Here is a 48,164-nt window from a genome sequence, read left to right as displayed (position 1 = left end):
GACTTCCCTGCGGATGAGAGCGCGGGGACGTACCGTCAACTAGTGCTCGATCTGTCCGGGCCTCAGGCCCCGCAGTCCCCTGAACCGACAACGCTCGGCGTCCTGCGCGGCTCAGGACATCAGCACCGGTCCGTACGCACCGAACTGCGCAACAACACCCTCGCCCGGATGGCGGATGGTGAGAACCGGTTCCCCGGCATCCTCGGCTTCGAGGACACCGTGCTCCCCCAGGTCGAACGCGCCCTGCTCGCCGGGCACGACATCGTCTTCCTCGGGGAACGCGGGCAGGGCAAGACCCGCCTGATCCGAACCCTGGTGGGGCTGCTGGACGAGTGGACACCGGTGGTCGCTGGTTGCGAAATCAACGATCATCCCTATGCTCCGGCGTGCATCCGGTGCCGGCTGTTGATCACCGAATTCGGCGACGACACCCCGGTCGCCTGGAGGCACCGCTCCCAACGGTTCGGCGAGAAACTGGCCACACCGGACACCAGCGTCGGTGACCTGATCGGCGACGTCGACCCGGTCAAGGTCGCGCAGGGCCGTACCCTGGGGGATCCGGAGACCGTCCACTACGGCCTGATACCACGCACCAACCGCGGCATCTTCAGCGTGAACGAGCTTCCCGATCTGGCCGAACGCATCCAGGTCTCGCTCCTGAACGTGCTGGAGGAACGCGACATCCAGGTCCGGGGGTACCTCCTGCGGCTCCCGCTCGACCTGTTTCTCGTCGCCTCGGCGAATCCCGAGGACTACACCAACCGGGGCCGGATCATCACCCCGCTCAAGGACCGGTTCGGCGCCGAGGTCCGCACTCATTACCCGCTTCGCCTGGGCGACGAGCTGGCCCTGATCCGGCAGGAGGCCGTGCTGTCCTGGCGGGAGTCACCGCTGGGCCTTCCCACTGTGCCTGAACACCTGCTCGAGGTGGTCGCGCGCTTCACCCGGCTGGTGCGCGACGCGCCACAGGTCGATCGCCGCTCCGGCGTATCGGCCCGGCTGTCGGTGGCCGCCGTCGAGACCGTGGCCGCCTCGGCGGTGCGCCGGGCCGCGCTGGCCGGCGAGAGCGTCCCGACGGCGAGGGTCGTCGACCTCTCGGCCATCGTGCCGGCGGTCCGCGGCAAGATCGAGTTCGACCAGCTGGAGGAGGGGCGGGAGGATGAGATCCTTGCGCACCTGCTGCGGCGGGCGCTCGCCGAGACCTTTCGCGCCCGGCTCGCCGGAACCGACCTCAGCGGTCTGCAACGGCGTTTCGAAGTGGACGGCCCGGTCGAGACCGGCGATCTCGTCCCGGCAGCGGAGCTGCTGCGGCGAGTGGGCCCGGTGCCGGGGTTCGCCGCGATCCTCGGCAGGCTCGGCATCGACGGCGCGGAATCGCCGGGGCTCGCCGCGGCTGGGCTGGAACTCGCCATGGAAGGGCTGCACCTCAACCGGCGGCTCGCCAAGGAGGAGCTGCCGGGCCGGACGGTGTACGGCGGATGAGCGCCGGGACCGGACCGGCGGGATTCCGGTACGGCCCGTGGGGCGGCGGTCCCGATCCCCTTGCCTACCCGTTCGACGTGGCGGGCGCGCTGGACGAGATGTCCGAGCACATCCTCAACGGCAGAACCCCGCGGGAGGCTCTGGACGCGCTGCTGCGCCGCGGCACACACAACCACCGTGGCCTGGAAGATCTGCGCCGCCAGGTGGAACAGCGCCGCCGCGAGACCCGCGCGCGCGGCCGCCTGGACGGCACCCTGAAACAGATCCGCGAATATCTTGACACGGCCGTCGGGCAGGAGCGGGCCGCGCTGTTCCCCGACCCCTCCGACGACGCCCGCCTGCGCGAGGCTGAGCTCGACGCGCTGCCAGGCGATCCGGCCCGAGCCGTGAACGCGCTGGCGGATTACGAGTGGCGGTCGCCCATCGCCCGCAAGACGTTCGCGAAGATCTCCGACCTGCTCCGCCGCGAGGTGCTCGACACCCAGTTCCGCGGTATGAAACAGGCGCTGGAAAACGCCACCCCCGCGAGCATGGCCCGCGTGGCGGAGATGCTGAACGCACTCAACAGCATGCTGGAGGCGGATGCCCGCGGCGAGCACACCGATGCGGTCTTCGACGACTTCATGCGCTCCTTCGGTGATTTCTTCCCGGAGAACCCGCGCTCGCTGGACGAGCTGGTGGACTCGTTGGCGCGGCGTGCCGCCGCCGCCGCGCGGCTGATGGCGGCTCTGTCCCCGCAGCAACGGCAGGAACTGGCCGATCTGATGGCGACGGCCATGGCCGACATGGGCCTGACGACCGAGCTGTCCCGGCTGCGCGATGCGCTCCAGGCCGCCCGCCCCGACCTCAGCTGGGGCCAGTCCACTCACGGCCACCTGCGCAGCCCGATGACCGGCGACACCCCGCTCGGCCTGGGGGAGGCCACCAGCGTGTTGCAGGAGCTGGCCGAGCTCGATGAACTGGCTGCCGCGCTGTCCCAGGACTACGCCGGGGCGTCGCTGGAGGACATCGACCCGGACGCGGTCGCGCGGGCGCTCGGCCGCGATGCCGTCGACGATCTGCGTGCCCTCAGGCAGATCGAAAAGGAGCTGGAACGCCAGGGCTTCGTGACCCGCAACGCCGGCCGGCTGGAACTGACCCCACGGGCTGTCCGGCGCATCGGGCAGACCGCGCTGGCCCGTATCTTCCGCCGGCTGGACGCGCACGGACGCGGTGACCATGATGCCGCTGACGCCGGTGCGGCCGGCGAGCTCACCGGGACGTCCCGGCCATGGCGCTTCGGCGACACCCAGCCCATCGACGTGGTCCACACGATTCGCAACGCGGTCCTGCGGGCGGGGCCGACCGGCCTGGACGGAGCGATCCGCCTGGAGGTCCGCGACTTCGAGATCGTCGAGACCGAACGCCGGACCTCGGCCGTGGTGTGCTTGTTGGTCGACCTGTCCTACTCCATGGCGCTGCGCGGGACGTGGGGGGTGGCGAAGTCGACAGCGCTCGCGCTGCACACGCTGATCAGTACAAAATTTCCGCAGGACACGATCCATCTGGTCGGTTTTTCCGACTATGCCCGCCTGCTGCGCCCGGTGGAGCTCGCCGGACTGGACTCCGAAGTGGTGCAGGGCACCAACCTCCAGCACGCACTGATGATCGCGGGCCGGCTGGTGTCGAAACATCCGGATTCCGAACCGGTCGTACTTGTGGTCACCGACGGCGAGCCGACCGCGCACCTGATGCGCAACGGCACACCCGCCTTCTCCTGGCCGCCCGCACCGGAAACCCTTGAGTTGACGCTGGCCGAAGTGGACCGGCTGACCCGGCGCGGCGCAACGATCAACGTGTTCATGCTCGACAGCGAACCGCGGCTGGTGCAGTTCGTCGACGAGGTCGCGCGGCGCAACGGCGGCCGGGTGTTTTCCCCGGATCCGGCGGCTCTGGGCCAGTACGTCGTCCGGGACTACCTACACGCACGTGGCGGACGACGTTCCCACCGGTCCCGAACCTGAGGCTTCCGACGGGGTGGGCATCAACACCGCGTTACGGTTACGGCCGGCCTTCTTCGCCCGATACATGGCGAGATCCGCGTTGTGAACGACGACCTCCGGGAGGCTGTCGGCCGACTCCGCCACGGCGATGCCGATGGTGGCGTCAACGCTGACCACCGCCACCCCGACGGACATAGGCCGACGGATCGTGTCAAGCAACCGGTCCGCGACGGCGTGAGCCTGCGTATCGTCCGCATCGCACAGCACAACGGCGAACTCGTCGCCGCCAAGGCGGTAGACCACATCCTCCTCCCCGCGCGCCCGGCCCAGCCGGGCTCCGATGATCCGCAATACTTTGTCTCCAACGTCATGACCATAGGTGTCATTCAGCGGCTTGAACCGGTCAAGATCAATAAATAGCACCGCGAACGTCGAGACCGCACCGTCCGCGGCGATGCCGTGCAGGCGCCGGACAAAGGCAGCCCGGTTCGGCAGCCCGGTGAGAGCGTCATGGCGGCCCTGGTGGCGCAGCTGATCCTGCAAGGCCCGGCGTTCGCCGATTTCGTGACAGGTCAGTACGATGCCGGCCGCCTCCGGCTGATCGCGCAGGTCGCTTGCCTCGATGTCGAACCAGCGATACCCACCGTCAAAAGCTCGTAGCCGGACGTCGCGGACCGCGGCGGTACCCACCTCCCTGGCCAGCCGCCAGAACTCCGCCAGAGTGACCAGGTCCTCCGGATGGGCAACGCTCAGTAGCTGCCGGCCGGCATAGCACGGGGTCCGGTATCCGAGCAGTACTTCAACAGCGGAGCTGACAAAGGTGATGCGGCCGTCCTCACCGCTGGTAAGTACAAGGTCATGCGCGTTGTGGAGCAGCGCTTGCAGCCGTCCTTCTTCGCGGCGCAGTGCCGCTTCCCGCCGACCGCTGAGAACGGTGAACCCGATGACCACGGTGGCGATACAAGCAAGCAGGCTCACGTCACCGCGCAACCGGCCGGACCGGATGTCTCCGTAGAAGCCCGAAACCGGTTGCTGGAAGATGACGTACCCACCGTCGGCCAGGCTTCCGATCACGGCGGCGAGCGTGACCTGGCCATCGGCTCCAGCCGGGTGGATCTGCCTGGCCGCACCGCCCCGCAGGCCGGCCAGGTCGTGCTGGAAGGCCAGCTGGTGCCCGATCAGCGCGGGGTTCCAGGAGAACATGACCGCTCCGGCGGAGTCCACAATGGAGAAGCCACCCAGGCCGGGCCCGAGCATGCCGCCGGCCGCCAGACTGGCCTGGGTCGGTGAGTCCCGCAGCGACTCACCCATGACGAGAACAGCCACTGGCTGGCCTGCCCGGATCACCGGGATGGTGACGTAGTCACGCGGGACGCCGTCGACAGTCATGACCGGTGAGTTGCCGGCCCGCCCACCGAGCGCGGTCCGCCAGGCCTCGTCCAGCGGGCCGATCGGCAGCGGCGTGGCGGACGGCTGCAGCGCGGCCAGGGTTCCCCCGCTGGGAGAAGCCAACGCCCAGACATAGTTCTTCCCGCCGAAGCCCGATGCGGCGAACGACCGCAGCAACTGGGTGTCACGTGCCTGGTCAGTCAGCGACCAGGGGACCTGCGAAGCGGGCCCGATCAGGCGCTGCGGGTCGGCGATGCGCGCGGAGAAGTCGGCCATGATGGTCGTGAGGCCTGTCCGCTCGGCCATGCGCCGGTGCTCGGCGCCATAACGCGCCTGCGTCTCCAGCCACAGGATGACCGTGACCAGCATGAGCAGGACGCCGCCGCTGACCAGGGGAGTCAGCAGGCGATCAAACCCATGGCGGCCAGCCCGGCCGGTGGGCGCCGGCCGGCCGGATGCGCGGCGGGGTCGGTCAGCCGTGCCGGCCGTGGGCTGGTGCGGCACGGTCGGGTGCGGTTCGCTAGAAAGATCAATAACGGGAATCTGTGACCGGCCCACGACGCCCGGCGTGCCCGCTGGCGCGCTGGGCCGCGCGGCGGCCGCCACGACGAACCGGCCTTTGCCTGACCGCTTGGCCTCGTACATGGCCTGGTCCGCGACGCTCAGGAAATGTTCGGGGGCCTCCAGCGGCAACGTCGAGGCCGCGACGCCGATACTGACGTCGACCTGAACGACCGAGGTTCCAACCGCTATCGGAGCACGGATGGATTTGATCACCCGGTCGGCGACCGCGCCCGCTGACGCCTCGTCCGCACCCGCGAGCAGGATCCCGAACTCGTCGCCGCCGAGCCTGGCCGCCACATCACCATCGCGCAGCATCCGGACGAGACGCTCCGCGACGATCCGCAGCACCACGTCGCCGGCATCATGACCAAGGCTGTCGTTGACCGGCTTGAAGTGATCGAGGTCGATGAACAGGAGCGCGAATGGCGCTCCGCCCGAACGAGCGGCACCGGCCGCCGCCGCCAGCTCGCTGGTGAAGAGCGTCCGGTTGGGGATACCGGTGAGCGCGTCGTGTGACGCCTGGTGGCTGAGCTGATCCTGTAGGCTCTTGCGCTCCCCTGTCTCATGGCAGGTGACCAGCACACCGGCCAGCGCCGGATGGTCGGTGAGGTCACTGGTCTCCAGGTCGAACCAGCGCGTGGCGCCCGATGCCATGGTCAGTCGCACATCGAAAGCGGTGCCACCGCCTGGCTCGGCAAGTAACCGCTCGATCCGCTCCACGTCATCAGCGTGCGCGAAGTCGGTCAGCGGGTAACCGAGCCAGTAAGCGGGGTCATAACCAAGCAGGTCCCAGACGGCCGGGCTGACAAAAGTCATCGCCCGGTTCTCGCCGGCAACCACGATGATGTCCCGGATGCCGCCGAGCACGGTGTGCGCTCGGGCTCGGCCGCGCTTGGCGGCCCGCTCCCGGCGCAGCCTGAACGCGACCAGCCCGCCCAGACAGACGGCACAGATAACGAACAGAAGCAGATCATAGCGACGCTGCTCGGCCCGCGGATCAGCGAACAGGCGCGCGGTGGGCTGCCGGAAGATCGTCGTGTAGCCGGTCGTCCGCTGGCGGGCAGCGAAAGTAGTCACCTGTGCCGCGCCGCGGCCTGATGTCCATACCCGGACCGTGCCCGGAACCAGGCCCGTGAGCTCCGCCGGTGCCAGCAGACGCCGGCCCCGCGACGCCTGGTCCGAGGATGAGAGCGTGACGCCCATGGCATCAAGATCGCTGAATCCGCCGGGAGCACCGGCGAACGCGACAAGCTGCTCATTGCGCCGCTGGGTCACCGCCTCGTCGGCGACCTGTACCAATATCGCCCACGGCGGCCCAGCACCCACCGGCACAACCGTGGCCCGCACGATCCGGTCATCCAGCACGAACACGGGCGACACGGCCGCACGGCCAGCGAGCGCGGCAGACCAGGCCACACCAAGATCAGATATCGACAGCCGATGCCCCGCGGGAAACGCGGCCCCAGGCGTGCCCGCCGGGTCGACAAGGGCGACGAGCAGGCTCGGATCGCCAGCGGGCGTCAGTTGGAACTGCCGCAGCAGCAGCGCGTTGGAATCAGGCTGGCCCGGCCTGAACGACAAACGCTCGACCGCTGTCCGTAATTGTCCCGGATCATAAATATTCGACGCATTTTGGGCGATTCGTTCAACCAGTCGAGAACGGTCGGACAATCGCTCCCGTTCGGCCGCTCGCAGACCTGCTTTCCCTACCACCAAGACGAGCAGCGCAAGCAGCACGATCATCGCCAGGCCGGCGACCAACGGGACGAACCATCGCGGTCGCCCACGCTCGACCGTCCTACCAGCGAAGCCGAGTTGTCCACCGAACCAGGCGGGACGGCTGTCAGATACCGGACCTGTTCGAATGACCCTTACCCCTCGTGACAGCCAGTCGGATCAGCAGTCGGTCATAACAACGCAAGCAATATGCGAACAAGAAGCAGGGATTTTATCCAATTCCTACTTCCGTGTAATGATACAACGTCATGCCGTCACATACCCAGCGAGCACCCCGGTATCCACCTGATCCGTAACGGACAGTAACAAGGATGACAGTTGTCGAAACACGTCGATCCCCAAGCGCCGGCTGTCACATGCGACTACGCGATAGCGGTCCTACCTGCGGACCTGGCCGCTTCACCGCGGTGGACCACATCGTCGATCTTGTCCAACAGGCGCTCCCAGACCTGGCGCGGGAGATCGTGGCCCATTCCATCGATCTCCAGCAACTCCGCGGCCGGGACGGCGGCCGCGGTGAGACGCCCGCCGGCAACCGGAATGAGCGGGTCGTTCGTACCGTGCACGACCAGGGTCGGAATCGTCAGCTGGCCGAGCTCGGCCGTCCGGTCCTCGGCAACCAGGATGGCGATCAGCTGTCGCACCGGCCCCTGCGGGTCATACCCGCGGTCCCATGCCAGCCCGGCCCGCTCCCGCACCCACGCGCGGTCGTAGGGGAACTCTCCGGAGCCGATGACGCTGTACGCCTCCTCGGCTCCGTCCATGAACGCCTCGCGGTCCGCCGCAGCCGGGCGCAGCAAAGCGGCGGCCGCGGCCGGAGTCGGCCAGCTTTCCGCATGGTTGCCCGTGGTCGAGGAAGCCGACGTCAGACTGCGCACACGGCCGGGAAAGCGCAGCGCAAGCGTCTGGGCGATCATGCCGCCCATGGAAATCCCGAAAATGTGCGCGGACTCCCAGCCAAGAGCGTCCATCAGACCGGCGGCATCAGCCGCCATGTCCAAGAGCCGGTAGGGAACGACGCCGGCGTCCCCGGACAGCGCGGCCATAAGATCAGGTTGCCCCAGATGGCCGAAATGACTGGAAAGCCCGACGTCTCGGTTGTCGTAGACAACGACCTGGAAGCCCCGGCGCACCATCGCGCGGAGAAGATCAGGATGCCAGCCGACAAGCTGCTGGCCCAGCCCGCTGACGATGAGAAGCGGCAGGCCGCTGGGGTCACCGTGCAGCTCGTACGCGATTTCGATGCCATTGGCCTGAACCGTGCCCATAGACGGAAGGTAGCGAGCGGTCGCCGCTGACGCTCGCAATCCATCGAACTTCCACCAAAGGTCACCCATACGCACGCAATCGAGCACCCAGCCAGGACCCGAACAGTCGGGACCGAACAGCCGCCGATGAACGCCTCCTCGCCGATGGCGGACGTGACCATGACATCACCAGCAGACCTTCGGCTACCTTAAGTCAATCAGCTGATGCTCAACGTGATATTCGGGGGGACGAATATCGATGCTCTTCCCGACAATCGAGTTTGCCGCGTTCTTCACCGCGGTCATGGCGGGCTCCTGGCTACTGATGCCCCACCCGCGCCGATGGAAGCTCTTCATCCTGGGCGCGTCATACTTCTTCTACGCATATGCCGATAAACGGTTCGTTGTGCTCCTGATCGCCTCAACCGCCGTCAACCAGACGGCCGCACTCGCCCTGGCCCGCTGGCCGGACCGGCGCATCCTCACCGCGACGATCGCGTGCGATCTGAGCCTGCTCGGCTGGTTCAAGTATTATGGCTTCTTCGCTCTCTCGGTCGACCGGATGCTCAACCGCATCGGCCTGCCCGCGCCGCTCCCGCTGCTTCAGGTCGCGCTGCCGGTCGGCATCTCCTTCTTCACCTTTCAGGCGATGTCATACGCCATTGACGTCCAGCGTGGGCACATCCGCCCGGCGAAGACGATCGACTTCGCTGTTTACCAGGCCTTCTTCCCACATCTCGTGGCCGGGCCAATCGTGCGGGCCAGTGAGTTCATCCCCCAGCTGGCCACCCCGCGCGACCCGGGCCAGGTGCCGGTCACCCGAGCTGCCTTTCTGATCGTCGGCGGCCTGGTCAAGAAGACCGCGCTCGCGGATCTGCTTGCCACACAGATCATCGATCCGGTCTTCGACACCCCGAGCCAGCACTCGTCGCTGGAGGTACTGGTCGCGATCTACGGCTACGGCGTGCAGATCTACTGCGACTTCTCCGCCTATTCGGACATGGCCATCGGCATTGCCCTGCTGCTCGGCTTCAGCTTCCCGGACAACTTCGACCGCCCGTACACCGCGGCCAGCCTGCGCGAGTTCTGGCGACGGTGGCACATAACCCTTTCCCGCTGGTTGCGGGACTACGTCTACCTACCGCTGGGAGGCAACCGGCGCGGCCCTCGGCGCACCTACGCCAACCTCATGATCACGATGGTCATCGGCGGGCTGTGGCACGGAGCGGCCTGGACCTACGTCGGCTGGGGCGCTCTGCACGGGATCGGGCTGGCGGCAGAGCGCAGATGGACCGAGCATCGCCGGCCACCCGCTCACATGCCATCGCGGGGAGCACACCGCCCGATTGCTCCAGCGGGAGCGGCGACCAGCTCGACCAGCTCGACCAGCTCATGGCCGGAGGTGCCGCCGCCACGGACGCCGCCGGTGGACGGCGGCCGTCCCGAAGCCCGTATCGACGCCGAAGCCCATGCCCCGGCGACCACCATAACGATCTCCACGGCGACCGCCGCCACCGCCGTTGGATCGGCCGCCCGGACATCCCGGATACGTTCGGTCATGTGGCTGTGGCTCAGGCGCCTGGCCGTCTTCCATTTCGTCTGCGCGGCCTGGGTCCTGTTCCGTTCCCCCAGCCTCGGGGGCGCCATGGACATCTTCGTCCGGCTGCTGACGGGATCAGGACCGGCGCCCCTCGTGACGGGTACCGTCCTGTTCGCCATCGCCGCCGGGCTTCTCACCCAGCTCGTCCCGAAAAGCTGGCGGCTGCGCGCGGCGGACATTTTCGCTCAGCTCAGCGTCTTCGGCCAGGCCGTCGTCATCGCCGGGTGTGTCCTGGTCGCCCACGGAATTGTCGGCCGGCAGGATGTAGCGCCATTTATCTACTTCCGTTTCTGAGTGGTCGGCGCTGGCAGTCCTGCGCTGGCAGCCCTGCGGGGGCTGTTGGCTGCCAGGTGGATGCGTCGCGAGGCATCCGAAACACGCCGTAAACGATCCGCGGAGCCGCCGGAGGAGCGAGCAGAAACATGATCATATGTTCTCTGGCAGCCAGCCTCACAAGCGCCGGGGACAAAGCAGCAGCACAGTGGATGAAAGCAGCGGGCCGCACCGGTCAAGCGATGACGAAGAGCAGGTTCCAACCTTGTTGGGGGGCACGATGAGCGAGCTGGAGCCGATTCAGGAGCCGGCGGCCTGCGGGCACACGCACAGCGATCCGAAAATCCAGCTGAACACGGAGACAACCGCGCTGCTCCCCGGCACACGACATGCCGGGCGGATGGATGCCGATAACGCCCGCCGCCCGCCAGGGGCCGCGCCCGGCGGCACGGTGTCAGCCAGACAGGCATTCAGGCTTGTGGTCACCAGCCTCAGCCTGCTGCTCGTCCTCGACGCCGCCGGCATGGTCCATGCCGGCGAAGGCATGTCACCCGGGCTGATCCGCAGCATCGTGCTCGGCGTGGGGCGTCCGCTCGACCGGATCACCAACGTGGTCGGGCTCGACGCGATCCCCCGGGAACTCGCGTCGGCATTCGGCCATGGCGGGGCCTCCGCCAGTTCGTCGGAGCTGGCGGCCACCGACCCGACGGCTCCGCCACCACCCGTGCTGCAGGCTGGCACCGACAGCTCCGCCCACGCGGGTGCCGCCGAGCACGGTCTCCCGGCAGCGCGTCCATCCGCGATGCCCGCCGCGGCGAAACCCGGATCCGCTGGGCCGTCCCCCGCCGCGCCATCCGCCCCGGCTGACATGGCGATACCGCCGCGGCGCCATCCCGACGCCGCCAACCCGCTGCGTCTCCTCGTGACCGGAGACTCGCTGAGCGACAGTATCGGACCGTCAATCGTGCATGGCTCCAACGGGACCATCCACGCGGACACCGACACCCATGCCGGCACCGGCCTGGTGCGCCCGGATTTCTTCGACTGGGCCGTTCACGCCCGCGAGCAGGTCACCAACAGCGATCCAGAGGCGGTTGTGGTCGCCCTCGGCGGCAATGACGCACAGGGAATCACCCTGCCGGACGGCAGCACACTCGCGACCGGATCACCCCAGTGGCTGGCCGAGTACCGCCGACGGGCGATCGTGGTCATGCAGATCTGGTCAGCGCAGGGCAGGCGGCAAGTCTACTGGATGAGCCTGCCCCCGGCCCGCGAGCCCACCCTCAACGGCTATTACCGCCAGCTCGGGGACGCCGCCGCGGATGCCGCCCGGAGAGTTCCGGGCGTCCGTTTTGTCAACATCAACAACCGTATGTCAAACAATGGCGCCTATACCAGTTACCTCGCCGACGACAGCGGACAGACCGTGCTGGCCCGCTCCACCGATGGTGTGCATCTGACCCTTGATGGCGCCCGCATCGTCGCCAATATCTTCATAAAAGAGATCAACACCGACTGGCACATGATATCCTGAGACATCTTCCCGGGATGGCTACCCCTACCTGGAAGGCCCGATTATGGTGAACTCAGGTGCCTGTTTCAGAACCGGGGCCCATCGAGGTCCAGGCGAGCGGCCCGTACCGCCGACCGAGCCCGCTCCGCGATATCACGGCGAGGATTCACGGCATCCTCGCCGACATGACCAGAATTGTCCTGGAGCAACGTCTCGACCAGGTCAGCGGCCAGCACAACGATCTGGTCCGCAAGCGCATGGTCGGCCAGCCGCTGTGGGGTGACATCGGCCGGCGCGCCAGAGCCTGCCTGATGGCCCAGGTCCGCGAGGTCAGCGGCAAGAGCACGCACCCGATCGGCGCGGGTGCCCTGGAGAGCTGACCGCCGCCGCCAAGAGCCCGGCGTCCATCCGTGGATCCGGTCGTACAATCGGCTCACCTCCTGAACCAGATCCCCGGTGAACATGAGGTCCGTATCGGTCACGGACGAAGGTTATCCCGTAACAGCCGTGGCGGGTCTTGCCGTTGTCCGACTGGTGGTGCACGCTCCTTCCATGGTTCGTTGACCAGTGCGTACTGGAGGCATCAATGTCACAACAACGCTCCGAAGAGACCCACCACAGCCTTATCGAACGAATTCCCAGAATCACCGGACACGACGTCGGCCACTGGTTGGGATGCCTCGACCGCGGACCAGGCCTCCTGCGCTTCTCCGAACGCGTGAACTGGCTGCAGGATGAACATGGCCTTCCGCACTGCTATGCGGCGGCCGTCGTTCACGAGGCTGATCTGCGCCGACGGGCAATCCGTACATGACCGGCGGACTCGCCCGGTCCGGCCTGCCAGCGACCCAGCCGCCGCGCGGCGCCCGCGGCCAGATCCGCACCGCCTGTGCTTCTCCCTGGTTGCCGGACGCACGAAGAACCGCGAGCCCGTGACCTTTGGGCTGCTGAGTTCTACACGGCTCCCGCACCACCGCGCAGGGGGCGGCCGGGTCGCCAGTCACCGGAGTCAGATCGCCTTTCGCCAGGATGGCGAGTAACAGGCGCGGTGGCGTCAGGCCGTTTGAACGAGAATCAATCTATGGACATCGAAGCGGCGCGGGCCTACATCCGCGACAATCAGCACGCCGTTCTTGCGACGTTTCGCCGGGACAGTACCCTTCAAATGTCACCGGTCGTAGTCGGCGTGAGCACCGGTGGTGCACTCATCATAAGCAGCAGGGAAACGGCCTACAAGGTCCACAACCTGTACCGGGATCCACGCGCGACTTTGTGCGTATTCCCGGACGCCTTCTACGGACCGTGGGTTCAGGTGAGCGGCCGAGCGATGATCATCTCGCTGCCCGCGGCTATGGAGAGCCTCATCGACTACTATCGCTCACTGTCCGGTGAACATCCCGACTGGGACGACTACCGCGCCGCCATGATCCGCGACCAGCGCTGCGTGATCAGCATTGAGATCGACAGCGCCGGTCCCGACCACTCCGGCTAAGCGCGGAGTTTCGACAGCAGACGGAGCATCTCCAGGTACACCCAGACAAAGCCGACAATCAGGCCGAAAGCGGCCCGCCAGGATTCCTCGCGGGGCGCACCGCTGGCAATCGCCCGCTCGATGTAGTCGAAGTCGAGGATGAACTGGAGGCTCGCGACCACGAGCACAGCCACGCTGAAGAGGATGCCGAGCGGGGAGGCGTCATTGATGACCGGGAGATGGCTACCGGACACAGCTCTGATCACCAGGTCACTCAAGCCAAGCAAGATCACGCCAAGTAGTGACCCGTAGACAATCCGGGCCATTCGAGGCGTCGCTCGGAGCCGGCCGCTACGGTAGGCCACGAGCATCGCCACAAAAACGAGACCGGTTCCCAGCAGCGCCTGGAGCACGATACCGGAGTAGGCGTCCTCGAAGTACCGTGACACCGCGCCGACGAACAGACCTTCAAGCGCCGCAAAAACAACGATCAACGAAGGCCGGAGCCGCCGACTGAATGAAATCACGAAGGAGAGCGCAAGCGCGGCGAACATCGCCACGAACCCGACCATGGGGGCGGCCGGCGCGATGGCCCAACCGGCCACCCCGGTGATGGCGGTGACAGCGAACAGCCCCAGCGTGTGTATGACAACGTCGTCAACGGTCAGCCCGCTCGGTGCCCGGTACAGCCCAGCGAGTTGCTCCGGCGTCGGCGTCAGGGGGGCTCCCGCTCCTGGCAGCGGATGCCCACCGGCACCGTACTCGGGCACGGGCACGGGCGCCGGCTGCGGGTGCCGACCGGTGAACCCGCCCCGGCTGAACACCGGGTTTGACGAACGCATCTCTGCCATCAGGACACGACTCCTTCCACCACCCGCAGCCAGCCGGGCGCATAGATCGTAAGTGCCATCGAGATCAGCCGACCACGGCACACGCGGGCCAACCTGGTCGACAGACCTGTCCGAGGCAAGAGTAGAACGTTCCGTGCGGCCGCCGCGTTCCTCCTCCCGGTCCCGCGCGGTTACGCGGTTACGGGGAAGCGAATATCAGGCCTCCCCCGCGAGACCGCGGGGCTGCGAGGCCGCAAACCCGAAACCGGGGACATGAGCGCGTCACGCCAGCGGACCGCTGGGTATTCAGCTGAATAGCCTGATGGTATATCGGACTGTCGGGATGCCAGCCGGGATGATCCAGCCGCCATCCCGACAACCAGGTGCCGAGAGCACGCGAATGTGCCGGTGGTCGGAGTCGAACCGACACTCGAGCTGTTTTTAGGACAGCCTCCTCTGCCTGTTGGGATACACCGGCTGGACTACATCGGAGATGTTTCTACCACGCTACGTAGGATTTGTGAAAGAGACAACATGGAGAAAATGTACGGAGTGACTGAACCATCCCACCCCACGACACATCGTAACGATCACAACCAGTTTACCTACGTAAAGTTTGATGATCGTCACGCTATCGCACGCCCCCCAGCTGAAGGCGTCCGGAATTCCGGATCACGACGGAGCCGGTCAGCCCGAAGGGCGAGGCTACGGCGGATCACAGCGATACCCGTGGCCATGGAGATCGCCGGCTGGTGAAGTCGCGTGCCGCGAAAAGCGAAGGGCGCGCAACCACGCCCACGATCGCCCCCGGAGAGCCTCGGGCAGCGACTGAAGCCCGGCCGCGATCTCCGTTGATCACACAACCGTCCCGGCCCCGTGGCCAATACCAGCACTATCCCGGTATCCGCCCACCAGTCACATCTGATCGTTACTTAAAGTGACTTTTTAACCTAAAATCCGCTCACGAAAATGCCCGCTGTAGTCGTCTACAGCGGGCATTTGGTACTAATCTTCCATCGCGCAGGCGCAATGGCGGACCTGGTCGGCAGGTCACGCCACCGACGTTTCTCCGGACGGCTTGGCCGGCCCCACCGTCCGGGTGGCGGCGGGCTTGCGGCCACCCGTCACGGAAGCATTCGGCTCGCCGTGCCCGGCGCTCTTCGAGGAAAGGACCGGGGCTGACGCCGTGGACACCTGTGCCGCCGGCGCGGCGGACGGGCTCGCGGCCTCGCGGAACCCCGCTCGGGGATCGGCGAAGGCTCCCAGCGAAACGATCTCCCGTCGGAAGAACAGCGCGAGCGTCCAGTCGGCGAGCACCCGTGCCTTGCGGTTGAAGGTCGGCACTCGGCTGAGGTGGTAGGTGCGGTGCATCAACCACGCGGGCCAGCCACGCAGTTTCATCCCGTACACGTCCGCGACACCCTTGTGCAGGCCCAGCGACGCGACGCTGCCGGCGTAGCGATGCTCGTACGGCGCGATCGGTTCGCCCCGGAGATCGGCGAGAATGTTGTTTGCCAGGAGCCGAGCCTGACGAACCGCGTGTTGCGCCGACGGGCTGGTGGTCGCCCCCTCGCCCCTGGTGAGGTCAGGGACCGCGGCGCAGTCGCCCGCGGTCCAGGCCTGCTCAACGCCATCCACCTGAAGGAACGCCGTCGCCTTGATGCGGCCTCGCTCGTCCAGCGGCAGGTCGGTGTTGGCAAGCAGCGGGTGAGCCTTGACCCCGGCCGTCCAGATAATGGTCTCGGCGTCGAACTCCTCGCCGCTGTCAAGCACGACGTGTCCATCGACAAGACTTTTCACCCGGGTGTTGATTTTCATTTCAATACCGCGGTGCTCGAGCTGCTTCAGCGTGTACAGACCCATCGCCGGCGAAACCTCGGGCAGGACCCGGCCACTCGCCTCGACCATGACCCAACGCATATCCGACGGCGACAGCTCGGGATAGAATTTACAGGCGTCGCGCGCCATGTCCTCAAGCTCGGCGATCGCCTCAATACCCGCGAACCCACCGCCGATGAACACAAATGTAAGCGCTCGGCGCCTTAGCTGGGGGTCATTGCTGGACGCGGCGGAGTCCATCCGCTCGATGACCTTGTTTCGGATGTGGATCGCCTCGGCCACACTCTTGAAACCGATGCCCAGCTCCGCGAGACCGGGAATCGGCAGCGTCCGCGCGACAGACCCGGGACAGCCGACGAGGACGTCATAGTGAAGTTCGTAGGGTGTGCCCTGGTTCGGCGCGATGTACGCCCGTCGCTGGGCGTGGTTGAGGCCAGTCACACTGCCACTGACAACCCTGCAGCCATTCAGCACGCTACGTAGTGGTACAACGACATGACGCGGTTCGAGGTTGCCCGCCGCCGCCTCCGGCAAAAAAGGCTGATATGTCATGTACGAGTTGGGTTCGACCACCGTCACAGTCGCCTCGCCCTGACGAAGCCGCCGCTGAAGACGCAAAGCCGTGTACATACCGACGTAACCGCCGCCCACAACAAGGATGTGCGGAGGATGTCCAAAGCTCATACAAAAAAGGTACCCGTCGCCACGGTGCTATGCCTCCTGATACACGATCGGTACGGCAGGCAGCAGAGTGACATGCAACACGCAGAGATCAACATAGTGATACTTACGACGATCGTGGTTCAGTTAGAGGGCCCGGCAATAGGGACACGGCGTCGCGGGGCGGGGGCACGCGCCTCGCGTTATCACTCCCCATCCATCGGCGCGCGATGCGCGGGTGCCCCGGCTCGCCGGTCGCCACCAACATCTCCGGTGGCTCCCCGCGCCGCCTCGCGATGCACGCACCCCAGCCCCGCTCTTTGACCCACGCCCCTATTGCCGGGCGCTCTTATCATCAGCCGCCGGTCCCATGCCGGCCGTAGCCGCCGCTTTGCCGAGCACCGCGTCGAGCATCCCCGCCGTGACCCGTCCGGTGAACGTGTTCTGCTGGCTCGGGTGGTAGCAACCGAGGACAACCAACCCCTCCTCATGCGCGGCCTCGAGAACGACACGGCTGGCGTGTCCGAACACCGGCCGGGGCGACGGTACGGAGTAGCCTGCCCGCGCCAGCGCCGGCCACAGCGCCGTCCACGCGAAGCCGCCCAGCACCACGAGCACGCGCAGGGTGGGTCGCAATAACGCGAGCTCCTGGACGAGCCAGGAGCGGCAGGTGTCCCGCTCGGCTGTGGTCGGCTTGTTCGCCGGTGGCGCGCAGCGGACCGCGGCCGCGATACGGGTGGCGACAAGACGCTGACCGTCACCGGCCGATATCGACGTTGGCAGCCGCGCCAGCCCGGCCCGGTGCAGGGATGCGAACAACCAGTCGCCGCTGCGGTCTCCGGTGAATGTCCGTCCGGTACGGTTGCCGCCGTGCGCCGCCGGTGCCAGCCCCACGATGAGCACCCGGGCGTCGGCCGGACCGAATGAGGGCACCGGCCGGCCCCAGTAACGCTCATGGGCGAAGGCAGCCCGCCGTTCCCGCGCGACCTCCTCGCGCCAGCCGACCAGGCGGGGGCAGGCTCGGCACACCGACATACGGGCGTCCAGCTCGGCCGTGTCACCCGCGCTGGCGGCCAGCCGTTCGACATCGGCCGCGGTGACCGCCACCGCGGTCGCATCCGACGCGGGATCATCCGGCCAGCCCGAACCGGGCAGCACCGGCCGGCGATCATCGACCGCATGAACATCGCTCCTGTCAGCACGGATCCCGTCCACGCTGACAACCGTAGAGGTGCTCAGCCAAGCAGCGAGAAGGCGATGCCGTCGAGGATGTCATGCTCACTGGCGATCACCTCGGCGGCGCCGACCCGCTCGATCAGCGTGCGCAGCACCAACGCCCCCGCGACGATCACGTCAACCCGGCCGGGATGCATCACCGGGAGCGCGGCCCGCTGCGCGTGCGACATCGCCGCGAGCCGGCCGGCCACAGCGGCAACGTCCGCGGCCGCGGTCGCCGACAGGTGGATGCGGCCCGGGTCGTAACCGGGCAGATCGGCGGCAAGAGCGGCCACCGTCGTGACTGTTCCGGCCACCCCGACGAGCGTCGCGGCCGAACGGATCGGCACGGTCCGCTCAGCCAGGTCGAATGCGGCGTGGGCGTCGGCTGCCACGGAGGCAAGTTGCGCGGCTGTGGGCGGATCGTCGTGCAGGTGCCGCTCGGCCAGCCGGACGCACCCGACGTTCACCGACCTCGCCGCATGCACGTTTTCGGCGTCACCCAAGACCAGCTCCGTCGAGCCACCACCGATGTCGGCCACCAGGAACGGCTCGGGGTACCCACGCAGCTCCCGAGTGGCACCGGCGTAGGACAGCGCGGCCTCCTCCTCGCCGGTGATCACCTCAGGGTCGACGCCGAGAATCGAACGCACGCCGGCCACCAGCACATCCTGGTTGCGGGCGTCCCGGGTCGCACTGGTGGCCACCATCCGGACCTTGACAGCGCCCAGTCTGTCGATCTCCTTGGCATAGTCACGTAACGCCGTGAACGTCCGTTCCAGCGCGTCGGGCGCCAATTCACCGGTCCGGTCGACCCCGGCTCCCAGCCGAACGATCTCCATCCGGCGGGTCAGATCGCGCAGGAGCGGAGCGGTCCGCCCCACCAAGGGCTGCCCGGCTGCCAGGTGACCATCCGCCGGCTGACCGGCTGCCGCGGGCATGGTGCCCGCATCGCTGACCGCCTCCGCGACCAGCAGCCGGATCGAATTGGTACCGCAGTCAACCGCGGCCACGCGGGTCATGTCGATCAGACCTCTCGTTCGGTGGTGGGGCTGGTGCCGACAGCGACGCATGGGCCGCGGGCGCCCCAGTCCACCAGCAGTTCCAGCGCCTCGTCCCCGAACGGGTTGATTCCCGAACCAGCCGCCAGACTATGCGCGACCAGTACGTGCAGGCATTTCACCCTGGTCGGCATGCCACCGGCACTCACCATGCCGGGCAGTTCGGCAAGGGCGGCCCGGCGGGCCAGATAGTCCCGGTGCGCGTCGTCGTAGCGACAGGCAAGATCCCCGCCGCGGGCACGGTCGGCGGCGAGCCGCTCGGTCATCTCCCGCATCAGCCCGGACGCCTCCAGCCGCCCGATCGCCGACGCCGCTCGCGGGCAGGTCAGGTAGTACAGCGTCGGGAACGGCGTGCCGTCGTCCAATCTCGGCCAGGTCTCGACCACGTCGGGCAGGCCGCAGGAGCAACGATGGGCAACCCGGTGCATCGCCCGGGGCGGCCGGCCGAGCTGACACGCCACAACCGCGCAATCCTCGGGGCCGACGAGATCGTCACTCATCGTGACGCAGCCAGGGAGGTCTGCGTCGGCTGGCGGGAATCCGGCTGGCCAAGGCCGGTCCGCGCACCCGTCGCGGGCTGCCCCGCGGCGGCGGCGCCCGCGGACGGCGCCGCCGACGGGGATATCGCAGCCGGTGCCAGATAGACCTTCTCCCCCGGCTGCGTGAAGTGCAGCCTCATCCGGGCCTCATCCCGAGTCCATTCAGGATCATCGTAACCAGCCACCGCGGTCTTCAGAGCCTCCACCCGTTTGCGCTGCTCAGCGTTTTGCGCGGCCAGTTCGTTGAGCTGGCTCTGCTGCTGGAGATACAGCCGCAACGGATAGGCGAGGGTCAGTATGAGCACGCAGATCACCACCACCAGCAGGGTCATACGGGTGGTCAAGGCGCTACGGCGCGCTTCTGGCATCAGCGTGCGGTCGACGACCAGCGCGGGAAGGCGGCGGCACCGCCATAGCGGGCGGCGTCGTCGAGCCCCTCCTCGATGCGCAGCAGCTGGTTGTACTTGGCGACCCGCTCGCTGCGCGCCGGGGCGCCCGTCTTGATCTGCCCGGCGTCGACGGCCACCGCGAGATCCGCGATGGTCGTGTCCTCGGTCTCACCGGAACGGTGCGAGATCATGCAGCGGTAGCCGTTGCGATGCGCAAGCGAGACCGCGTCCAGCGTCTCGGTGAGAGTGCCGATCTGGTTGACCTTGACCAGCAACGCGTTCCCGGCTTTGTCCGCGATACCCCGCGCAAGCCGCTGCGGATTGGTGACGAACAAGTCGTCACCGACGAGCTGTACCGCGTCGCCGAGCCGGGCTGTGAGCCGCACCCAGCCGCTCCAGTCGTCCTCAGCGAGTGGATCCTCGATCGACACGATCGGGTAGGCCGCGACCAGTTCGGCGTAGTAGTCGCTGAGCTCCTCGGCGGTGCGCGTCGCTCCCTCGAACTGGTAGGAGCCGTCGGCGAAGAACTCGGTCGAGGCCACGTCCAAGGCAAGGGCGATGTCCTCCCCCGGCCGGAATCCCGCCTTGTCGATGGCCGCCACAAGCAGGTCGAGCGCGGCCCGGTTGGTGGGCAGGTTCGGGGCGAAACCGCCTTCGTCACCGACAGCGGTCGCCAGCCCCTGGGCCTTGAGCACGCCCTTGAGCGCCTGATATGTCTCGGCGCCCCAGCGCAGCGCCTCGGCAAAGGTCGACGCCCCGATCGGGGCAATCATGAACTCCTGGATGTCGACGTTTGTATCGGCGTGTGCGCCGCCGTTGACAACGTTCATCATCGGTACCGGCAGCAGATGCGCGCCGGGACCACCGAGATAGCGGTACAGCGGCAGGTCCGACGCTTTCGCGGCGGCCCTCGCGACCGCGAGGCTCACCCCGAGGATGGCGTTCGCCCCCAGACCGGACTTGTCCGGCGTAGCGTCCAGATCCAGCAGCGTCAGGTCGAGAATGCGCTGCTCGGTGGCTTCGAGGCCCACGATCTCGGGCCCGATGCGGTCAATGACACCGGCTACCGCCTTCCCCACGCCCTTACCGCCGTAACGGGTGTCGCCGTCACGCAGTTCGACCGCCTCGAAGGCGCCGGTGCTCGCGCCACTGGGTACGGCGGCACGGCCGAGAGTGCCGTCATCCAAGACGACTTCGACCTCGACGGTGGGGTTGCCACGCGAGTCAAGAATCTCGCGGGCGCCTACGGCCTCGATGGACGGCACGGGTTTCGACCTCCGGAGTAACGCAGCCGACGGGAACTATGGCGAGTGTGGCGCTTATGGCCTCGGAGCCTCCGAGTGCGCACACGTCATGATCACACACTTCGGCCCAGCAGGATGGACATCAGCGACGACGGACAACAACAACACTGACAAGTACAGCCCGGCCGAGACTATCGCCAGCACGGCCCGTGCCACCCAGGTTCGGCACGCCACGCCGAAAGGTTCGGGATCCGGTCATGGCGGGCATACCCCGGCACCCGATGCCGCATCAAGGTGATCTAGAGGAAAGCTGCCCGTACGGGTGCGCCGAAGGCCGTCAGCTGAGCCGGCCGATCGGCGGCATCAGCAGCGGACCGCCCAGCGGCAGCCCGGCCCGTGCCGCGGCCGCCGCCAGCGGGCCCCAACCACCGGTGAACGCCGTGTCCGCGAACAACGCCGGCCCCCCGAACACAGCCGCCGCGGCGGACACAGCGGACGAGGCAAGGCCACCGACGAGAGAACCGGCCGGACGCGCCCCCATCCCACCCATAACGCCCGCTCCGGCGGCGGCATCCTCGCTCGACCGTGCCGAGCGCACCCTGTCGACCAGGCCGAACCTCGGCAGGACACGCAGCCGCGGGGTGTCCGCCCCTGGCCGGCCGGCCTTCTCCCAGGCCAGCTCGCAGGCGCGGGAGAAACCTCCCAGTTCGTCCACGAGGCCGCGCTCGCGGGCGTCAGTGCCGGTCCACACCCGACCGCGGGCGACCTCGTGCACCTCCTGGAACGACATGCCCCGGCCGGCGGCGACCTTGGTGACAAAATCGTCGTACACCCGGTCGAGGAACTCCTCCAGCTTCTCCCGCTCGGCCGGACTGAACGCGCGCCGCGGCGAGGTCATCAGCGCGTTCTCCCCCTCGGCGACCGCGCCGAAACGCACCCCCACCTTGTCCAGGAGCGCACGGACGACCTGTTTGCCGCCGAACACCCCGATCGAACCGGTGAGGGTCCCCGGGTTCGCCACGATCACGTCCGCGCCAAGCGCGACGAAGTACCCACCAGACGCGGCAACCGAACCCATCGACACCACGACCGGACGGCCGGTCGCCTGGAACCGTTCAACCTCCCGGCGAATCAGGTCGGAAGCCACATACGAGCCGCCGGGGCTGTCGACGCGAAACACGGCCGCAGCGACATCGTCGTCCCGGCCGGCGGCGCGGAAAGCCGCGGTGAGCGCGTCGGCCGTCATGACGGGACCCGCCAGCGGCGACCGGCCCGGATGGCCGAGGACCACCGGCCCGGTCCCATGGATGACCGCGATCACCCGGCGCCGCTCGGAGCGCGCCGCGCCGAGCGCGGGGACGCGCGGCCGGGAGGCCTCCCGCCGCAGCGACACGCGGCGGTAATGGGACAGGTACTGGAGCGTCACGCCGTCGTCCCGGTCAGCACCGCTCTCATCAGCACCGCTCTCATCAGCACCGCTCTCGGCAGCACCGCTCTCGGCAGCACCGCTCTCGGCAGTGCTGGGACCCGGACTGGGCGCGGCGCCGGTCCCGGCCTGGCGGGCGTGGGCCTTGGCCGCGGCGTACACCTCGTCCCGGTAACCCAGCCGATCGACGAGGCCCGCCTCCCGGGCCTGCGCACCGGACAGCGGCGCGCTGTCGATCAGTTCGCGGACCCGGTCCGGCGGCAGGGCGCGCCCAGCGGCGATGCCATCAATGATCATAGACAGGCTGGAGGCGACGATCCGGCCGCTCGCCTCACGATGCGCGTCGGTGAAATCACGCTCGACGAACGTGTTGACGGCGTTCTTGTACTCGTGGCGTTGGCCGACCTGGATCTCTATCCCGAGCCGGTCCAGGGCGTCGCGCAGGAACGGCGTTTCCAGCGCCACGCCGGTAGCGCCCAGCTCCCCCGGCGGCGCGAGCCAGATCTCGTCGAAGGCGGACGCGAGGTAGTACGGGATGGTCCCGCCGCCGAACTCGCCGAACGCGTCCGCATAGGCAAAGGCCCTGCCACCGGCCGCGCGAAAGGCGAGCACCGCGTCACGGATCTCCTGGGCGCGCGCAAGCGGCATCCCGCAGGGAGCGATCCGCGCGATGAGCGTGGACGCGCGGTCATCCGAACCCGCCCGGCGCAGTCCGTCCACCATGGCGCGCAACGTTGGCTGGCGGCGCGCCAACGCCGCGGCCAGCGGGTCGGCGGGTATCCCCTCGAGCGGATCGACGGTCAGATCAAGCTCAAGGACGATCGGCTCGAACCGTCGTGCGTACAGGCGGTGGATGCTTGCCAGCGCCTGTCGCGGAGTGCCTTCTGCCATGGAACGAGGCTACGCGCGACAGTCCGCCCCGTTCCGCCCGCATCGGTCCGATGCATCACCAACAGCGACCATCGTCCTGTTTTCTGAGCATGACCCGCCTTTCACCGACGGACACCGACGGACACCGACAAACACCGACAAACACCGACAAACACCGACAAACACCGATGACAATGCGCGGCCGGAAGCCCAGCGGCCCGAACGAGCAAGGGGCCGCTGGCCGAGTCGGTCAGCGTGCGGCGCCGGGTGGGATCTCGCCCGCGGACAGCCAGTGGGCGCGCCAGGAGTCCGCGCCCGCGGCCCGCGGGTCCGCACCGGCGGCGCGGATGGCCTCCTCGGTAGCGGCGAGGGTGTCCCGGAACCGGCGGGCAGCGGCCCGCAGCGCCGCCTCCGGATCGACGCCGGCCTGCCGGGCCAGTGCCACCGCGGCGAACAGCAGGTCACCCACGGTCCGCTCCGCCGCGGCGGCGGGTACGTCCACGGCGGCGGGCAGGTCCACCGGAACGAGCAGCCCGGCGATGACCTCGGCCGGCGACGACAGCCGACCCGCGCCGAGCACAACGTCCTCGGGTACCCCGACCTTCACCGCACGCTTCTGCAGCTTCGCGGCCAGCGCCAGCGACGGCTGGGACAGCGGGACGCCCTCGGTGACCGACCGGCGGCCCTTCTCAGCATCCTTGATTATGTCCCAGTTCGTCTCGACCGCGGCGGGGCCGTCCACCGTCACCGATCCGAAGACATGGGGATGACGCCGGACGAGCTTCTCCGTGAGCCCAGCGGCCACGTCGTCGATGTCCCAGGCCATCGCGCGGCCGCCGATCCCAGCTCCGTCACCGGCAGCTCCGTCACCGGCGGCTCTGCCAGCGGGGACGCTGACGCCCGCGGGAACACCCATGCCGTCGCCCTCGGCGGCGATCCGGGCATGGAACAGCACCTGCATGAGTACGTCGCCAAGCTCCTCGCGCAGCTCGGCGTGGTTGCCGTCCTCGATTGCCTGGAACGCCTCGTAGGCCTCCTCCAGCAGGTAGGACGCAAGCGAGGTGTGGGTCTGCGCCGCGTCCCACGGGCAGCCGCCGGGTGAGCGCAGCTGGTCCATCACGGCAACGGCGTCCAGGAGCTTCGCCCCGCGCAGGTCATGTGAGCCCTCGACGACGGACACGGCGAGGCCGGGGCCTGCCGCGGCCTCGAGCGCGGCCAGCGTCTCCCGCTCGCGAACCAGGTCCGCCTCGCCGGCCGCTCCCGGGCCGCCGGTCGGGGCGGCCAGCCACACCACCGGCCGGGACGAGTCGGCGCGGGCCCGGCCACACAGCTCCTCGACAACGGCGGACACATCCGGACCCGCCAGAACCTCGACCGGTACGCCGGCCGCGGCGAGCGCGTCGCGCTGCGGATGCGCCGCCAGCCCGCAGTGGACGGCGGAGGCCGCCCGCAGCAGGTCCCACGCGGCCACGCCCAACAACCCGGGCGCGACCCGCGGGCTGGTCACAAGGACGACGATTCTCGCCGTCATGACCGACGGGCCATCATGCGGCTCACTGGGCCATCGCGCCTGTCCGGCCCAACGGCTCCGGCGCGGGGGTGGTCGCGACCGAGCCAGCGGCGGCGAGCACCGTCAGCTGGGATGGCGACCAGACACCGAACCTGGGATTGATCGAAATGTTCACCCGTTGCGAAATCTGGCGGAGCTGCGCTTCCACGGCCGCGGCCCGCTCCGTGGAGAGCAGCCGAGTGAGGAACGGCTTGGCCTGGTCGAAGCTCAGTGGGAGGGAGCCGAACTGGGCGACGGACTGATCATAGGCCTCGCGGGCAGCTGTGTCGGAGGCGAGGGCGTTCGGCGCGAGACGGTCCGCGAGCGCGAGGTCAAGAGCCCTGGCGCGGACCAGCATCTGTAGATCCTCACGAGCGAACCCGCTCTGGGCCACCGCCTTTTCGAAACCCGCGACGCTGCCGTACCGCAGCACCCCGAAGGTCTGGTAATAGGCGTCAACGTCCTGGCCGGTGACCGTCACCCCGAGCTGGCGGGCCCGCTGTTCGGCGAGGCTGGTCTGGACAAGCTCGGTGAGCACCTGCCGCTGAAGATCACTGCGTTCGATCGGCGCGGCGCTCTGCCCGGTCTGCGCGTCCTGGGCGGGGCCAACCGCCTGGACGGCGGCCATGCCGCGGTCGACGATCCCGCGCAGGGTCGATGTCTGGATCATCTCGTCGCCTACCTGCGCGGCAGACCCCGCGTGCGTGGTACAGGCGGATGAGGTCACAACGACCAGCGCGACGCTGACCAGAACACGGCGGACGGCAGAGCGGGTCTTCACGGCTGTGACCGTATCGGCTTACCGTCTGCCGCGCACACGCCGCCCCCGGGAAAAGTCCTGCCCGGCAACGCGAGAAAAATCAGCGGGGCGCGGCGGCGGCCGCCGCGACGGAATCACCGACGACCGCATCCAGCACACCCGCGGCCCAGACGAGGACGGCGCGGTCGCGCAACGGCCGGGCACCGATCCGCGGGGATTCCGCCGGTGCCGGCACCAGAATGGTGCGCACCGCCTGCTTGACCACGGACCCCTTGTACAGGCGCTGCACACGCATGGCCTGGCTTTCGCGCAGCTCCAGCGGAGCGAACCGCACCTGGCGGCCCTGCACGGTGATCTCGGTAACGCCGTAACGACGGGCAAGCACGCGCAGCGACGCCACCGCAAGCAGATTCTCCGCGGGCTCTGGCAGCGCGCCGAACCGGTCGAGCAGTTCGGCGCGCACCTCGGCGATGTCGTCATCACCCGCGGCACCGGCCAGCCGTCGGTAGGCGTCCAGGCGCAGCCGTTCGCTGGGAACATAGTCGTGCGGGAGACTCGCGTTCACCGGGAGCTCCACCTTGACGTCGGGCAGCTCCTCGACCGCCGTCCCCTTGAAATCCGCGACAGCCTCGCCGACCATCCGCACATAGAGGTCGAACCCGACCGAGGCGATATGCCCGGATTGTTCGCCGCCGAGCAGGTTACCCGCTCCGCGTATTTCCAGATCCTTCATGGCGACGGCCATGCCAGCGCCGAGGTCGGTGTGCTGGGCGATGGTGACAAGCCGGTCGTGCGCGGTTTCGGTAAGTGGTTTGTCCGGCGGGTAGAGAAAATACGCATAAGCGCGTTCCCGGCCGCGGCCGACACGTCCCCGCAACTGGTGCAGCTGGGAGAGGCCGAACACGTCGGCACGTTCCACGATGAGGGTGTTGGCATTGGAGATGTCAAGCCCGGATTCGACGATCGTGGTACAGACGAGGACGTCGAACTGCTTTTCCCAGAACGCGACCATGACCTGCTCGAGGGCGTCCTCGCCCATCTGGCCGTGGGCCGTGGCGATACGCGCCTCCGGGACAAGCTCGCGCAGCCTCGCCGCGGCCCTGTCAATCGACTCCACCCGGTTGTGGATGAAGAAGACCTGGCCCTCCCGCAGCAGCTCACGCCGGATCGCGGCGGTGACCTGCCGGCTGTCACTCGGGCCGACAAAGGTGAGTACCGGGTGCCGCTCCTCCGGCGGGGTGTCAATCGTCGACAGCTCCCGGATCCCGGTGATCGACATCTCCAGCGTCCGAGGGATCGGGGTGGCGCTCATGGTGAGCACGTCCACCGCGGTCCGCATTTTCTTCAGGTATTCCTTGTGCTCGACGCCGAACCGTTGTTCCTCGTCGATTATCACCAGGCCTAGATCTTTGAAGTGAGACGCGGAGGACAGCAGCCGGTGAGTCCCGATCACCACGTCGACACCGCCCTTGGCGAGTCCTTCCAGCACGGCCTTCTGCTCGGCCGCGGAATTGAACCGCGACATCGCACGGACGGTCACCGGAAATGCCGCATACCGCTCGGAAAACGTCTGGAAATGCTGTTGGACGAGCAGCGTGGTGGGGACGAGAACGGCAACCTGTTTGCCGTCCTGTACCGCCTTGAACGCGGCCCGCACCGCGATCTCCGTCTTACCGTAGCCGACATCGCCGCAGATGACCCGGTCCATGGGGACGGGTTTACACATGTCGGCCTTCACCTCCTCGATGGCCGAAAGCTGGTCGGGAGTCTCCCGGAAGGGGAAGGCATCCTCCAGCTCCCGCTGCCACGGGGTGTCCGGTCCGTAGGCGTATCCCGGCGCGGCCATCCGTGCGCTGTACAGCCGGATCAGCTCGCCAGCGATCTCCTTGACGGCCTTGCGGGCGCGTCCCTTGCGCTTGGCCCAGTCCGCGCCGCCGATGCGGTCAAGGCTCGGGCCCTCGCCACCGACATAACGGGTGACCTGTTCGAGCTGGTCGGTCGGGACGTAGAGGCGGTCGCCCTTGGCGTACTCTAGGACGAGGTACTCCCGGGTCGCGCCGGCAACGGTCCGGGTGACCATCTCGACGTAGCGGCCGACCCCGTGGGCGTCGTGGACGACCAGGTCACCGGAACGCAGTGCCAGCGGGTCGATGCCCTTGCGGCGGCGGTGCGGCATCCGGCGCATGTCCTTGGTGGTCACGCCCCGCTGGCCGGCGAGATCCGCCTCGGTCAGGACGGCGAGGCCAAGCAGGTCGCTGGTGAAGCCGGTCCCCAGCTGGCCGCAGGTGACCGTGGCGACACCGCGGGACAGCCTGGCCTCCTCGCTGAGGCGGGCGCCGAGATCAGCGTCCCGCAACAGCTCGACCAGCCGCTGGGCCGGCCCGTGCCCCTCCGTGATAAGCAGGACGCGCCAGGAGTCCGCCAGCCAGCCCTTGATATCCGCGAGCGCGCGCGCGGTGTCACCGTGGTAAGCGGTCGCCGGGCGCAGGCTGGAGACCACCGAGTTCTCGTCGAGATCCTCCTCGCTGGCAACGCCTTCTGACCGGTCGCCAGCCGCGAACCGATCGCCACCGGTTGCGGCCGTGGCCGAAGCCACGGCCGAGGCGCCGGCGTTGAACGGGCTGACCGACCACCACGGCAGCCCGATCTCGGCGGCACGCTGACGGACCTGCGCGATCGAGCGGTAGGCAGCCGCGCTGAGGTCGATCGGGGCGCTGCCGCCGAGCGCCGCCGTGCTCCAGGACGCATCCAGGAACTCCTGGCTCGTCCGCACCAGCTCGGCGGCGCGGGTGCGGATCCGTTCCGGGTCGCACACCAGCACGTGCGTTCCAGCGGGCAGTTCGTCGAGCATCAGCACCATCCGGTCGGACAGCACCGGCGCGAGCGCCTCCATGCCATCCACCGGAGTACCGTCCGCGATCTTGTCAAGGATGTCGACGAGCTCGGGGTGCGTGCCCGCCAGTTCCCGGGCGCGGGCCCGGACCTCCGGCGTGAGCAGCAGCTCCCGACATGGCGGCGCGAACAGCTGACGGCGGCCGCCCTCGGCGGTGTCCGCAGTGTCGGTCAGTGCCCGCTGATCCGCCACGGAGAACGCCCGGATGTCCTCGACCTCGTCGCCGAAGAACTCAACCCGTAGCGGATGTTCCTCTGTGGGCGGGAAAATGTCGAGGATGCCGCCACGGACCGCGATTTCGCCACGCCGCTCCACCAGATCGACCCGGTGGTAGGCGATCCCGACCAGCTTTTCCACCACGCCGCTCGGGTCAGCGCTGTCACCGACCCGCAGCGACACCGGTTCCAGGTCGCCGAGCCCGGCGACCTGCGGCTGCAAAACGGCACGGACCGGCGCGACCACGACCGACAGCGGCGGCAGGCCGGTGCTGTACGGGTGCGCCAAGCGGCGCAGCACGGCAAGCCGGAGCCCGACCGTATCGGCCCGCGGGGACAACCGTTCGTGCGGCAGGGTCTCCCAGCTGGGGAAGACCGCGACCGTGGCCGGGTCGATCATGCTCGACAGCGCGGCGGCAAGATCCTCCGCTTCCCGGTCGGTCGCGGTCAGCGCCAGCACCGTCCGGCCGCCCCGGGTGGCGAGCGCGGCGGCGGCGAACGGCCGCAGGGCGGCCGGAGCCGACAGGTCAAGCCGGAGGTCACCGACCGAGGCAAGCGCTCGGGCCAGGGCCGGATCAGCACCCGGACTGCTGGTCAGGACGTCCAACAGCGGGGCGAGGGTCATAGGTGCGTCCCGAGCCTCTCGAAGAACGGCGCAATCTACGGACGGACACGACGTCGCGAACCCGGTCGCCGACGGCGTACCGGAGATCTCCCACAAACACCCCGCGACGCCGGCACGCGAGGTGTTATGCCCAACCTTACGCGTCGGGCGCCCCGGCCCGCCGTGCGGCCCGGTCCCTGCCCGCAGGCGGCGGCCGCGCCAGGCCCCCGCAAGCCCCTCCCGGGGCCGGAGGTTGCCTCCCGTGGGTACCGCGTCACCACAGGCGCTGGTACTCGCGGGCAGCCAGCGGGCTCATCGTCGGGTTGATCAATGCCGACCGGACATCGCCGGCCCGGTCCTCGTTGGAGTAAGCCTCATAGGCGAGCATGTCGGCATTACTGACGAACAGCTTGTGCATTTTCGCCACAAACAGGGTGTTGTCGCCACCGGCCTGACCAAGCGCCCCGGCCTTCGTTCCCTCCTTCGCCACCACACCCCACTCCGGCACTGAAAACAGCTTGTTGTGCAGCCGGGCGAAACGGATCGCCCGGCATAACCCGTCCAGACCATCGCACTGAGCGTCAAAAGTTGCCGAATCCACGCTCGGCGGATACTGATCGTAGATATCAATGCCGATGACGTCGACGTAGGCGTCCCCGGGATACAGCTCGAACGCGTCGACCGTCCCGACCGATCCGTGCGCGCCGAAGTTCCAGTCGAGACGAACCCGCGGGTCGGCCCGGCGGATCGCGGCTGCGGCGTTGCGGTAGCACCTGATCCATAACGCCGGGTTGGACGCGGACCACGCGAACCGCGTGCCGTTGAACTCCCATCCCAGCCGGACGAACGAACTGCCGCGGCCCTCGGCCACGAGCCAGCGCCCGAAATCGCGCCAGTAGCCGTCGTACCCGCCCGCGGCACAGTCCGCCAGGTTGCCCCGGTCCGGTCCGGACTCCGGGAACAGCGGCTGGCTGATGACCCACGTGCCGGAAAAGCCCGCGAAGTGGGCGCGGTCGTTCCCGATCCACGGCCGGACGATTGTCCGCCAGCCTGACCGATCGGTGTAGGTGACCACCACATCGTTGGGTCGCCCGCGAAAGCCCGCCCAGGCGTCCGCCTCGGCAAGCGTCCCGGCGGCCACGCCGCTTGGGAAGCGCCCCGCATGAGATGCCGGCGCGACCCGCGGTATCCCCGCCGCGGCCGTCTCGCCACCGACGGCAGCGGCGCCCACGGACGCATCCGCTGTGGCCATTGCCGTGGCCACTACCGTGGGAATGCCGTCCATACCGCCGCCGGGCACCAGCGGTGGGGCTGGCGGGCCTGCTCCGGTCTGGTTCGCTCCAACCGGAGTCAGCCGCCAGGCGATCAACGCGAGAAGCACGGCGATGACGATGCCCGTGCCGGGCAGCAGCCGGCGGCCCCAGCGAGCACGGCGCGGTCCCGATCGCGCTGGCCCCGCCGCCCCGACACGCTGTCGGCCAAGGCGCCGCACTCAGCCACCCCCCATACCGCCGGGCCACCGGGCCCTCGGGCGTATGAAAAAATCACGACCGCACACCCCCAACCATGCAAGGATCTTCGATGGCACGGCCGCGGAGCACCAAAGATCGGCACGGCTGACGTAAACCAGCCGCGATCTCGGATACCCCGACGAACTGTAACGAAGGAGATCCGACCGGCGGCGGGCAGTCCAACCGAACCCGCCCCTACCGATACCCACAATGATCATGGGAACCGGCCGCACAGACATCCGAGCACCCGCCCGGCCCGCCCCAGCGAGCGCCGCCAGGAATGCGGCCCACTCCGCGGGGGAACAACCTGTCACGTTCCATCCTGGCCGGGTCAGCTGATTAGCCATGGGAGTTAGCCATGGGAGACGAAGAAAATCATGATGGCGGGCACCAGGCCCGCCGAAAAAAGACAACAAGCAATAAATCTTCCCATACCGGATCTACCAGTCGTCATTCTGTGCGGTGGCATGGGAGCCAGCTTGCGCGAGACGTTCGAAACACGCCCTGGCCGCATGCCGCGCTCCCCTGGCGAGGCGAGCCATGATGGCGGGGCACGGGCTGTCGGGACACGCCTGTACGATCTGGTCGCCGAACTCACTCCCATGATGCGCAGCATCACCGGCGACGGCGTCCGCAAGACGCTGGCAACGGTCCGCGGAGCCCTCGAACCGGCGGTTCCCTTCGCCGTGCGCGAGGTGCCCACCGGGACACCGGTACTCGACTGGACGGTACCGAAGGAGTGGAACGTCTCGCAGGCCTGGCTGGCCGGCCCGGACGGCCAGCGCGTCCTCGACGCCGCGGACAACCCGCTGCACCTGCTTAACTACAGCATACCCACGCACACCCGGCTGTCTCTGCCTGACCTGCTACCGCACCTGCACTCCCTGCCCGACCACCCCGACTGGGTGCCCTACCGCACCTCCTATTACCACGAGGCCTGGGGGTTCTGCCTGAGCGACCGGCAGCGCCGCGAGCTGCCGGACGGTGAGTACGAGGTACATATCGACACGACGCTCACCGACGGCTCGCTGACCTTCGCCGAGATTGCGCTGCCCGGCAGCAGCCCGCGGGAATTTCTTGTCACCACTCATGTCTGCCACCCCGGCATGGCCAACGACAACGCCTCCGGCATCGCCACGGCCACACTGCTTGCCGCGGCGCTCGCGGACCGGCCCCGGCGGCTGAGCTACCGGTTCCTGTTCATTCCCGGAACAATCGGGGCAATCACCTGGCTTGCCCACAACCGTGAGAGCGTCGACGGTATCGAGCACGGCCTCGTGCTGACCGGGCTCGGCGACCGTGGGCAGCCGACATACAAACGCAGCCGGCGCGGTGACGCCGGCATCGACCGGGCCGTGACGCGGGCGCTGAAGGAAACAGGCCGGCCGTACAACGTGATCGATTTCTCGCCCTACGGCTATGACGAGCGCCAGTTCTGCTCCCCTGGTTTCAATCTGCCGGTGGGTCGATTCGGCCGCAGCCCACATGGCACGTACGCGGAGTATCACACGTCCGCCGACAATCTGGGCTTCGTGACAGCCACAGGTCTCAACGACTCCTTTGCAATCATCCTGCGCACGATCGAGATCTGTGAACGGGACCGGACCTGGACCAGCACATCCCCGTTCGGGGAACCACAGCTGGGACGGCGCGGTCTGTATCGCTCGATCGGCGCCACCCTGGACCGCGAGGCTGTCGAAATGGGTCTGCTGTGGGTCCTCAACCTCGCTGACGGCAGCCACAGCATGATCGACATAGCCGACCGCGCGGATCTGCCGTTCAACACAGTCGCGGACGCGGCAGACGCCCTCGCGGCGGTGGGCCTGTTGGCCTAAACCGAAGAGCCGCCAAGGCCCCGCTGGGGCACATACCAGATATCACGTGCGTACCAGGTCAGCAGAAGCAGCCCCAGGTAAACCACAACCGGGCTGAGCAGGCTGCTCGACAACACCATGTAGAAGACCAGCAGCGCGCCGGAGAGGACGAACGACGGGGATCCGCACACGAACGCCCACACGATCAGGACCAGGAAAGCCGCCCCACCGACGAGACCGTACTCGAGGACAAGTTTGGGCAGCATGGCGTAGTTCAACGGCAAGCCGGTGCTGTGCATGAACTCGTCGGCATCCCGGTCAGACCAGCCCGGCCCGGAGCCGAAGAGCACGGTCAGCGGATCACCGCCCAGCCGGTCGTAGGTCCGGGTGTAGGGCTGGACGAAACGCAGGCTGCCGCTGGAACTGCTCGTGGCTGTCTCGGTGGCGCGTTCGGCGAATACGTCCGCCGCCGGGGTGAAACTCACGGCGGTCACCACCAGCGCGAGACCAGCCACCGCCGTTGCCGCGAACCGAGGTCCTTTATGGACCGCGAGCAGCACCAGCGCGGCGGCGAGCAGGATCACGCCAGTCCCCGAGACCGTGGTCAGTATCGCCACCACGAGGAGCGGCAAACGCCACCGGCGCACACCCCGCAATATCGAGACGACCAGACCGATGGCGAGGAACTGCGAGCAGAAGGACGGCTCCAGACAGACGAACGCATTCGCCTTGTACAGGCTGGAGCCGTATGCCACCGGATACGATGTGTTGAAGTTCCGCATAATCAGCTCGGGTGGCACGATCCCGCCGATGATGTCGCTGTAGTGCCAGCCCAGCAGCTGCAGGCCGAACTGCGCCACCGCGAAGCCGGCGAGCACTGCCGTCATGACCGCGAAACGGTCGAGCAGCCGAGGGAAGAGCGCCACCGACGTGTCAGCACGCAGGCGACAACAGAACGGCGCATAGGTCACCACCAGCAAGAGCAGCGATGTGAGCGAGTTGCCATCGAGGCCCCGGGTGAAAACGACCAGCGCCGAACTGACGCATGCCGCCATAGCGACCAGATATGCCTGGGTACGGCCCATGTCGGCCACCAGGTCACCCCGCGCGAGCAACACCGCGGCGCCGCCGAGGACCCCGGGCAGCATCAGCGGCACCTGGGCGGAACCGACCGGGACCGCCAGCCGCTGGAGGAAGACCTCCCCGAACAGCAACATGGTCAGCAGCCGTAGCGGCCGGCGCGCCGCGGCCGGGTCGGTAACCGCGGCATCCGGATCGGGGATCGCCCAGCTCCGTGGGATGCGGATTGTCAGGCTTGTTGCCATAGGCGGCCATCCAGGTTGGTCCGTGGGACAGCCCCGAGCTCATGGCCGGTCCGGGCGTCAGCCACGAGCGCCTCCAGTGACCGCCCCGGCGTTCAGCGCTTGCCCATGGGACGAAGGTAGCGGTCCGTAACCTCCTTGTTGCCACTCCTGCGACGCCCAGCATCCCTCGACGGCCTCGATGAGGTGCCCGGTGCGGCAGCGGCACGGCCGCTTGCGCCCATGACCGGACCGACAAGGTCGTCAGTGGCGCTCACGGGCGCCACGTCATGCGCGGACCGCCGGACAGCGGATCGCCCGTCGAAGACCACGCCCACAATCCGCTCGGCCAACGCCGGCCAGTGCCGCGGGATCCGCGACAGCTCCTTGAGCGGGGAGTCGCCGCTGGCGAAAACAATGATGGCATCCGCCTGCGTGGCGGGCACCGCCGTCATCGGAAGCTCGTCGAGCGCCGGGGCCAGCAGAATGACGAGATCGACCGCGGGAGCACGGTCCGCCAGGATGGGCGCGAGGCCACCGGGACGGGCGGCTCGTGCCGGCGCGACCCGGTTGTACAGCAGATGCCCCCGTCCGGTACCGGATGAGCGGGCCAGGCAGGTCGGCTCGTGCGCCCAGCGGGGCAGCTCGCCGGAGACCGCCCGAGGCAACCGCTCCAGCGGCGCACGAACCTCCGATTCCGCGGAGGCATCAATGATCAACACAACGCCCTGGTCGTCTGACCAGCTTGCGGAAACGGCCGCCACCAGGTCCGCGCTCAGATCGCCCCGCGTCACCGGAGCGAGGGCCACCACTGTGACAGCGGGCGACAACACCGCTGACATGGCGGAGACAAGGGTGTCGGTCGGCAGCCCACCGCCCCGCTTCCCGGAAACCGCGGCGATCAGAGGAGCATCCAGCACGGCTGCCGCACCACGCCCGTCGAGCGCCGTTGGCCTGCGCAGGTAGGCGCACCAGACCATCGCTGCCGCCAGGAACAGCCCGACCAGCGCGCCGACCAGCGTGTTACGGAACAGGTGCGGTGCGACCTGGCCATCAGCGCGCGCAGGCTCCGCCAGGGTCACCGAACCGGCGGTCAACGCGGCGTTGACCTGCGCCTCGGGAATCCGCCGGTTGAGGTCCGCGAGCTGTGAGTTGAGATTGCTGATCTGGCTGGCAAGAACCTGATCGTCAGCGTTACGAGGCAGGGCGGCCTGCTGGGCCTGTAGCTTCTGAAGATTTTTGTAGATCTCATCGCGCAGGCTTGTCAGTCGCTGGACGGTACCACTACTGTCGTTTCCGTACTGGGAAAGTAGCTGTTGGTAAGCGGTCTCAGTAGACTGGACGAGCTGTGTCGCCCGCTCCGCGGTGCTGTCCCTGCCGACGATCGTGAAGAAGTAGCCCTCCCCCGACGGCGTTACCTTCAACCGTCTGGCCACGTAGAGCCGCGGCACCTTGAGCTGCTCAGCGATCAGGTCCAGGGCCGCGGTGGAGCCGGCGAACTGGGCCTGTGTCTGGACGGCTCTGCTCGCGTCGACCGAACCCGCGCCGAGCGCCGCGTTCGAGGTGTTCAGGAACACCCGGCCCGTCGCCTGGAAGACCGGGGCCTGTCGCTTGGCGAGGATGAGCGCCAGCGCCGCGCCGATGACCACCGCTATGACAATCGCCAGCCAGCGACGCCCCAGGATCCGCAACAGTGACGCCCCCGCAGTGCCCCGGGGCAGCTCAGCGGACGGCTGGACAACCGGGGTCACCCGCGCGCTCCCCTCGAGTCAGGTGAGATCGGCAGATCGACGATCGTCTTGATCCACACTCTTGTTGCCGGTCGCTCTAACGGACCCACAGCCCCTCCTGATCACGGCTGCGCGACCACTGCGTGACCGCGGCGGCCGCGGCGGCCCAGTCGGTGCCCGGCGCAAGAAACCGCTGCTCCATATGCGTGACAAGATCTGGATCCGGTGCCACCAGGGTCCGCCGCGCGCGCTGTGGCCGGGCCAAGGCAACAGCGTTGGCGACGCTGCGCACACAGACCAGCGCGCCTCGACGAACCGCGGCCCGCGGCCCGCCCATATGCCCGGGATCCGGCCTGCCACCGGCAAGCTCCCGCAGGCCGAACGGTCGGTATCCCTGGTAGGCCAGACAGGTGGCGTGGTCCCAGGCCTCACCGACGAACGGGCAGCTACGCAACAGCCGCTCGTCGGCAAGCAGCGCCCCGATCCGCGCACCGAAGGTGCTGGTGCAACTCGCCGCCCGGTACCAACGCGCTGTGCCCAAGAGTACGGCTTCAGGATCCCCCTGGGAACGGGCCCGCGCATCGATCAGTGGTGAGCGCCGGGTGGCCGCCGGAGCGAAACGCGTCGAACCATACAGGGTGAAATAATCGGCGACGGCCAGCTCATTCGCGGCTTGGATGAGACCGCGCAGGCTGGTGGCCGTATACAGGTAGTCGTCCTCGGAAAACCAGACGAGATCAGCCGGCGACCAGCCGCGCAGCCGGGGCAGTCGCAGCGCCCATCGATACGACGCTCGGTTGCTGCCGCAACGAACGCCGAGAACCTCGCCGGCCCCGGCCATCATCTCCAGACGGCCGGCGGGGATGGGCCCGTCGTTGACAAAGACAAGTTCGGTCTCAATATCAACATTATCCACCGCGCGCAACAGCGAGGCCAGGGCCAGTGACTTGTTGTAAAAACCCGGCCGATCCTTGCGATTCTCGCTGCCGACGGATCGGTAAACGATGTGCAGTCTCACCGCGAAACCATCTCGACGCGTTTCCTCCAGATCTTCCGCCTCGCGATGCACGCGCCCCAGCCCTGTTCCTTGATCCACGCCCCTGCTGCCGGGCGTTCCACGGTCATCGCTGCCACAACGACATGATCAGAACAGAACGTGCTCCGCCGAGAACTCACGATATCTGCCGCATCCGCCGCCCGCCCCGACGATGCCGGCCAGCCGATGAATCACCCAGCAAATCATCCGCTCTGCCCGGGTGCTGTGCCGTGGCTGGAGCCACCGCCCCGCTGGGAGATCCGGCCCTGCCGCGGGATGACGCCTCAGCCTGGTAGGCTGCGCGGCGCAGCAGCACGAACCACAACGGCACGGTCAGCCAGAACGCGGCGATGTACCCGACAACAGCCCCCCGCAGATCCCAACACGCCAGACCGGCCACCGGGAACACGAACAAAGCCGGCGCGAGCACACAGTGAACGCGGAAAGTGATCTTTGGCTGGCCAAGTGCGTAAAGCATACACGCCGGGCCGACTGTGGCGGCCGCGCCCGCCTGCTGAATAATCGTCAAACCGAGTATTCCGCGGGTCTGTGCCCAGGTGTCACCGAGCAGCGCAATACCAACGCGATCGGGAACAAACAGGAACAACACACCCCACAGCACGCCGGCGCCGACAACCAGGCAGGAAAGCATGGTTGCCGAGCGCATACGTGCCCGCGCGGGCATCTCCCGTCGGCGGGAGAACTCCGGAACCGCGAAGCTGATGATTCCGACGGCAAGAATCGTGGTCGGGCCGAGAAGGGTCTGCACCCCCCGCAGCGCACCGACCGCGAGCTCGGTGCCGAATACACCGATCAGCAGCGTCGACCCCTGTTGGGCGCCCTGCACGGTGATGTACTCGGCGCTCAGGTAACCCGCGGCCTCCCGGTGACATGTGATCCATTCACGGGACCTGCGCGGCGCGGGCCGGCAGCCGGCCTGGACCGCGCCTCCCACCGCGGCCACCGCGGCGGCCGCGCCCCACACAAGCACGAATGTCGCGGACGAGTGGACGCCGTGCTGACAGAGAACGAACACGCCGCCCAGTTGGATCACAGTCCACACCGCGTCGTTCACCGCGGCCTTCACGGGTTTTCCCTGGGCGATGAAGACGTAACGCCAGGCGTCCTGCAGGAGCAGGCCTGGCATGACCAGGCCCATCGCGACCACCGTCAGACCGACCGTCGCGCCCAGTACCGTGCCGACGGCAACCAGGCACCCGCCAGCGATTATCCCGAGAACCAGCGCCGTACCGGTCGCCGCGGCGGTCGCCGCCCGAAAGATCCCAGGGGAGGCATCGGCGTACTTCATACCCATGGGTGCCGTACTGGCCGCCCGGGAAAAGCCGATGATCAGCGCGAACAGCGCGAAGGCGATCGAGAACGCACCGAACTGGCTCGCCGAGACCTGCCGGGCGACCGTGAAGGCGATGAGCGCGTTGGTAGCGCTGGAAAGGACCTGGTCGCCCAGCGTCCACAGGGCCTTCGAGCGGCCGCCGGCATGACCGGTGCCCCGTTGGCGCCGGCCGCGGCGGACCATGGGCTCCCGCCCGTCCTCGGCCCGTGGCCGCGAAAGATCGACCAGCCCCTCAAGGCGCGGGCGGGCGGGAACATACCGAATGGCCCGGGTACCGTCAGAGTCATTCGGTGGATGTTCACGTGGATGACCGTACCGGCGTGGCTTGTAGTCGATCCGCCCAACCGTCTCGATGTGCCCCTCCTCCGCCGGTCCGCGCCCTGCCGCGGGCCGGCGGCCAACAGGATCATCCATCGGCCGCCACCACGCTTCCCGGTTCTCCCAGGGCCGTCGAGCGCACGGAAAATTCCATAATCAAATATTCGTCGACCGCCAGCTTCACCGGACGCGGCAGGCCGCGTACGAACGTCAGCAAACGACCGGCCGAGGAACCGGCACGATGAACTTGCCGCCGCGGCGGGCATACGCGGTCTGCTGCTCCATGATCTCATCCCGGACATTCCAGGCCAGCAACAGCAAGTAGTCGGGGCGGCGCTGGGCCAGGACCGCCGGAGAAAGGATCGGCATCCGCGCGCCCGGGATGTACTTGCCCTGCTTGTGGACGTTGCGGTCAACCACGTACTGGACAAGGTCGGTGGTGATACCGCTCGAGTTCAGCAGGGTGGCGCCTTTTGCCGCGGCACCGTAGCCGGCCACCGTCCGGCCGTGCCCGGCCAGTTCCCGCAGGAGCGCAAGCAGCTCCGCCTGCAGTTCACGCACGTCAGCACCGAAGCCGGCATAGCGCTCGAAGGTGTCCAGGCCGGCCGCGCGCTCCCTGTCGAGGCGCTCGCGGACCTGCGGCACGTCACAATCGGCCGCGGCCCGCCGCATCCGCCAGCGCAGCGTGCCGCCGTGGAGCTCGGGAAACTCCGTCACCCCGACAATACTGAGACCGTGCCGACGCATGAGGGCCTCCACCGCGATGGTGGAAAAATAGCAGAAATGTTCATGGTAAACCGTGTCGAACTCGGTGTTTGTCAGTAACGCCCCCACACCCGGGTTCTCCACGGTGATGATTCCATCGTCCGCGAGCAGAATTGACATGCCCGCCACGAAGCTGTTCAGATCGGGTACGTGCGCAAGCACGTTGTTCGCGATGATGACATCCGCGCGCAGCCCGTCGGCAACCAGTGCCTGGGCGAGGTCGGCGCCGAAGAACTCCGTGCGGGTCGGCACACCAGCCTTACGGGCCGCGTCCGCGGGCCCGGGTGACGGTTCGATACCGAGCACCGGGATCCCCCGCTCGATGAACGCCCGCAGCAGGTAACCGTCATTACTTGCGATCTCCACGACAAGGCTGTCGGGACCGAGATTGCGACTTGCTATCAGATCGATGACGTGTTTTTCAGCGTGCCGGCAGAGCGTGTCGCTGAATGACGAGTAATACGGATAGTCCGCATTGAAGATCTCTTCAGCCGGCAGGGCGTAGGTGAGCTGGACCAGCGTGCAGGAACTACAGAAACCGATCTCCAGCGGGAAGACCGGCTCAGGCCCGGCCAGGTCATCCGGCCGCAACAGCCTGTTGGCGATGGGGGTGTGTCCAAGCATCAGGAACGGGCGCGGCGGCGGCCCACCGCACGAGCGGCAGGCCGCGACCGGTACGGCCGCGGCCTGCCCGCGGGTCCCTGACTGGCCGGCGTGCTCGATTGACATGCGCTCCCTCGTGAATCCTGCGGCCCCGGCGGGACGCATAAATCATGGTTATGCCGCCGCTGGCCCGCTGCCCGAACTGATCGATGACCCAACCAGATCGAGATGAGGCACCTGCGATGGCTGTGCCGACTTCCACGCGCGCGGCACACCGCCTGCCCTGGGTGGCTACTTCCACCGCCCGGTGTGCCGCGTGCTCATCGCCTCCCCAGCAGGCGAAAAGCACGCAATCACGTTCTTTCCACGCACCCGCGGGCCGTGGCGGAACCTGGCCAGTGCCCCATGGTAGAGGCTTACCCGGGAGAGGCGGCCAGGCCGGCGGCCGTGTGGACGCGAGCCACTGGTCAGCCGGTGGCAGCCGGTGATGCCTCGAGCGGCGGCCAGGCACGGTCCTTGGCGGACACGGCTGTGGCGGCCAGTGGCCAACTGATCCCAAGGCGGGGATCGTCGTAGCAGGCACCGCGCTCATGGCCGGGTTCGAACGGCACGTTCATCTGGTATGTCACCTCGGTGGCGTCGACAAGCGTCTGGTACCCGTGCGCCAGCCCGGCCGGGACGAAGAGCGCTCGGCGGTTGTCCGCGGTCAGCTCGACCGCGACGTGTTGAAGATAGGTCCCCGACCTGGGACGGACGTCCACGACAACATCGAGCACGGCCCCGCGCGTACAGCGCACGAGCTTGGTCTCCCGCACTGGCTCGGCAGCCCAGTGCATCCCACGGATCGTCGCGGCGACGCGGTTGAAGGCGACGCCGCACTGCGCCGTCTCGGGCGCGAGGCCCGCCGCGGCAAACTCGCGCGCGCAGAAGGTCCGGGCGAAAAAGCCGCGGGCGTCCGCCACGGGCTCGACATCCACCACGAACACCCCGGCCAGCGCGGCCGGCATAATGATCATTAATACGTCCAGAAAAGATCGGCATCGACCTGGCCGGTGTCAAGCAGGTACTGGAGCTGCCTGAGCCGGTTGTGGTCGCGGCCGGTGAAGGTCTCGCCGGCAAGCTGGACGCGCGCGAAGACATCGTAAAGCTGCCGGACCCCCAGCCGCGCGTCCCAGTCGCACGAAAAACCCGGCAGAACAGAATGTATCTTGTCACAGTCGACCCGGTAGCTGCGATTGTCCCCAGCGCTGTCCCCAAAGCTCAGGCGGCAATCGGTGAAGACGCTCGCGACCAGGTCAGCAATCTCCTTTATCTGGTAGTTCTGCGCACCGCTGCCGACGTTGAACACCTCGTTGTGAACAACCTCACGGGGCGCGGCAAGCACGCAGCGGATGGCCTTCGTGATGTCCAGGCCATGCACCAGGGGACGCCATGGCGTCCCATCGCTTGTCATCGCGATCTCACCGGCTGTCCAGGCACGTCCACAAAGATTGTTGAGCACGATGTCGAAACGCATCCGCGGGGACGCGCCGTACGCGGTGGCGTTACGCAGGAACGTGGGTGAGAAATCCTCGCCCGCCAGGGCCGCGACGTCACGCTCGACCAGAGCCTTGCACCGCGCGTACGGGGTCTGCGGGTTGAGCGCGGCGCTCTCGGTGACGCCGCGGCCCACCGCGATGCCGTAAACACTGCACGACGACATGTAGACGAACCGGGACGCGCCAGCCTGTTTCGCGAGCGCCGCGAGCCGGACGGAACCCCCATGGTTCACCCGCTGGGTGACCTCCGGCGAGAGCTCACCCAGCGGGTCGTTGGACAGCTCAGCCATGTGCACGATCGCGTCCATGCCGGCCAGGTCGTCGATCGTGACACGGCGCAGATCCCGGTCCAGGGTCTGCGGGCTGCGATCGGCGCCCCGGCAGAGCCAGCCGGACTTGTAGTAACCCGTATCCAGACCGAGGACCTCGTGGCCGGCACGCATCAGCTCGGGCGCGGCCAGTGCGCCCAGGTAGCCCTCAGAACCGGTGATGAGCACCTTCATCCACATGTCCTCCTCTGCCGGATCTGGAACGCGACGGCTGCTATCAGCCACCCGTTGACAGCAGACCGCACCCATCCCACCCGGCTGCCCGGCCAGCGTGCGCGGCCCGGCACCGGGTCGGGATGCCCTTGTGGGATACCCACTTCAATCGGATCATCACACCGCCCACGGACGCGAGAGCCCGCCAGCCGCGCACGGCAACCTGGCACACTCACAACGTGCGCGAACTACGGTCAGTAACGACAACCCACTCCAGTAGTCAACAGACATGGCCGTTCGAGCTCGTGGTCGTCAGCTATCACAGCCGAGATCAGCTCGAACGGATGCTGGCCGGGCTCCCCGCGGACATCCCGATCGTGATCGTCGACAACGCCGCCGGCGCGGACCGCGTCGACGAACTCATCGCCGACATGCCACATGGTCGTTACGTGGACTCCGGTGGCGGCAAGGGATTCGCCAAAGCCGCCAACATCGGAGTACGGACGTCGCGCTACGACTACGTGCTCTTCGGGAACCCGGACAGCCGGCCGACGATCGAGGTCATCACCTGGCTCGTGGCGGATGTCCGTACCGATCCGGGTCTCGCCACCAGCGCCGCTACGACGATCGGCCCGGACAACCGGCCGGAGCTGGGCAACGGGGGCTGGGAACCGACCCGGCGCCGGGTCCTCATACATGTGCTTGGAGCGCATAAAATCGTCCCGACCGCCGGTTTGTTCGCTCGCCCGAAGGTCGGCCAACCGATAGACGTCGAGTGGCTCACCGGAGCCTGCATGGCCGTCCGCCGCGAAACATTTCTTTCGCTAGGTGGATTTGACGAAAATTTCTTCGTTTATAACGAGGATATGGCGTTGGGGCGCCGGATTCGTGACGCCGGCCTGCGGCAACGGCTGCGGACGGACCTGCTGGTGCCGCACGGCTCGGGCAGCTCAGGCGCGCCGAGGACCTGGATGCTGCGGATGCGCGGCGCGTCCATGGTGAACTACCTGGCGTTGTACAACCCCCCGGCGCGGGTACGACAGATGCGCGCGATGCTCGTGGCCGGATATACGGGCCGCGCGGTGTTGTCCTGGGCGCTGCGCGACACTGCCGCCGCGGCTGAACATCGCTCATACCTCAAGGGGCTCCTGGCCGGCCCGCCCGCACCATAGCTCCGGACTTCACAGCCCCCGGACTTCATAGCCCCCGGACTCATGACCCCCAGGCTCATGGCCCCCACGCGCCGGGTCCAGCGCGGACCGCACCCGCTCCAGCAGCACGTCCCGGTCGAGCTCACAGGAGACGAACGCGCGCCCAGCGGCACCAATCCGCACAGCCAGTCCGGGCGCGTCCAAGAGCCGGCAGACCGCGTCGGTGAACCCGCGCGCGTCGTCCGCCACGAGCAGGTCACGCCCGGGTATCCAGCCGAGGCCACGGCTGCCGACCCCCGTGCTTACCACCGCGGTACCAGCTCCCATCGCCTCGACCACCTTGATGTTGACCCCGGAGCCCGAACGCATCGGGTTCAGCGACACTGCCGCGCTGGTGACGTATCCCCACACGCTCGTGACATCGGTGTGGACACTGACCTGCTCATGACCCCGCAACCAGGCCACCAGACCGGCTTCTCCCCGGCGCCCGACGACCTGGAGCGAGGCATACGGATGGCGGGCACGCACGGCCGGCCAGCAGTGGGCGAGAAACCAGCGCAGCGCCTCGGTGTTGGTCGGGGTGTCCAGGGAGCCGACGAACAACAACCGGCCGGGGTCTCTCTTGATCATTCCAGCCTCGGCGGACGCCGTGCCCACCTGGGCAGGCAGGAACGGGGGCAGGTGCATTGCGCGCGTACCACAACGCGCTCTGCGCCAGGCATGGTCCTCCGCGGAAATGTCCGCGATACAGGTGACAGTCGGCGAGCGGTGCAGAACGCGTTCAGCTCTGCGCAGCTTGCGGTATTCGATGCCATAGGCCACCGAACGCATCCACGAGGCCGCGCCCGCCAGTTCCCGGAAGTACTGGGAGTCGATATTGTGGGCGCGGACAAGGTGCGGAATGCGCCAGGCCTGGGCAATCTGTTCGCCCACATGCGCAACCCGGCAGCTGTAGCTGATCACAGCTTCGGCGCAGGGCGGCGTGACAGCGAGTACACGCCGCAGGGCACCGATCGGGCGTGAGGCATAGGCGTACGGCGCCAGCCCCAGATGCGCTGACACGCTCAGGTCACGCGGTAGCTCGATGACCACGGCACCGGGCACCGCGGCCTGATAGGCGGCCAGGTCGAGCGCGGTGGGCGTCGGGACAAGCACCCGCAGCCCGATTCCGGCCGCCGCCGCGGCGGCTAGAAAGGTCAGCGTCTCCACCCGGCCACCGGCGTCAGCGGGCAGGAACGGCTCTTCGACCGCGACAATCCAACGCTCCGCGTCAGCCATCAGCCATCAGCCATCAGCCGCTCTCCCGCATGCGCTCCCCCGGATGCCGGGCCTGCGCCCTAGCGCAACGGGCAATGACATCCTGACTTCAAATTGTTATTCCACGAACACAGACTACGGTGTCCTCCGTGATGGGAGCACGCAACGTTGGACGCAAAGCAATGATATTCTCGCTAGGAGCGATAGCCGTGTACGGCCACGCCCTGTATCCGCTATACGTCGCACTGAAAAGCCGTGGCCACCCGGCTGAGGAGCCGGAAGATCCTGACGCCTGGCCGTCAATGTCCGTGGTCATCTCGGCGTACCGCGAGGCGACAGTGATCAAAGATAAAATCGACGAGCTATCCGCCACCGGATACCCAGGCCCGCTTGAGATCATTGTTGTCGCGGATGACCCGGCCACCGCGCAAGCGGCTCGACGCCCCGGCGTCACGGTGCTGTCGGCCGGGATGCGGCTGGGCAAATGTGAGGCTGTCAACCGGGGGGTCGCCACCGCGAACCACGACATCGTGGTGCTCTCGGACGCGAACGCGCACCTGGCCCCCGGTTCCCTGCGGGCAGCGGCGCGCCATTTCCGTAACCCGGCAGTCGGTGCGGTCGCCGGCGAGAAGCGGGTCGACGACCCCGCTGGTGTCCAGGGCTTCTACTGGCGGTTCGAGTCCTGGCTGAAACAGTGCGAGTCGGCCATCGGCCAGACCATCGGAGTCGTCGGCGAGATGCTCGCGTTCCGCCGGAACGCCTTTCGGGCACTGCCCCCGGACGTCGCGGTGGACGACGCCTGGCTCGCTCTGGACATCACCGAGGCGGGACTGCGGGTCGTCTACGAGCCGTCCGCCTACTCGGTCGAGACCGCCAGCCCCACGTACAGCGAGGAATGGGAACGGCGGACCCGGGTGGTGGCCGGCAACCTCGACATGCTCTGGCGCCGCAGGGAGGCACTGCTGCCAGGTGCTCTGCCCGTCACTCCACAGCTGTGGGGACACCGGCTGGTGCGGTCCTCGTTCGGGCCGATAGCCCACGTCATGCTAATCGGGGTCAGCGTTCCCGCGGCCCGGCGCAGCTGGGCCGCGCGCCTGTTCCTGGCCGGCAACATCGCGGGAGCGGGCAGCCTGGCGACGATGATCCATGGTGGCGACCCACCCGCGCCGGTACGCCTCGCGGCCCAGGTGTTCTTCCTGCAAGCCGTGGCACTCGGCGGGATCCGGCGTTTTCTCCGGGGAGAACGGCCCGTGGCCTGGCCGAAACCCGACCGTGCGGGCTCGTTCCCGTCGCACCCGGCTGTCGCCGTCGAGCAGGGCGCGGCCGCCGCACCGCGCACGGTCCGCGAACAGCACGGTCCGAGATCACGCGACATGATCGATAGCTGTCGCCGCGCGCCCGTTCGGCGGTATTATGACAGATTTTCCCGCTCCGCCCTGGGTGTTCGGCTGTCGTGGCCGGGTACTCCCAGGAGGGGAAGCTGATGTGCCAACCGGCCGCGCACCGCACAATCATGATCGTAGACACGGCCGACGGCGACCCGGATGCTGGGCGATGAAAGGTGCGCGCTGGTGGAGGTTGAACGCTTCGGCGGACTGGCTGGCTACGGTTGGCGCATGCATGGTCGCCTTCGCACGACGCGAGGGTAATCGCCGATGTTGGAAATGACGGCCGCGCCGCCCGCCGATGGGCACGGCTACCGGATACTCGCCCTCGGGGCGCACGCGGACGACGTGGAGATCGGCGCAGGCGGCACCATCATCCAGCTCCTCGCCCGGTACCCCACAGCGTCCGTGCACTGGGTCGTCTTCACCGGATCAGGCGAACGCGGCGCCGAAGCCGAGACGAGCGCCCGGAACCTGGGGGACGGCTCGCTCGGCTCCCTGCATCTGCATGATGTCCGGGACGGCTTCCTCCCCCGGGAATGGGGCGGCGTCAAGGATGTGCTGCTCCAGATCGCGCGGCAGGTCCAGCCGGATGTGGTGTTCGCGCCGTCATTGACCGATGCGCATCAGGACCATCGAACTATCGGCGATCTTGCCTGGCAGGCGTTTCGCGGAGCGTTGATTCTCGGCTACGAGATCCCGAAGTGGGATGGCAACACGATGCGCCCCACGCTGTACGTACCGTTGTCGGCAAAAACCGTCGCGGCGAAGCTCGCCCACATCACCGAGCACTTCCCCAGCCAGAAGGCGAAGCCCTGGTTCGACGAGGAGACCTTCCGCTCGGTACTGCGGCTACGCGGAGTCGAGTGCGGCACTCGCTACGCTGAGGGTTTCGAGGCCCGAAAGGTCGTCGCACGATGGTGACCGCATAATGCTTGGATCATGGCCCCGTGCCAGCTCGCCAGCCCTTCGACAGTCAACGGGTCAGCACGGCCTGGCAGGGCAGGCTCGCCGACCATCCTGGCGGGCTGACACGGACCGTGACCGAGGCAGAGTCAGAGCCGGGCAGGGCGACCGCACAACGCGCTCGGCCGGTACTCAGCTCCTGGCTGAAGCGGGGGCCGGCACCACGCGCGTTGTCCATCCGGAACCCGCTTGCCATAGCGAGCAACAGCAGCAGCACGAAGGAGTACTGGCGCAGTCCAGCCTGCCGGGATGTGCCGGCAAGCAGGTCGCCACCATCGTCGGCAGCCGCGTCCACAACGACAGCGGCCGCCGACAGAAGCATCAGCGCCGGTGCGAGTGCGTAGCGCGGGGTTGCCGCACCGGCGAGCAGCACCGGCCCGGCATAAAACAGCACGCTCTGCCCCACCATGATCAAAGCCAGCCAGCTGGATGGCGCCCGCCGGCGCTTCCAGGCGAGGGCGACCAGCAGGCCAAGCACCATGAGCGCCAGCAGCATGAACAGCGCTGCCCGGGGGGATGTCACCGAACGGCCTGGCAACCTGTCCCCGAACAGCCCACCAGCCAGCACATTGTGCGCAAAGTAAACCGGGATCTTCAACGGGCTGAGCGCCAGCGGCGCGAACGCGCGGTCCGTGTGACCAGTCACCCGGGGAATCATCTGGATGACGGCTCCGGCCAGCAGCACGCAACCAGGGCCCCAGCCGCGGACCCCGCGCAACAGCACTCCCCGTAGCACGGCAACCGGAGCGAGCAGAATCATGGTCGGGTCGGAGAGCACGGCAAGAGCCAGCACAAGTGCGGCGACCGCGCCAAAAACCCGCCTGCGCGGATTCCACAACAATGCCCACAAGCTCGCTGCCATCAACGGGAAGTGAAGGTTCGCGGCAACATTGTTGAGGACCTCGCCCTGGCCGATCGGCAGGACAACGAAGGAAGCGGCCAACACCAGCCGCACCGGACGGTGCCGCAGCGTGGCACCGCTTGCGACATAAACGAAGACAGCGGTGGCGGCAAGCAGCAGCGCCGAGAGGACCGCGAAACTCGCCGCCGCGTCCCGCACCGGCAACAAAGCCGTGAGCGCCGCGATCGTCCTCGGCACAACATGCAGATATCCGGCATATGTGGTGGTGAACGCGTCCAGCACGGACATACGCACGGACTGTTCCAGAAAGATGTGCCCGTCCTCGGCCCACATGGTGTCGAGCGCGCCGATCCCGCCTTGGCGGACGAGCGAGATCAGGGTGCCGACGGCCAGCGCCACCAGCGCGAGCAGCACCTTGCCAGGACGGATCGGCGATCCGGAGTCCAGCGGGAACAGGGATCGGAGGCGGTCCGACAGCTCGGCGCGGGCGGCGAGCCCACGCGGTCGCCGGTGCGTGACGCCGGCCCGGTCAGCGGCGACAGCGGTAGCGCCGGGGCTGTGTGGTGCCATCGTTGGCCTCCAGGTGAAAGCGACCGGCAAGAGGGGACGCGGCGTCGCGGGGCTGGGGCACGCGGCTCGTGTCATCGCTCCCCGTGCATCCCTGGTGCTGGGCGTCGACCGACGACAACGCGAGGCGCCGCCCGGACGCCGCGAGCCGGACAGTCCTGTTGCCGGAGCC

General features: G+C 67.9%; 35 protein-coding genes and 1 tRNA gene. 11 read left to right on the top strand and 25 right to left on the bottom strand.

Annotated features, from left to right (window positions below; genetic code table 11):
• Positions 1-42: 42 nt before the first annotated feature.
• Both MJ777_RS00445 and MJ777_RS00440 read left to right on the top strand, forming a co-directional pair.
• Positions 43-1,482, top strand: coding sequence for a magnesium chelatase (locus MJ777_RS00445; protein WP_239309286.1), 1,440 nt, complete (start codon positions 43-45; stop codon positions 1,480-1,482).
• On the top strand, positions 1,479-3,485 hold the full coding sequence (locus MJ777_RS00440; RefSeq protein ID WP_239372343.1) for a VWA domain-containing protein: 2,007 nt from the start codon (positions 1,479-1,481) through the stop codon (positions 3,483-3,485). Before MJ777_RS00445 ends, MJ777_RS00440 begins: the two co-directional genes overlap by 4 nt.
• On the opposite strand, the gene MJ777_RS00435 is transcribed toward MJ777_RS00440, so the two are convergent.
• Positions 3,441-7,178, bottom strand: coding sequence for a diguanylate cyclase domain-containing protein (locus tag MJ777_RS00435; RefSeq protein WP_239309246.1), 3,738 nt, complete (start codon positions 7,176-7,178; stop codon positions 3,441-3,443). The two genes, MJ777_RS00440 and MJ777_RS00435, sit on opposite strands and share 45 nt — an antisense overlap.
• A 338-nt stretch (positions 7,179-7,516) precedes the next feature.
• On the bottom strand, positions 7,517-8,422 hold the full coding sequence (locus tag MJ777_RS00430; protein ID WP_239309284.1) for an alpha/beta fold hydrolase: 906 nt from the start codon (positions 8,420-8,422) through the stop codon (positions 7,517-7,519).
• 238 nt (positions 8,423-8,660) lie between these two features.
• On the opposite strand from MJ777_RS00430, the gene MJ777_RS00425 reads away from it, so the two are divergent.
• From MJ777_RS00425 to MJ777_RS00405, 5 genes are all read left to right on the top strand, one after another.
• Positions 8,661-10,295 (top strand): MBOAT family protein, encoded by a 1,635-nt coding sequence (locus MJ777_RS00425; RefSeq protein WP_239372341.1) that lies wholly within the window; start codon positions 8,661-8,663, stop codon positions 10,293-10,295.
• 259 nt (positions 10,296-10,554) lie between these two features.
• Entirely contained in the window at positions 10,555-11,808 is a 1,254-nt protein-coding gene (locus tag MJ777_RS00420) for a DUF459 domain-containing protein (RefSeq protein ID WP_239372330.1), read from the top strand.
• Between the two features lie 56 nt (positions 11,809-11,864).
• Positions 11,865-12,167 (top strand): hypothetical protein, encoded by a 303-nt coding sequence (locus tag MJ777_RS00415; RefSeq protein WP_239345686.1) that lies wholly within the window; start codon positions 11,865-11,867, stop codon positions 12,165-12,167.
• 206 nt (positions 12,168-12,373) lie between these two features.
• Positions 12,374-12,601 (top strand): DUF4287 domain-containing protein, encoded by a 228-nt coding sequence (locus MJ777_RS00410; RefSeq protein WP_239309238.1) that lies wholly within the window; start codon positions 12,374-12,376, stop codon positions 12,599-12,601.
• 267 nt (positions 12,602-12,868) lie between these two features.
• Positions 12,869-13,279, top strand: coding sequence for a PPOX class F420-dependent oxidoreductase (locus MJ777_RS00405; protein WP_239309236.1), 411 nt, complete (start codon positions 12,869-12,871; stop codon positions 13,277-13,279).
• On the opposite strand, the gene MJ777_RS00400 is transcribed toward MJ777_RS00405, so the two are convergent.
• The 13 genes from MJ777_RS00400 to MJ777_RS00340 form a co-directional block, all read right to left on the bottom strand.
• A complete protein-coding gene (locus tag MJ777_RS00400; protein WP_239372328.1) occupies positions 13,276-14,109 on the bottom strand; it encodes a Bax inhibitor-1/YccA family protein in 834 nt (277 codons plus the stop codon). The two genes, MJ777_RS00405 and MJ777_RS00400, sit on opposite strands and share 4 nt — an antisense overlap.
• 382 nt (positions 14,110-14,491) lie before the next feature.
• Positions 14,492-14,566 (bottom strand) — tRNA-Leu (locus MJ777_RS00395).
• 572 nt (positions 14,567-15,138) lie between these two features.
• Complete coding sequence (locus MJ777_RS00390) at positions 15,139-16,611, bottom strand: NAD(P)/FAD-dependent oxidoreductase (RefSeq protein ID WP_239393808.1); 1,473 nt, start codon at positions 16,609-16,611, stop codon at positions 15,139-15,141.
• Positions 16,612-16,920: 309 nt separating this feature from the next.
• On the bottom strand, positions 16,921-17,802 hold the full coding sequence (locus MJ777_RS00385; protein WP_305039351.1) for a uracil-DNA glycosylase: 882 nt from the start codon (positions 17,800-17,802) through the stop codon (positions 16,921-16,923).
• Between the two features lie 20 nt (positions 17,803-17,822).
• Positions 17,823-18,824: a Ppx/GppA phosphatase family protein gene (locus tag MJ777_RS00380; protein WP_305039350.1), complete on the bottom strand. Its 1,002-nt coding sequence runs from the start codon at positions 18,822-18,824 to the stop codon at positions 17,823-17,825.
• Positions 18,825-18,829: 5 nt separating this feature from the next.
• Positions 18,830-19,363 (bottom strand): DUF501 domain-containing protein, encoded by a 534-nt coding sequence (locus MJ777_RS00375; RefSeq protein ID WP_239372326.1) that lies wholly within the window; start codon positions 19,361-19,363, stop codon positions 18,830-18,832.
• Complete coding sequence (locus tag MJ777_RS00370; protein WP_308127755.1) at positions 19,360-19,746, bottom strand: septum formation initiator family protein; 387 nt, start codon at positions 19,744-19,746, stop codon at positions 19,360-19,362. Before MJ777_RS00370 ends, MJ777_RS00375 begins: the two co-directional genes overlap by 4 nt.
• Positions 19,747-19,769: 23 nt before the next feature.
• On the bottom strand, positions 19,770-21,056 hold the full coding sequence (gene eno / locus MJ777_RS00365; RefSeq protein ID WP_239345684.1) for a phosphopyruvate hydratase: 1,287 nt from the start codon (positions 21,054-21,056) through the stop codon (positions 19,770-19,772).
• Positions 21,057-21,372: 316 nt separating this feature from the next.
• Complete coding sequence (gene sppA / locus MJ777_RS00360; RefSeq protein WP_239372324.1) at positions 21,373-23,352, bottom strand: signal peptide peptidase SppA; 1,980 nt, start codon at positions 23,350-23,352, stop codon at positions 21,373-21,375.
• Between the two features lie 229 nt (positions 23,353-23,581).
• Positions 23,582-24,862, bottom strand: a complete 1,281-nt coding sequence (locus tag MJ777_RS00355) for a MazG family protein (RefSeq protein WP_239372322.1) — start codon at positions 24,860-24,862, stop codon at positions 23,582-23,584.
• Between the two features lie 22 nt (positions 24,863-24,884).
• Complete coding sequence (locus tag MJ777_RS00350; RefSeq protein WP_239312268.1) at positions 24,885-25,661, bottom strand: SurA N-terminal domain-containing protein; 777 nt, start codon at positions 25,659-25,661, stop codon at positions 24,885-24,887.
• Positions 25,662-25,740: 79 nt separating this feature from the next.
• Positions 25,741-29,373, bottom strand: coding sequence for a transcription-repair coupling factor (gene mfd / locus MJ777_RS00345; RefSeq protein WP_239345678.1), 3,633 nt, complete (start codon positions 29,371-29,373; stop codon positions 25,741-25,743).
• Between the two features lie 253 nt (positions 29,374-29,626).
• Positions 29,627-30,844 (bottom strand): glycoside hydrolase family 26 protein, encoded by a 1,218-nt coding sequence (locus tag MJ777_RS00340; protein WP_239372320.1) that lies wholly within the window; start codon positions 30,842-30,844, stop codon positions 29,627-29,629.
• Between the two features lie 531 nt (positions 30,845-31,375).
• Here MJ777_RS00340 and MJ777_RS00335 point away from each other — a divergent pair.
• Positions 31,376-32,698 carry a DUF4910 domain-containing protein gene (locus tag MJ777_RS00335; protein ID WP_239372429.1) on the top strand — a complete coding sequence of 441 codons (1,323 nt, stop codon included), beginning with the start codon at positions 31,376-31,378 and terminating at the stop codon, positions 32,696-32,698.
• Here MJ777_RS00335 and MJ777_RS00330 read toward each other — a convergent pair.
• The 7 genes from MJ777_RS00330 to MJ777_RS00300 form a co-directional block, all read right to left on the bottom strand.
• Positions 32,695-34,002 (bottom strand): hypothetical protein, encoded by a 1,308-nt coding sequence (locus MJ777_RS00330; RefSeq protein WP_239372319.1) that lies wholly within the window; start codon positions 34,000-34,002, stop codon positions 32,695-32,697. The genes MJ777_RS00335 and MJ777_RS00330 overlap by 4 nt on opposite strands.
• Positions 34,003-34,094: 92 nt before the next feature.
• The gene (locus MJ777_RS00325; RefSeq protein WP_239310404.1) at positions 34,095-35,729 is read right to left on the bottom strand and encodes a lipopolysaccharide biosynthesis protein; all 1,635 of its coding nucleotides are present in this window, start codon (positions 35,727-35,729) and stop codon (positions 34,095-34,097) included.
• A gap of 76 nt (positions 35,730-35,805) precedes the next feature.
• Positions 35,806-36,726, bottom strand: a complete 921-nt coding sequence (locus tag MJ777_RS00320) for a hypothetical protein (RefSeq protein WP_239372317.1) — start codon at positions 36,724-36,726, stop codon at positions 35,806-35,808.
• 154 nt (positions 36,727-36,880) lie between these two features.
• The gene (locus MJ777_RS00315; protein ID WP_239372315.1) at positions 36,881-38,512 is read right to left on the bottom strand and encodes a hypothetical protein; all 1,632 of its coding nucleotides are present in this window, start codon (positions 38,510-38,512) and stop codon (positions 36,881-36,883) included.
• A 114-nt stretch (positions 38,513-38,626) separates the two neighbouring features.
• A complete protein-coding gene (locus tag MJ777_RS00310) occupies positions 38,627-39,910 on the bottom strand; it encodes a class I SAM-dependent methyltransferase (protein ID WP_239345666.1) in 1,284 nt (427 codons plus the stop codon).
• A gap of 341 nt (positions 39,911-40,251) precedes the next feature.
• Positions 40,252-40,800, bottom strand: a complete 549-nt coding sequence (locus MJ777_RS00305; RefSeq protein ID WP_239372313.1) for a dTDP-4-dehydrorhamnose 3,5-epimerase family protein — start codon at positions 40,798-40,800, stop codon at positions 40,252-40,254.
• Positions 40,800-41,825: an NAD(P)-dependent oxidoreductase gene (locus MJ777_RS00300; RefSeq protein WP_239310399.1), complete on the bottom strand. Its 1,026-nt coding sequence runs from the start codon at positions 41,823-41,825 to the stop codon at positions 40,800-40,802. The genes MJ777_RS00305 and MJ777_RS00300 overlap by 1 nt, the downstream gene beginning before the upstream one ends.
• A gap of 122 nt (positions 41,826-41,947) precedes the next feature.
• Here MJ777_RS00300 and MJ777_RS00295 point away from each other — a divergent pair, with 122 nt between their 5' ends.
• The gene (locus MJ777_RS00295; protein WP_239372311.1) at positions 41,948-42,976 is read left to right on the top strand and encodes a glycosyltransferase; all 1,029 of its coding nucleotides are present in this window, start codon (positions 41,948-41,950) and stop codon (positions 42,974-42,976) included.
• Positions 42,977-42,985: 9 nt separating this feature from the next.
• Here the strand turns inward: MJ777_RS00295 and MJ777_RS00290 are convergent, their stop codons facing one another.
• Entirely contained in the window at positions 42,986-44,233 is a 1,248-nt protein-coding gene (locus MJ777_RS00290) for a glycosyltransferase (protein WP_239372302.1), read from the bottom strand.
• 131 nt (positions 44,234-44,364) lie between these two features.
• Between MJ777_RS00290 and MJ777_RS00285 the strand changes: the two genes are divergently transcribed.
• Both MJ777_RS00285 and MJ777_RS00280 read left to right on the top strand, forming a co-directional pair.
• Entirely contained in the window at positions 44,365-45,696 is a 1,332-nt protein-coding gene (locus MJ777_RS00285) for a glycosyltransferase family 2 protein (RefSeq protein WP_370652608.1), read from the top strand.
• Positions 45,697-45,867: 171 nt separating this feature from the next.
• Entirely contained in the window at positions 45,868-46,521 is a 654-nt protein-coding gene (locus tag MJ777_RS00280; RefSeq protein WP_239372298.1) for a PIG-L deacetylase family protein, read from the top strand.
• 52 nt (positions 46,522-46,573) lie between these two features.
• Here the strand turns inward: MJ777_RS00280 and MJ777_RS00275 are convergent, their stop codons facing one another.
• Positions 46,574-47,995, bottom strand: coding sequence for a hypothetical protein (locus MJ777_RS00275; RefSeq protein WP_239372296.1), 1,422 nt, complete (start codon positions 47,993-47,995; stop codon positions 46,574-46,576).
• Positions 47,955-48,164 (bottom strand): hypothetical protein (locus tag MJ777_RS00270; RefSeq protein ID WP_239372294.1); only part of this gene is annotated, 210 nt, incomplete at its 5' end. The genes MJ777_RS00275 and MJ777_RS00270, both read right to left, overlap by 41 nt.

Origin of the sequence: Protofrankia sp. Cj5, assembly GCF_917627405.1 — a bacterium.
Classification (GTDB): Bacteria; Actinomycetota; Actinomycetes; order Frankiales; family Frankiaceae; genus Protofrankia.
Note: the sequence above shows the minus strand (reverse complement) of the source record. Positions and strands in the feature narration are given on the sequence as shown.

Bases quoted from the DNA above. Each gene is read 5' to 3' on its own strand.
- MJ777_RS00380 (WP_305039350.1), bottom strand. From the start codon at position 18,824: ATGACCCGCGTGGCCGCGGTTGACTGCGGTACCAATTCGATCCGGCTG.
- MJ777_RS00400 (WP_239372328.1), bottom strand. From the start codon at position 14,109: ATGGCAGAGATGCGTTCGTCAAACCCGGTGTTCAGCCGGGGCGGGTTC.
- MJ777_RS00295 (WP_239372311.1), top strand. From the start codon at position 41,948: ATGCCCTTGTGGGATACCCACTTCAATCGGATCATCACACCGCCCACG.
- MJ777_RS00330 (WP_239372319.1), bottom strand. From the start codon at position 34,002: ATGGCAACAAGCCTGACAATCCGCATCCCACGGAGCTGGGCGATCCCC.
- mfd (WP_239345678.1), bottom strand. From the start codon at position 29,373: ATGACCCTCGCCCCGCTGTTGGACGTCCTGACCAGCAGTCCGGGTGCT.
- MJ777_RS00285 (WP_370652608.1), top strand. From the start codon at position 44,365: ATGGGAGCACGCAACGTTGGACGCAAAGCAATGATATTCTCGCTAGGA.
- sppA (WP_239372324.1), bottom strand. From the start codon at position 23,352: ATGGCAGAAGGCACTCCGCGACAGGCGCTGGCAAGCATCCACCGCCTG.
- MJ777_RS00315 (WP_239372315.1), bottom strand. From the start codon at position 38,512: ATGGATGATCCTGTTGGCCGCCGGCCCGCGGCAGGGCGCGGACCGGCG.
- MJ777_RS00375 (WP_239372326.1), bottom strand. From the start codon at position 19,363: ATGAGTGACGATCTCGTCGGCCCCGAGGATTGCGCGGTTGTGGCGTGT.
- MJ777_RS00275 (WP_239372296.1), bottom strand. From the start codon at position 47,995: ATGGCACCACACAGCCCCGGCGCTACCGCTGTCGCCGCTGACCGGGCC.
- MJ777_RS00290 (WP_239372302.1), bottom strand. From the start codon at position 44,233: ATGGCTGACGCGGAGCGTTGGATTGTCGCGGTCGAAGAGCCGTTCCTG.
- MJ777_RS00430 (WP_239309284.1), bottom strand. From the start codon at position 8,422: ATGGGCACGGTTCAGGCCAATGGCATCGAAATCGCGTACGAGCTGCAC.
- MJ777_RS00280 (WP_239372298.1), top strand. From the start codon at position 45,868: ATGTTGGAAATGACGGCCGCGCCGCCCGCCGATGGGCACGGCTACCGG.
- MJ777_RS00305 (WP_239372313.1), bottom strand. From the start codon at position 40,800: ATGATCATTATGCCGGCCGCGCTGGCCGGGGTGTTCGTGGTGGATGTC.
- MJ777_RS00355 (WP_239372322.1), bottom strand. From the start codon at position 24,862: ATGACGGCGAGAATCGTCGTCCTTGTGACCAGCCCGCGGGTCGCGCCC.
- MJ777_RS00335 (WP_239372429.1), top strand. From the start codon at position 31,376: ATGCCGCGCTCCCCTGGCGAGGCGAGCCATGATGGCGGGGCACGGGCT.
- MJ777_RS00440 (WP_239372343.1), top strand. From the start codon at position 1,479: ATGAGCGCCGGGACCGGACCGGCGGGATTCCGGTACGGCCCGTGGGGC.
- MJ777_RS00405 (WP_239309236.1), top strand. From the start codon at position 12,869: ATGGACATCGAAGCGGCGCGGGCCTACATCCGCGACAATCAGCACGCC.
- MJ777_RS00310 (WP_239345666.1), bottom strand. From the start codon at position 39,910: ATGTCAATCGAGCACGCCGGCCAGTCAGGGACCCGCGGGCAGGCCGCG.
- MJ777_RS00425 (WP_239372341.1), top strand. From the start codon at position 8,661: ATGCTCTTCCCGACAATCGAGTTTGCCGCGTTCTTCACCGCGGTCATG.
- MJ777_RS00420 (WP_239372330.1), top strand. From the start codon at position 10,555: ATGAGCGAGCTGGAGCCGATTCAGGAGCCGGCGGCCTGCGGGCACACG.
- MJ777_RS00300 (WP_239310399.1), bottom strand. From the start codon at position 41,825: ATGAAGGTGCTCATCACCGGTTCTGAGGGCTACCTGGGCGCACTGGCC.
- MJ777_RS00410 (WP_239309238.1), top strand. From the start codon at position 12,374: ATGTCACAACAACGCTCCGAAGAGACCCACCACAGCCTTATCGAACGA.
- MJ777_RS00390 (WP_239393808.1), bottom strand. From the start codon at position 16,611: ATGAGCTTTGGACATCCTCCGCACATCCTTGTTGTGGGCGGCGGTTAC.